Raw genomic sequence first — 56,569 nt, forward strand, 5'->3', positions numbered from 1 at the left:
GATGGTGCCGCCGCGGGCGAGGATGCCGCTGACGGCGTCCAGGTCGAGACTGCGGTAGTGGCCTTCGAGCAGTCCCGCGTAGCCGTCCTCGAAGCCGATGACCTCGTCTCCGTAGTTCGTGACGGCTCGGTGCACGACCGACCGGATCACTGCGTTCAGCCCCGGGCAGTCGCCGCCTGCGGTGAGAACTCCGATGCGCATCGTGCTGTGTCTCCTGCTCGCTGTTGGGCTGTTTCTCCTGTGGTACCTGAGAGCCAGTCCGATTGTTTCATGGGCGACAGGGGGGCGCTGTCCGCGCCCGTCGCGCCTGCGCACGCCCTCGGCGCGCCCCTCACGCCCCCGCTCCCCCTTGGCGGAGCCGCCGTCCGCCCCCGCCGCGACGGGCGTCCTAACCATGCCCGGAGGTATTGTCAAGAGGGCACAGCCGATGATAACGGCTGTCTTTTTACCGCTATCGGAGGAAACGGAGAGCACGCGTGACGCGCAGCGTGTACGTGACCGGGATCGACCGAGGAGACGGCCGCCAGGTCATCGAGCTGGGAGTCATGGAGCTCCTGACCCGCCAGGTGGACCGGGTGGGGGTCTTCCGCCCCCTCGTCCACGACGGGCCCGACCGTCTCTTCGAGCTGCTGCGGGCCCGCTACCGGCTGTCCCAGGACCCGGCGACGGTCTACGGCATGGACTACCACGAGGCGTCCGCGCTCCAGGCCGAGCAGGGTTCCGACGAGCTGGTCTCGCAGCTCGTCGACCGCTTCCACCGGGTGGCCCGCGAGTACGACGTCGTCCTCGTGCTCGGTACGGACTACGCGGACACGCAGTTCCCCGACGAACTCGCGCTCAACGCCCGGCTGGCGAACGAGTTCGGCGCCGCCGTGATCCCGGTCGTGGGCGGCCGCAACCAGACCGCGGAGTCGGTGCTCGCGGAGACCCGCAACGCGTTCCGCGCCTACGACGGCCTCGGCTGCGACGTGCTCGCGATGGTGGTGAACCGGGTCGCCCCGGCCGACCGCGCCGAGATACACGAGCGGCTCGACAACCGCCTCCCCGTGCCGTGTTACGTGCTGCCGGACGAGCCCGCGCTCTCCGCCCCGACGGTCGCCCAGATCACCCACGCCCTCGGCGGCAAGGTGCTCCTCGGCGACGACTCGGGGCTCGCACGCGACGCGCTGAACTTCGTCTTCGGCGGCGCCATGCTGCCGAACTTCCTGGGCGCGCTGACCCCGGGCTGCATGGTCGTCACCCCCGGCGACCGCGCCGACCTGGTGGTGGGCGCCCTCGCCGCGCACAGCGCCGGCACCCCGCCCATCGCGGGCGTCCTGCTCACCCTGAACGAGCGTCCCAGCGACCTCGTCCTCACCCTCGCGGCCCGTCTCGCCCCCGGCACGCCGGTGGTCGCGGTCGAGACCGGCTCCTTCCTCACCGCGTCCGAACTCTTCGGCATGGAGGGGAAGTTGAACGCGGCGACCCCCCGCAAGGCGGAGCGGGCCCTCGGCCTCTTCGAGCGGTACGTCGACACCGGCGGCCTGCTCAAGCGGGTCTCGGCACCCAGCAGCGGCCGGGTCACACCGATGATGTTCGAGCACAAGCTGCTGGAGCAGGCCCGATCCGACAAGCGGCGGGTCGTGCTGCCCGAGGGCACCGAGGCCCGCGTCCTGCACGCCGCCGAGGTGCTGCTGCGCCGAGGCGTCTGCGACCTCACACTGCTGGGCCCGGTCGACCAGATCCGCAAGAAGGCGGCCGACCTCGGCGTCGACCTCGGGGGCGCCCAGCTGATCGACCCGCAGACCTCCGAGCTGCGCGACCGGTTCGCCGAGAAGTACGCGCAGCTCCGGGCGCACAAGGGTGTGTCCGTCGAGCTGGCGTACGACGTCGTCTCGGACGTGAACTACTTCGGCACGCTGATGGTCCAGGAGGGCCTGGCCGACGGCATGGTGTCCGGGTCCGTGCACTCCACGGCGGCCACCATCCGCCCGGCGTTCGAGATCATCAAGACCAAGCCGGACGCCTCCATCGTCTCCTCGGTCTTCTTCATGTGCCTCGCCGACAAGGTCCTCGTCTACGGCGACTGCGCGGTCAACCCCGACCCGAACGCCGAGCAGTTGGCCGACATCGCCATCCAGTCCGCCGCCACCGCCGAGCAGTTCGGTGTCGAGCCGCGGATCGCGATGCTCTCGTACTCGACCGGCACCTCCGGCTCGGGCGCGGACGTCGACAAGGTGCGCACGGCCACCGAGCTGGTCCGCTCGCGCCGCGACGACCTGAAGATCGAGGGGCCGATCCAGTACGACGCCGCCGTCGAACCGACCGTCGCGGCCACCAAGCTGCCGGGGTCGGAGGTCGCGGGACAGGCGTCCGTGCTGATCTTCCCCGACCTCAACACCGGCAACAACACGTACAAGGCCGTGCAGCGTTCGGCCGGCGCGATCGCCGTCGGGCCGGTCCTGCAGGGCCTGCGCAAGCCGGTCAACGACCTGTCCCGCGGCGCCCTGGTCGGGGACATCGTGAACACCGTCGCCATCACGGCGATCCAGGCCCAGGCCGCCCAGCAGGGCTCCGCGGCCGCCTCCCCCTCCGCGTCCTCGTCCCCGACCTCGAAGGCTCCCGCCCAGTGACCGCCACCCGTGTCCTCGTCCTCAACTCCGGCTCCTCGTCGGTGAAGTACCAGCTGCTCGACATGAGCGACGGCAGCAGGCTGGCCGTGGGCCTCGTCGAGCGGATCGGCGAGGAGACCTCCCGGTTGAAGCACACGCCGCTCGCCACCGGCGAGTCCCGCGAGACGACCGGGCCGATCGCCGACCACGAGGCCGCTCTGAAGGCCGTCGCCGAGGAGCTGGCCAGGGACGGGCTCGGCCTCGACTCCCCCGAGCTGGCCGCGATCGGTCACCGGGTCGTGCACGGCGGCCAGACCTTCACCGAGCCGACCGTCATCGACGACGCCGTCCTCGCCGAGATCGAGCGCCTCATCCCGGTGGCGCCCCTGCACAACCCGGCCAACCTCACCGGAATCCGTACCGCGCAGGCACTGCGCCCGGACCTTCCGCAGGTCGCCGTCTTCGACACGGCCTTCCACACGACGATGCCCGAGGCCGCGGCCCGCTACGCGATCGACGTGAAGACCGCCGACGAGCACCGCATCCGCCGGTACGGCTTCCACGGCACCTCGCACGCGTACGTGTCCCGCGCGACTGCGGCGCTGCTCGGCAAGTCGCCGGAGGAGGTGAACGTCATCGTGCTGCACCTCGGCAACGGCGCCTCGGCGTCGGCGGTCGAGAAGGGCCGGTGCATGGACACCTCCATGGGACTGACGCCCTTGGAGGGGCTCGTGATGGGTACGCGCTCCGGTGACATGGATCCCGCGGTCATCTTCCATTTGATGCGTGTTGGCGGGATGTCCACGGACGAGATCGACACTCTTCTCAACAAGAGGAGCGGTCTGATCGGCCTGTGCGGCGACAACGACATGCGGGAGATCCGCCGCCGCATCGACGAGGGTGCCGAGGACGCCGCACAGGCCCAGCTCGCCTTCGACATCTACATACACAGACTGAGGAAGTACATCGGCGCGTACTACGCGGTGCTCGGCCGGGTCGACGCGGTCGCCTTCACGGCGGGCGTCGGCGAGAACGCCGCCCCCGTGCGAGAGGCCGCGATCGCGGGCCTGGAGGCGCTGGGCCTGGCGGTCGACGACGAGCTGAACGCCGTACGGTCCGGCGAGCCGCGGCTGATCTCGCCCGAGGGCGCCCGGGTCGCGGTGGCCGTCGTACCGACCGATGAGGAACTGGAGATCGCCGACCAGACCTACGCACTCGTGGGGAACGGGAACGCCTGAGGAGCCGCAGGGGAGCAGCCGACGAGCCGCTCGAAGAGAGCACCGAGGAAGCCGGCCAGGCCCACGCCTGAGCGCGTACCCGCCCATTTGTATCTTCCACCAGACGGAATATTCCGTAGCGAAACAAACCGATAGGATCGCCCCCATGCGCCGTTCCAAAATCGTCTGCACACTGGGCCCCGCCGTCGACTCCCACGAGCAGCTCGTCTCGCTGATCGAGGCCGGCATGAACGTGGCCCGTTTCAACTTCAGCCACGGCTCCCACGCCGAGCACCAGGGCCGTTACGAGCGGGTCCGGGCCGCCGCCCAGGAGACGGGCCGCGCCATCGGCGTGCTCGCCGACCTGCAGGGCCCCAAGATCCGGCTGGAGACCTTCGCCGAGGGCCCCGTGGAGCTGGAGCGGGGTGACGAGTTCACCATCACGACCGAGGACGTGCCGGGCGACAAGTCGATCTGCGGCACCACGTACAAGGGTCTGCCGGGCGATGTCTCCAAGGGCGACCAGGTCCTGATCAACGACGGCAACGTCGAGCTGCGGGTCGTCGCGGTCGAGGGCCCCCAGGTCAGGACGATCGTCATCGAGGGCGGTGTCATCTCGGACCACAAGGGCATCAACCTGCCCGGCACCGCCGTGAACGTGCCGGCGCTGTCCGAGAAGGACGTCGACGACCTGCGCTTCGCCCTGCGGATGGGCTGCGACCTGGTGGCGCTTTCCTTCGTGCGCGACGCCCACGACGTGAACGACGTGCACAAGATCATGGACGAGGAGGGCCGCCGGGTCCCCGTCATCGCCAAGGTGGAGAAGCCGCAGGCGGTGGAGAACATGGACGCCGTCGTCGCGGCGTTCGACGGTGTGATGGTGGCCCGTGGCGACCTCGCCGTCGAGTACCCCCTGGAAAAGGTCCCGATGGTGCAGAAGCGCCTCGTGGAGCTGTGCCGTCGCAACGCCAAGCCGGTGATCGTGGCGACCCAGATGATGGAGTCGATGATCACCAACTCCCGCCCCACGCGCGCCGAGGCGTCCGACGTCGCCAACGCGATCCTGGACGGCGCGGACGCGGTCATGCTGTCGGCCGAGTCCAGCGTGGGCGCGTATCCGATCGAGACCGTGAAGACGATGTCGAAGATCGTCGTCGCGGCCGAGCAGGAGCTGCTCTCCAAGGGTCTGCAGCCGCTCGTGCCCGGCAAGAAGCCGCGTACGCAGGGTGGTTCGGTGGCCCGTGCCGCGTGCGAGATCGCGGACTTCCTGGGCGGCAAGGGCCTGGTGGCCTTCACCAAGTCCGGTGACACCGCCCGCCGTCTGTCGCGCTACCGCGCCGAGCAGCCGATCGTGGCCTTCACCACCGACGAGGGCACCCGCAACCAGCTCGCGCTGAGCTGGGGCGTCGAGTCCTACGTCGTGCCGTTCGTGCACAGCACCGACGAGATGGTCGACCTGGTCGACAACGAGCTGCGCAAGCTCAACCGCTTCAGCGAGGGCGACATCGTCGTGATGACCGCCGGCTCGCCCCCCGGTGTCCCCGGCACCACCAACATGGTCCGCGTGCACCACCTGGGCGGCTGATCCCGCCCCGTACGGCCGCTTGTCGGCCCGTACGGCCCTGTACACGCCGCTGAGGGCGTCCCCTGCCGCGCAGGGGGCGCCCTCAGCGTGTTTTGCGGCTCCCGGAGGTCGTTGTACTCCGGTGGACGTCCGGACGGCCGCGTACGGCCCGTCCGTCGCGTCCGGGTCAGTCGGTCGTGAACTGGTGCATCCCGGGAACGGTCAGCGTTCCGCCGAACTGGGCGGCCTGAATGACCTTCACCTTCGTGAAGTAGATCAGCGGGATGTTCAGCGGCGGCGGGTGCTCCGGGTCGAACGTGATCGGGATCAGACCGAGCAGGTTGCCGGAGATGCTCTCCGTGTACATGACCGTCTTGCCGTCGCGGATGGTGGACGTGGTGCCCTTGCCCGCCTGCACGTGGTACGTCTTGCCGGCCTGCTTGTCGGTGACGGTCTGGTGCAGATCACCGATGTCGGTGCCGTCGGAGATCACGTACTTGAGGACCTTCTTGACCTTGCCGCTGGCGGTCTTCACCTTGACGATGCCCTGGTAGTCGGCGCCCTTGAGGAGCAGCGAACTGGCCTCCAGCTGCCAGGGGTCGTCGGCCAGGGCGGGAATGCCCTGCTCGACACCGCCCTCGTCGTCCGTGGCGGTCGGGCAGTCGTCCGGGTCCGTGGTGGAGCTCGCGGACGGGCTGGGGGTCGGTGACGCGGTGGCGTCGTCGGCCGCCTCCTCCGCCTTCTCCGCGGTGTCCTCGGCGGCCTCGGTCGCCGCGTCGGTGACGTCCTTGGCCGTGTCCTCGGCCTTCTCCACCGTGTCCTTGACCGGGTCCTCGGCCGTGTCCGCCGGCTTCTCGGCGGGCTTCTCGGCCGCGGGGGTCGACGCGGAGGGAGTCGGCGTCGGGGTGGCCGTCTCCTCCTCGTCGGGGGTGAAGATGTCCTTGATGGCCTCGCCGAGACCCAGGGGGTCGAGCGGGTTCTTCGACTCGGACGCCGAGGGGGTCGGCGCAGGCGTCGGCTCGGCGTTCTCGGCGGGCGCCTTGGACTCCGAGGCGGACGGCGTCGGTTCGGGCTTGTCGTCGGAACCTGAATCCGACGAAGAGCCCGAGCCCGGCGTGTCCGAACCCGACGGGTCCGAGGAACTCGGCTCGTCCTTGCCGTCGTCCGCGGGAGCGCTCGTCGAGGCGGAGGGCGACGGCGTGGGGGACGCGTCGTCCTTGGCCTCCTCGGTCTCCTCCTCCAGCGCGTCGACGCAGTCCTTGTACTCGTCGATCGTCAGGTTCTTCGCCGACGGCTTGTCCTCGGCACGGGCGAGCGTCGGCGTGAAGCCCATCCCCATGAGGATCGCCGTCGGCATCGACGCGATGGCTATCGCCTTGCCCGCGGGCACGTGCAACCTGGTGAACAACGGCTTCTTGGGGGCTGCGTGCCGCGGCCCGGTTCTCTCACGGGACTCCCCCGCGGGGCCCGCGTATTGGACCTCGTCAGCCGGCACTGTGCCTCCCGTTCGCCCCGTTGGTCGGGCTCGTTCCTGACAGATCGTTCGGCTCGCTCGCACCGTTGGCCAGTGCGGCCTCCGGGGCGTCTTCCTTGTCCGTACGGTCCGTCTCGGCCGGGCGCGCGGCGGGCTCCTCGCCCGGGGCCCAGGCCACGGCCATTCCGCCGCCCACCAGGGACAGCAGGAAGCCGACGAAGAAGCCTCCGAAGTTGGACACCGGCAGCGAGACCAGGCCCAGCAGGATCGCCGCGACACCGGCGAAGGTCCGGATGTGCTTCTGGTACCAGAGGCTGATTCCGAGAACACCCAGAAGTACGCCGATGATGAGAGACCCCGCACCCGCGGTCGTCGCCATGGCCAGCGTGAGATGCCCGATCTGCAGGTTCGCGTACGGAAGGTATGCGATCGGGAATCCGGCGATCAGGATGAACAGGCCCGCCCAGAACGGCCGGCCGCCCCGCCAGGCACGGAACCGCAGCCGCCAGATGTGGAATTGACCGCGCGCGGCAGGAGTCTCGGCGCTCATGGAAAACAGCTCCCTGGAACGGCGTTGCTGAGGGTTTCACGTACTACGAAAAGGGACGGGCGGGTGAGGCAGCGCAGGCTCCCTCACCCGCCCACGGAGTGCCTAGTAGCACTCCTTGACACCCCTGGACAGCGACATCTTCAGGCCGCTGAGCTTGAAGGTGCCGGCGGTGGTCGCCCACGCCGTCTGCTTCACGTCGGTCAGCGTGGCCGAGTCGGCCTGCTGGGCGAAACCGTAGGGGTTCGCCTGCTCCTTGCCGCCCTTCATACCGGGACCCTTGGTGGCGTCTCCGGCGGCAACACCGATGTCGATGTTGCGGAAGGTCGCGTTGGCCTGGAGGTCCTCGACATCGATGTAGAGGTTCTCGGCCTCGACCGGCGTGCTGCCGCCGCCCGCCTTCAGGTTCAGGCTGACCGAACCGATCAACGGGATGTCCGGGGTGACCACGGACTGGCACATGTTGGTGATCTTGGCGCTCTTGAACGCCGACACCGCGACCGGGTGCGCCGTCTTCTCACCCTTGAGCGTGTAGCCCTGGTCGATGGCTCCGTACTGCGAGAAGCCAACACCATCGAGCCGGTCCGCCGTCACCTTGAACGACTGACCCGACACGCTGAACGACGCGGCGAGAGCACCCTGAGCCAGGGCGACACCTATCGCGGCGGTCGCGGCCACGCTGGGCACCATGACTACCGCGAACCGCTTCCATCTGGTCCCGCCACGCACCTGGGACTCCATATTTCCTCCTTCTCGGACGTACATCTCCGGCCCTGGCTGCCCCCAGACGGCGGCTCAGCCGGGCAGGGATGGGAGAAGTGCTACGTCCTCGGGAAGGAGAGCGCCCCAACCCGGAGGCGCGGAACGCACCCGAATCACCGGCGATCACCCCCGAGCGACAACCACTGGTCGCGCCTGAACACTTCACGCACAACCTGCCGGACAGGCTCCACCGAACGGCGAAGACCCCCCTGCCCAAGGGCCGGCGCCACTGCCGCCGTCCCTGCTCGGTGGGGACCCAAGGAAACCCGCTGTCCCGATTGGCTGTCGGGGAAGGGGAATGGACCGAGCGTCGCCGATCGTGGTGCATTCTCGCCGCCCGCACAAGGGGGTTCGTTACTGGCTAGTAACGGCCGGATAACCGAACAACGACCCGTCGGTATCGGCCGACAACTCTGGGTGGCACCAAGGGCGGTGACAAAGTGATCGAACCTTGGACGGAATCCGACAGATCACCGCCTCTGACTTACTCGCAGTAACAGCGGCCGCGTTTACCAAGTTTTGGTAAAACGCGGCCGCAGTATCGCTCTGTCGCCAAATCCTTCACTCGGGCACCACGGGTCCCGACGTTTAGCGACTGGTCAGAACAGGGCCCGGGCCAGCGCCCGGCGCGCCGCGGCGACACGCGGGTCGTCGGCGCCCACCACCTCGAAAAGCTCGAGAAGCCGTACGCGCGCCGCGTCCCGGTCGTCACCCGCTGTACGCGCCACCGCGTCGACGAGCCGCCCGAAGGCGTCCTCGACATGGCCGCCCACCAGGTCCAGGTCGGCGGCGGCGATCTGCGCCCGCACGTCACCGGGGTTGTCGGCGGCCTCCTTGCGCACCTGCTGCGGATCGGCGCCCTGCACCCGCTGGAGCAACTCGGCCTGGGCCAGGCCGAGCTTGGCCTCCGTGTTGCCCGGGTCGTCACTCAGTACGTTCTTGTACGCCTGCACCGCGCCACCGAAGTCGCCCGCGTCCAGGGCCTGTACGGCGGCTTCGAGCAGCGCGTCGTACGGACCGGCCGGGACCTGGGGCTCCGCGGACTGCTCGCCCTGGCCGGCCTGCTCGCCGTCCGGGTCGACGGTCAGGCCCGTCAGACCGAAGCGCTCCTCGGCGACCTGTACGAGCTGGTCGAGGGTGCCCCGGATCTGGGCCTCGGGTGCGGCGCCCTGGAAGAGCGGCAGGGCCTGACCGGCCACCACCGCGAACACCGCCGGGATCCCCTGGATCCCGAACTGCTGCATCAGCATCTGATTCGCGTCTACGTCGATCTTGGCGAGGACGAACCGGCCGTTGTACTCGGCGGTGAGCCGCTCCAGGAGCGGGCTGAGCTGCTTGCACGGCTCGCACCACTCGGCCCAGAAGTCGATGACGACCGGCACCTCGGTGGAGCGCTGCAGGACGTCCCGCTCAAAACCCGCTTCGTCGACGTCGATGACGAGACTCGAGGGCGACACCGCGGAGACGGCTCCGCCGCCCTGCCGCGCCGCTTCCGCACGCGCCTGCTCCGCCTTCGCCTTGGCCTCTTGGGCCGCCTTCACCGCGGCGAGGTCGACGACTCCGCTCATGGACATGTTCCGTGGCTGCATGCGTCTATCCTCCCCCCTCCGCGCGCCTCTGTGAAAAGCGTTGTGAAAGCTGGTCGATTACGTGGTCCAGTACTGGTCAACGTCGGTCCTGGCGCCGGGTCCCCACCTGGCGCCGCGCGGTTGTCGCTCACGCACGATCTTTCGCTACGGGTCGTAGCGTAACTGGCCCCCGGGGATCGCGGGAAGCCCACTTCGGTGATCTCCCTCACGGCTCCACGGAATCCCCTTACTCAGCAGTCCCCGGATATGGTCACCGGCATGCAGAGCCGCACCTCCACCCCCCGCACAGGGCGCCCCCGCAGCGCCACCGCGGACGCCGCGATCCTGGCGGCGACACGAGCGGCTCTCGTCGAACTGGGCTGGTCAAAGCTGACGCTGGGGGACGTGGCGACGCGCGCCGGGGTCGCGAAGACCACCCTCTACCGGCGGTGGGCGGGCAAGAACGAGCTCGTGGTCGACGCGGTGGCGGCGCTCTTCGACGAGTTGGAGCTGCCCGACCGGGGGAGCCTCGCGGCGGACATCGAGGGTGTGGTGCTCCAGTTCGCGGCGATCCTCGCGCGGCCCGAGGCCAAGAGCGGGCTCATGGCGGTGCTTGCCGAGTCGACGCGGGACGACGCGTTGCGGGAGCGGATCCGGGCGTCGGTCGTCGACCGTCAGAAGCGGCTCGTTCTGGAAGGGCGTCGGCGGGCCCAGGTCCGTGGGGAGCTCCCTCCGGAGTCCGATCCCTCGGCTGCCGCCCGTACGGTCGATCTCATCTTCGACATGGTCGCCGGTGCGGTGGTCCATCGCACCCTCGTCAGCGCCGAACCCGTCGACCCGACCTGGGTCCACGACTTCACCCAGGTCCTACTCCTGGGCCTCTCCGGCGCCGCCACGTCCAAGAGTTGACCCTTTTTCGCCCCCGCCGCCCCTACCCATTCCCGTCACTACTCGGGGGCCAGCCCCCGAACCCCCGCTCCTCAAACGCCGGAGAGGCTGAAGATTTCGCGGCCCGGGCCGACACTTTCAGCCCGTCCGGCGTTTGAGGACGAGCGCGGCAGCGCGATACGGGGGTCTGGGGGCGGAGCCCCCAGGGACGGGACGGGTAGGGGCGGCGGGGGCGAGGAAAACGGCTAGAACCCCGCCGGTTCCGTGTACTCGCCCCACTCGGCCCGGAGGGCGTCGCAGATCTCGCCGAGGCTCGCCTCGACCCGCACCGCGTCAAGCATCGGCCCGATCATGTTCACCCCACCCCGCGCGGCAGCGACCATCGCGGCCAACGCGCCCCGCACGGCCACATCGTCACGGTCGGACCTACGGTCGGCCAGCACCCGCACCTGCTCCCGCTCCACCTCGTGCCCGACCCGCAGAATCTCCAAGTCACCCGTGACAGAGCCGCGGTGGACGTTCACCCCCACAACCCGCTTCTCCCCCTTCTCCACCCCCCGCTGGTACCGGAACGCCGACTCGGCGATCTCCCCGGTGAACCACCCGTCCTCGATCCCCCGCAGAATCCCGGACGTGACGGGCCCGATCGGATGCACCCCGTCGGGACGCGCCCGCACCCCCCGCTCCTTGATCTGCTCGAAGATCCGCTCGGCGTCCGCCTCGATCCGGTCCGTCAGCTGCTCGACGTACCAGGAACCGCCCAGCGGATCAGCGACGCCCGAGACACCGGTCTCCTCCATCAGCACCTGCTGCGTACGCAGCGCGATCTCCGCGGCCTGCTCGGACGGCAGGGCGAGCGTCTCGTCGAGCGCGTTCGTGTGCAGCGAGTTGGTGCCGCCCAGCACCGCCGCGAGCGCCTCGACCGCCGTACGGACGACGTTGTTGTACGGCTGCTGGGCGGTGAGCGAGACACCCGCCGTCTGCGTGTGGAAGCGCAGCCACTGCGCCTTCTCGGACCGCGCCCCGTACACGTCCCGCATCCACCGCGCCCAGATCCGCCGCGCGGCCCGGAACTTGGCGATCTCCTCGAAGAAGTCGACGTGCGCGTCGAAGAAGAAGGAAAGCCCCGGCGCGAAGACATCGACGTCGAGCCCGCGCGACAGTCCCAGCTCCACGTACCCGAACCCGTCCGCCAGCGTGTACGCCAGCTCCTGCGCGGCCGTGGAGCCGGCCTCGCGGATGTGGTAGCCGGAGACGGACAGCGGCTTGTACGCGGGGATCGACGAGGCGCAGTACTCCATCAGGTCGCCGATGAGGCGCAGATGGGGCTCGGGCGGGAAGAGCCACTCCTTCTGCGCGATGTACTCCTTGAAGATGTCGGTCTGGAGCGTGCCGTTGAGCACCCCCGGGTCCACGCCCTGCCGCTCGGCGGCCACCAGGTACATGCAGAAGACCGGGATTGCGGGTCCGCTGATCGTCATCGACGTCGTCACGTCGCCCAGCGGGATGTCCCTGAACAGGACCTCCATGTCGGCCGCGGAGTCGATCGCGACCCCGCAGTGGCCGACCTCGCCGAGCGAGCGCGGATCGTCGGAGTCGCGCCCCATGAGCGTGGGCATGTCGAAGGCCACGGAGAGCCCGCCCCCGCCGTCGGCGAGGATCTTCTTGTACCGCTCGTTGGTCTGCCCGGCGTTCCCGAACCCGGCGAACTGCCGGATGGTCCACGTCCGCCCCCGGTAGCCGGTCGAGTGGAGCCCTCGGGTGAAGGGGTACTCCCCGGGCCAGCCGATCCGCTCGAACCCGTCGTACGCGTCCCCGGGCCGAGGTCCGTACACGGGCTCCACCGTGTCGCCGGAGAGCGTGGTGAAGTCGGCTTTCCGCTTGTGCGAGGCGTCGTACCGGGCCTGCCAGCGACGGCGGCCCTCCTCGATGGCGTCGGCGTCCATACCGTCAAAATTACTGGGACGTCCTGGTGGACGTCGACGGCAAACCGCCACAGATCACACCTGTGGCGGTGGGGCAAGGCGGGTGGGCGGCTGTGCCCAGGACGCCGTCACGCCTTGGCGACCGCGCCCGCGTCCTCCGTGACCTTGGACTCCAGCTCGCGGCTGACCTTGCGCTCCACGAAGAAGGCGGCGGTGGGAACGGTGCCCGCGAGCAGCACCCACAGCAGCTTCGGTACCGGCCACTTGGCCTTGGAGCCCAGGTCGAAGGCGAAGACCAGGTAGACGACGTACAGCCAGCCGTGCGCGACGCTGACGACACGCGTGAAGTCCGCGGCGCCGTCCAGGTCGAGCACGTACTTGCCGATCATCCCGAGGACCAACAGGACCAGCAGGACACCGGTGACGTAGGCCATGACGCGGTAGCGGGTCAGCACGCTCTTTTTCATGGCTACGAGCGTAACGACCGGTTCCGCACGATCTTCGGCCACCCCCGCCCGTCGTCGGGGCCCGGCAGAGGGCCCGCCGCATCCGGCGGAGCTACTCGTCGAAGTCGTGCGCCGCCACTCTCAGCGGGCGCAGCATCGCGAAGATCTCCCGGCACTCCTCGGCGTCGTACACGCCGAGGCCGAACTCCATCGCCATCAGGTCGCGGGTGGCGGCGTCGCAGACCTCGCGGCCCTTGTCGGTGATGGAGGCGAGGGTGCCGCGGCCGTCGTTGGGGTTGGGGCGTTTGTCGACGAGACCGGACCGGGCGAGCCGGTCCACGGTGTTGGTCACCGACGTCGGGTGCACCATCAGCCGTTCGCCGATCTTGGACATCGGCAGCTCGCCGGCCTTGGAGAAGGTGAGCAGCACCAGGGCCTCGTAGCGCGCGAACGTCAGCTCGTACGGCTTGACGACCGCGTCGACCTCGGCGAGGAGGATCTGGTGCGCGCGCATGATGGAGGTGATCGCGCCCATGGACGGCACGGATCCCCAGCGTTGCTTCCAGTGCTCGTCGGCACGGGCGATGGGATCGAAGGCAAGACTGAGCGGCTTCGGCACGGCAAAGACCCTACCGGCCGGTCATATCGTGGTCAGCCCCGTCTCGCGTATCGATATTCGCCCCCTTTTCCACCCTCTCTCCCCTCCCCTTCACCAGTGCCGTTCCCTCGTCCTCCCGGGACCTTCCGGTACGCCGTACCTCCACCGCCAGGAGCACACAGCACACGGTCCCCAGCACGCCGACGCCGCCCACGACCGTGCTGACCGCCCAGAACTCGGCGGCCGCACCGGCGAGCGCCATGCCCACGCCCTGGATCGTCATCAGCCCGGCGGTGTGCACGGTCATGGCCCGTCCGCGCAGTTCCTCAGGCACGGCGTCCACGAACCAGCGGTCGAGTCCGAGGGTGTACGCGCCCGCCGACCCGGCGAGCACCAGCACGAGGAGGATCCAGCCGAGGCCCGGGTGGAAGGGGTAGAGGAGGAGCGGCAGCAGTCCGCCGCCCGCCAGGGGCAGCACGATCCGGGAGCGGGTCGCGGGAGACAGTGCGGCACCGGCGTACAGCTCCCCCGCGATCGTCCCGACCGGCATCGCGCACATCAGCAGCCCGATCCAGGCCGTGCCGACCCCGATCTCGTCCGCGTACGCGGCGGCCAGTGCCTCCGGCGCCACGACGAACATCGGCGGGACCCACAGGAGCAGCAGCAGCGCCCGGATCCGGCGGTCTGCGAGGACCTGCCGGGCGCCGGAGAGCGAGTACCGCACCAGCGCCCCGCCCCCGGCCCGGGCCGGCCGGCGCCGCGTCCCCAGCCGCAGGAGCAGCGCCGAGGCGAGGAAGGTGCCCAGCGTGACGGCCAGTGCCCCGCGCGGGGAGACCACGGTGAGAAGGACACCGCCGAGCCCGAAGCCCACGAGTACGGCGCTCTGCGACACGATCCGCAACAGGGAGCGGCCGAGCACGAACAGGTCGCCGTCCCCGAGGATGTCGGTCAGCGTGGCCATCCGTGTCCCGCTGAACACCGGTGACACGGCGGCGATGACGCACCGCAGCACGAGCAGCGCGGCGACGGGTGTGGCCGGCAGGGCCATCAGCGCCGCGCACCCGGCGCAGACCAGGTCGCAGACGACGAGCACGCGCCGCGGCGGGAACCGGTCGGCGACCCCGGACAGCAGCGTGCCGCCCACGAGGTAGGGGAGGAAGCCCAGCGCGAACACCAGCGCGCTGAGCAGCGGCGACCCCGTCATCTCGTACACGAGCACGGTCAGCGCGATCTCGCTGACGACGACGCCCAGCAGCGAGAGGGCGTGTGCGAGGAACACGGCACGGAACTCGCGTACGGCGAAGACGGGACCGTACCCGGTCTTCTCGGGGGTGGGCAGCGTCGACGTGCCCCTGTTCTCTTCCGGCATGTCCCGCAGCGTGCCCGCGCAGGGGTCGCCCGCCGTAGAGTTTCGGTGTCAGCCGAATCTTCGCTACCGACCGCGGCGGGAGGGCCCGTGCCGTTCCATCTGCACTTCGGCGAGGACGACCTCCTCAGGTGCCGTTTCGCGGTGTCCCCGCTGTGGGAGACCCAGGAGGCGGTCCGCACCCTCAACCGCCCCGAGCGGCACGGGTATCACGCGCACTGGCTCCGTCGTACGCGTTCGGCGGCCGCGCAGCTCGACCTGACGCTCCTGTGGCTGCTGATGCCCCGGCGCGGGCACACCCCGGACTGGCTGGGCCCTCCCCCGCTCGGCCCCTCGGCCACGTTCGACGAGGAGATCGCGGCGGTGCGCGGTGCCGACCCCGAGGCGGCCCGCGAGGACACCGCTCTGGCGCTCGCGGACACCCCGGGCGCCCTCGAATCCCCGCGCGGGCGCGCCCTGCTGGCCGATCCGGTCCGCATGATCGAGGAGCTGACCGACCTGCTGGCGGCGGCCTGGCGCGCCCTGGTCGAGCCCGACTGGCCGAGGCTGCGCGCCCTTCTGGAGGCCGACGTGGTCTTCCACTCGCGGCGCCTGGCCGAGGTGGGCCTGGGCGGGCTGCTGCCCGAGCTGGACCGGCGCTTCGCCTGGGACGCGGGCCGGCTCACGATCGACGTGAGGGGCGAGCACGTCCGCGAACTGGGCGGCCAGGGCCTGGTGTTGATGCCCAGCGTCTTCTCCTGGCCGAATGTGGTGAGCGGTTTCGAACCGCCCTGGCAGCCGACACTGGTCTACCCGGCGCGCGGCATCGGGGGCCTGTGGGCGGAGCCGTCCGACCGCACGCCCGAGGCGCTCGCGCGAATCCTCGGGCGCGGCCGGGCCGCCGTCCTGACCGCGCTCGACGACCCCGCCACCACGACGGGCCTCGCCCACCGCCTAGGCCTCGCGCCCTCGTCGGTGTCGGCGCATCTGTCGGCGCTGCGCGACGCGGGCCTGCTCGTCTCGCGCCGGTACGGACACCAGGTGCTGTACGAGAGGACGCCGCTGGGCATCGCGCTGACGTCGGGCGGCGCCTGACGCCCCGACAGGAGCCCGCGGGAGCACGACAGCAGGCGGCGGCCCACGGTGTCGCACCCCTGCCGGTCAAGTCCGTTATGTCACGATAGTCGGACATCGTCGCTGACCGTCACCTTCGCCCAAGGGGGCAGGATGTTCCGGCAGACCCGTACCCGTACCCTCGCGGCGCTCGCCGTGCTCGGACTCGCGGCGGGCTGCTCGTCCGCACCCGAGGCCGATCCGACCACCTCCGCCCGTGAGACGTCCCCACCGGCGAGCCCCGCCGCCGGTTCCCCGTTCTGGGTCGACCCGGCGAGCCCCGCGGCCCAGCAGGTACAGCGGTGGGAGCAGCAGGGGCGCGAGCGCGACGCCCGGCTCCTGAAGCTCATCGCGGACCGGCCCGCCGCCATCTGGCCCTCCGCCGAGCGCCCCGAGCCGAAGATCAGGGAGGCGACCGCGGCGGCGGCCCGGGAGGGGCGTACCGCGGTCTTCGTCGCGTACGACATCCCGCACCGCGACTGCGGGCAGCACTCGGCGGGCGGGGCGTACGGCGCGGACGCCTACCGGGACTGGATCGACCGGTTCGCGCGGGCCATCGGCGACAGCGACGCCCTGGTCGTGCTGGAGCCGGACGCGGTCGCGCACATCGTGGACGGCTGCACCCCGGGCGAGTACCACGCCGAGCGCGAGCAGATGCTCACCGAGGCGATCGTGCGGCTGAAGCGGCAGCCGCGGACGAAGGTGTACCTCGACGCGGGCAATCCGGCCTGGATCCGGGAGTCGTGGAAGCTGGTCGAGCCTCTCAAGCGCGCGGGCGTCGCGAACGCCGACGGCTTCGCCCTGAACGTCTCCAACTTCCAGACGGACGAGACGACGAAGGAGTACGGCCGCCGGCTCTCGGAGGACCTCGGCGGCAAGCACTTCGTCGTGGACACCAGCCGCAACGGCAACGGCCCGCTGGACGGCGACCCGTCCCAGGCCTGGTGCAACCCGCCGGGCCGGGCGCTGGGCACCCCGCCCACCAAGGACACCGGCGACCCCCTCGTGGACGCCTACCTGTGGATCAAGCGCCCCGGCGAGTCCGACGGCCAGTGCCGCGGAGGCCCGTCGGCGGGCCAGTGGTGGGCGGACTACGCCCTGGGCCTGGCCCGCAACTCCAGCGCCCCATAAGGGGCGCGGGGAACTGCGCCCCGTGAGGGGCGCGGGGAACTGCGCGACAAGCCCCCACCCACCCGCAGACAAGGAACCGTCAACCGAGCGGAGCGCTACCGCACCTGGACCCACTTCGCCTCCGACGGCGTCCCGTCCGTGTCCGTCACGAACAGCATGTACCAGCCGGGCGGCACCAGCGTCCGGTCCTTCGGCACGTCCACGGTGACCGAGTCCTTCGTCTTCGTGACCCCGAGCGCGATGGACCGCTGCTCGACGTCCGTCGTGTGCGTGACCGCGCTGGGCCGCATCAGACGGGCGTTCACGATCCGGTCCGGATGCCGGGTGGCGAAGGTCGCGCGGCCCTCGCCGTCGACCTCCTGGGGACCGTCGCCCAGCACGGGACGGCTCTTGGCGTTCTTGTGCAGGGTGGGCGGGGTGTAGATCTCCATGCGCTGCTCGAAGTGGCCGAGCTTGGTGTTCTGCTGGTCGTCGAAGAGCGGGTCGGAGCCGAACGTGGCGACCCGGCCGTCGGGCAGCAGCAGCGCCTCCGAGTGGTAGTTGCGGCCGACCCTGGGCGAGGCGGCCGAACGGAAGGAGTTGGACCTGGGGTCGTAGAACTGCGCCTTGAGGATGTTGCTGGCGCTGCGCCCGCGGTAGTCCGAGGAGCCGTTCGAGGTGAACACCGAGTCGTCCGGCATGATCACGCTGTTCAGATAGCGGGTGCCCTGCGGGAGGTCGGGGCCGTCCTCGAAGACGGGGTTGTCCTTCTTGAGGTCGATGACGGCCGTGCGCGAGGTCGCCTTCTTGGACTCGCCGACGCCTCCGCCGCCGAGGATCATCACCTTCTGGTCCTGGGCCGGGGGCAGCAGCAGGGACGCCGACGTCTCCGTCTGGTCGAGGTCGCTCAGCCCCGGCACCTTCTCGAACTTGTTGGTCTTGAGGTCCCACAGGCCGGGTTCGCGCCCCATGGTGGCGGGCCCGTAACCGGCGTTCGAGGCCGGGTAGAAGAGCTTGCCGCCCTTGGTGAGGAAGAGGGCGGGATAGGTCGGGAAGTAGTGCTTGGGTCCCGGGGTCCACTTCCTGGTCTTCGGGTCGTAGATCTCGTTGTCGCCCGGGTCGATCACCCCGACGTCGTCGAGCCCGGAGACCGCGAGCACCCGCCCGTCCTCCAGACCGACCAGCGTCGGATACCAGCGGGCCTTCTCCATCGGCGCGACGGGCACGTACTTCTCCGCCGTCGGATCGAACTCGTAGGCCGCCTTGATCCCCTGGAAGTCCTGCTTGTCCATGGTGATCTTCTCGGAGAGGCCGTACGTGTTGGCCGCCTCCTTGCCCTTCAGGCCGACGATCTCGTACTGGGCCTGCTTGCCCGTGACCGACCGCGGTCCCAGCTCGGTGGCCTCGACGAAGACACGGGCCTCGCTCGCGGTGACCTTCGTCTTCCAGGGCTGCATGACACCGGCCCGGTTGTACGTGATCTCCTGCGTGCGCTTGGCCTTGGGGACGGTGACGTCGAACCTGCTGACGTACTCCACCCCGGTCGGCGAGCGGAACCGGGTGCCCTTCTTGAGGACGACCGGCCTGTCCGGGTTCTCGTTCTTCACGCGCATGCCGCCGCCGGCCCGGTCGACCTCGCCGTCGAGCAGCTCGTAGCGGGCCGTGCCGCCGGCCACCAGCATTCTGCCGCTGGGGAGTTGGGCGTGCCCGGCGCAGAAGAAGTCGTCCGGGGTGGGGATCTTCTTGAAGGTGTCGGTCCTCGGGTCCCACAGGACGGTGTCGAAGGAGCCCTTGTCGAACTTCTTCTGCTCGTTGCCGGAGCCCGCGACGATCAGCACCTTTCCGGTGTGCAGGAGCGCCGCGTGGATGGCGTTGGTGCGGAACTCCCTGGGAATGTCCAGGTGCTTCCAGGAGCCGTACTTCGCCTTGTAGCCGGGCTGGGCGATCTTGTACTCGTAGTACTGCTCCGAGGCGAAGCCGATCGCGGCCGGGGCGTTGAGTCCGGCGAGCAGGGCGACGCCGCCAATGCCGAGCAGCCTCTTCTGGGCCTTCTTCGAAGGGCGGTAGACCATGGCCTAGTTACCTCCTGTCGTACCGCTGGTGACCGTCCCGCTGGGGAGCGAGCCACTGGGAAGCGTGCCGCCGGCGCTGAAGGCCGGCGCGGGTGCCGCGGGTGCCGGCTCGCCGTCCGTGACCCGGGCGACGGCGGGGGCGACGCGCTGCCGGGCCCGGCGTTCCTGGAACAGGGTGCCGAGCCACACGCTTACCGGGGCGAGGGAGATGGCCAGGGCCAGGACGGCCCAGGTGCGCATGGCCGCGTGCGTGTGCCCGAGGACGAACGACGCCACCAGCGAGGCCGCCAGGACGGCCGACCAGAACAGGTGGATCCGGAAGGTCATCACCCGGTCCGGGCTGGCGCCACCACCCTTCGGGGTGACCACGAAACGGCTGGGGCGGCGGACCACGGCCGCGCCGAGCGACTTGAGGTAGATCGGCGCGGAGAGCGCCGACATCGCCATGCCCGCGAGGCCTCCCGAACCCTCCGGTTCGTGCGGGGAGACGTTGTGCCGCCGGTTCCAGAGATAGAGGCCGACCTGGAGGGCGGCCGCGTCGCTGTAGAGCATCAGCCACATGGACGCGGCGACCTGGGTGCCGGACGCGCCGAACCACAGGAACAGGACGCAACTGAGGATGCCCAGCAGCCAGTTGACGGCCGTCATCGGGTAGTAGACGAGCATCATCGTGTACGAGAACAGCCGGCCGGGCGGCATCGTGAAGGGTGCCTTCCAGTACTGCTTGAACAGCGTCTCGTACGTACCGCGCGACCAGCGCATCTGCTGGGTGAAGAAGTCCGTCCAGGACTCGGGGCCCTCACCCACGGCCAGCACGTCGGGGGTGTAGACCGACTGCCAGTGGTGACCGGTCCTCGGGTTCTTGTGCCGGTGCAGTTCGAACCCGGTGGCCATGTCCTCGGTGATGGAGTCGTACAGGCCGCCGACCTGCCGGACGGCCGCTATCCGTACGACGTTGTTGGTGCCGACGAACATGGGGGCGCGGTAGCGGTTGCCGGCGCGCTGGATCAGGGCGTGGAACAGGAACTGCTGGGACTCGGCCGCCTTGGTGACCGGAGTGGTGTAGTTGCCGTACACCTGCGGGCCCACGACGAACGCGACGTCCGGGTCGCGAAAGTAGCCCATCATCCGCTCCAGGAACTCGGGGAGCGGGACGTGGTCGGTGTCGACGGAGGCGAAGTAGTCGTACTCGCCGCCGTGCATCGCGATCCACGCGTTGTAATTGCCGTGCTTCGTACGGGCCTTGTGGACGCCCTTGGCCCTGTTCCACTCGGGGACACCGTGGCGGGTGAAGTGGCGTACGCCCAGTTCGACGCAGAGGGCCTTGGCCTGGTCGTCGTCGCCCTCGTCGAGGAGCCAGACGTCCAGGGGGCCGGGGTGGATGACGCGGACGGCGCCTTCGAGGGTGGCGCGGACCATGGAGAGGGGTTCTTTGCCCGGGACGTACGTGGTGAGGAAGGCGACCCGGGTGCCGTCCTCGGGGGTCACGGGGACCGGGTCCCTGGCGACCATGGTGGCGTGGGCGATGGACACCACGTTGACGACCATGAACAGCTCGATCAGGCCGATGGATATGAGCATCGCGACGTCGAGGCCGACCAGCCAGCGGGTGCCGCCCTCTCTGGCGACCCAGTGGGTCGGCCAGACCAGGTAGACGAGGAGCAGCCCCGTGAGAAGCGGGGCGAACGTCATGAGCAGGACGGCTCGTATTCGGTGTGGCTCGCGCGACAGGAGCTTTGTGTACTGCACCCGGTACGCGGTGCCGGACGGCTCCGTGAGCGGTCCGGCCAGTTGGCTGTGGGTTTCGTAGTCGTAGCCCTCCGGCCGCACAGCGCCCTCCAGTGATCGAACGAGCCGATACCCACACAAAAGTGGCTTTTGGTCGGCGTGTCGAACGGAGGGGGTCCAGTTGGGGGGTAGGGGGGCGAGGCTCCTGTGGTTCGTCTGCGGGTGGGTGGGGTGGGTTGCCCGCGCAGTTCCCCGCGCCCCCAACCCACCCAGGGGCGCGGGGAACTGCGCGACAAGCCCTCACCGGCCCGCAGCCGCACACAACCCCGCGGCAGCGACAGGGCAAGGCAGGGCGGCTACGCCGACAGGTGTCGCTCCACCGTGTCGACCTTGGACGTCAGTCCGTCCGTGACCCCGGGCCGAATGTCCGCCTTGAGGACCAGGGACACCCGAGGAGCCCGCTCCTCCACCACAGCGACGGCCCGCTTCACAACGGCCATCACCTCGTCCCACTCACCCTCGATCGAGGTGAACATCGCGTCGGTGCGGTTCGGCAACCCCGACTCCCGCACCACCCGCACGGCGTCGGCGACGTACTCGCCCACGTCCTCGCCGACACCCAGCGGCGTCACGGAGAAGGCGACGATCATGCGTTGACGATCCCCTCGTTGCGGGCGCGGGACGCGATGAGCGCGCTCTCCGCCTCCCGCTTGAGCTTGCGCTCGGCGAAGAAGCCGCCGGCCGGCAGCACGGAGAGCACGAAGTAGAGGGCCGCGGTCTTCAGGTCCCACTTGGCACGGTTCCAGGCGTCGGCCCAGAAGATCAGGTACAGGATGAAGAGGACGCCGTGGACCATGCCCATCACGGGCACCGCGTTGAAGTCCGTCGTCCGCTTCAGCACCGAGCAGACCAGCAGCAGGAGGAAGGAAACGGCCTCCGGGGCCGAGACCAGACGGAGACGACGGAGGGCGGAGGCGGTCTTGATGTCCACGAGTCACCTTCGGTGGGAGGAGTCTGGGGTGGATTCGGAAGGGGTGCAGGTACCGTGCCGATGCTTTGTGAACGCACGCACAAGCTTTCCCATTGAAGCATCCTGGCCCCTGTCGTCCGGCCCCGGGGTCCGGACCGATGGAACCCGGCCGACCGGACCCCGGGGTGTTTTCAGGGACGGATCATCCCGAAGGATCTGTTCGGCGACCAGGCCCGACGGCTACCGTCGTCGTCGTGGCGATGTTCCGACTCCAAGGCAGCAAGGTGCTGGCCGTCGACATGACCGGCGACGCCGTGAAGGCGAAGAACGGGTCGATGGTGGCGTACGACGGTCAGATGGCCTTCAAGAAGCTCAGCGGCGGTGGCGAGGGGATCCGCGGCATGGTGACGCGCCGGATAACCGGTGAGCAGATGACCCTCATGGAGGTGAAGGGGCAGGGAACCTGCTGGTTCGCCGACCGGGCGAGCGAGATCAACCTCGTGAACCTCCAGGGCGACAAACTCTTCGTCGAGTCGAGCAATCTGCTCGCGACCGACTCCGGTCTGCGTACGGGCACGTCCTTCACCGGGCTCAGGGGCGCCTCGCAGGGCAACGGGCTGTTCACGACGACCGTCGAGGGGCACGGCCAGGCGGCGATCATGTCGGACGGGCCGGCCGTGGTGCTGCGGGTGAGCTCGCAGTATCCGCTGACCGTCGACCCGGGGGCGTACATCGCCCATCAGGGCAATCTGCGGCAGTCCTTCCAGTCCGGTGTGACGTTCCGCACGTTCATGGGCGAGGGCGGCGGCGAGGCCTTCCAGATCCGCTTCGAGGGCGACGGCGTCGTGTACGTACAGCCCAGTGAGCGCAACTCGATCGCGGGAGATGTGTGACATGCCCTTCCGTGAGATCAACTCGAAGATGATCGAGGCCACGGTCATGCCGGGGCAGCGGCTGTTCAGCCAGCGCGGCGCGATGCTCGCCTACAAGGGCGACGTGTCCTTCACTCCCAACATGCAGGGCGGCCAGGGCGGCCTCATGTCGATGATCGGGCGGCGGGTGGCCGACGAGGCGACTCCGCTGATGACCGTCGAGGGCTCCGGCACCGTCCTGTTCGGGCACGGCGGCCACCACATCCAGGTGATCGGCCTCACCGGCGAGACCCTGTACGTGGAGGCGGACCGGCTGCTCGCCTTCGACGGCACCCTGGAGCAGGGCACGATGTTCATGGGCTCGCAGGGCGGGGTCATGGGCATGGTGCGGGGCCAGGTGACGGGCCAGGGGCTGTTCACCACGACCCTCAAGGGACACGGCAGCGTCGCCGTCATGGCGCACGGCGGGGTCATCGAGGTGCCGATCAGCCCACAGCGCCCGGTGCATGTCGACCCGCAGGCGTACGTCGCCCACCACGGGGACGTACGCAACAAGCTGTCCAGCGCGCTCGGTCTGCGCGATCTGGTGGGCCGCGGCTCGGGCGAGGCGTTCCAGCTGGAGCTGACCGGGAGCGGTGCGGTGTTCGTGCAGGCGTCGGAGGAGAAGCTGTGACCACCTACCCGGGCACGGGCCCCGTGATCCACGACCCGTCGACCCTGCCGGTCGACGACAACGTGAACGCGTACACCTTCTGCGTGGAGCTCAAGGGGAGCGAGTGGTTCCTGCAGAAGGGCAAGATGATCGCGTACTACGGCTCGATGGAGTTCAACGGCATCGGGCACGGTCGTCTCGACCGTCTGGTGCGGACGAGTTTTCATTCGCCGTTGCACGCGAGCGACTGGGTCGTGGCCTCCGGCTCGGGCAAGATGCTCCTCGCCGACCGGGCCTTCGACGTGAACTCCTTCGACCTGGAGGAGGGCAATCTGACCATTCGCTCGGGCAACCTCCTCGCTTTTCAGCCAAGTCTCGCGCTCAAGCAGTCGATCGTGCCGGGCTTCCTCACGCTGATCGGGACGGGCAAGTTCGTGGCCGCGTCGAACGGTCCCGTGGTGTTCATGGAACCCCCGATCCGGGTCGACCCGCAGGCCCTGGTCGGCTGGGCCGACTGCCCCTCGCCGTGCCACCACTACGACCACGGGTACATGACGGGCTTGATGGGCGGTCTACGTGCACTGACGGGCCTGGGAGGGGCCTCCGGGGAGGAGCACCAGTTCGAGTTCGTGGGCGCCGGCACGGTGCTGCTCCAGTCCAGCGAGGCCCTGATGGCGGAGCAGGCCGCGGGCGCGGTCCCGCACGAGCCCGGAGTGCCGGGTGGTGGCGGGGTACCCGGCCACCAGGGACAGCAAGCCGGCGCACCGCGCCTTCCCGGACAGCTGGGAGACCTCCAGCGTCGCTTCGGGCTGTGAGCGGTAGTCTGCGGAGTGTGACGTCGAACGTGTGCGCGCCGTCACGCAACCCTCACTAGTTCGCCTTTCAACATCTTAGGTAGAATTCATTCATGGAGACCGAGACGGCCACCCGCTGGCTGACCGAAGCGGAGCAGTGCGCATGGCGCACCCACTTGGAGGTCAACAGGCTGTTGACGTATCAGCTCGAAAGGGACCTCCAACCGTTCGGCCTGACGATGAACGACTACGAGATCCTGGTGAACCTCTCCGAGTCGGAGGGCGTGCGGATGCGGATGAGCGACCTCGCGTCCGCCACCCTCCAGTCCAAGAGCCGCCTCTCCCACCAGATCACCCGCATGGAGAACGCGGACCTGGTCAGGCGCGAGAACTGCGAGTCCGACCGCCGTGGGCTGTACGCCGTGCTCACGGACCACGGCATGGAGACGATGAAGAAGGTCGCGCCTCATCATGTGGCGTCCGTGCGGCGGCACTTCATCGACCTCCTCTCGCCGGAGGCCCTGGAAGAACTCCACAAGTCCCTGACCCCGATCGCGGAACACCTGCGGGGGCAACGGGGACGTTCGTGACACAAGGCGGCGCCCCACAGGGGCGCGCGGAACGGCGCAGCCTCCTAGGGGCGCGGGGAACTGCGCAATCTTTTAGGGGCGCGGGGAACTGCGCGACCAGCCCCCACCGGCCCGCGCTTTCATCACTGCCCTCCTAGCGGAGCGCTACCGCGGGCAGGCGGAGTTCGAACAGGGCTCCGCCTGTCGGCGCGTCCCGCACGGTGAGTGACCCACCGTGCCGGACGGCGACATCGCGGGCGATGGCGAGGCCGAGACCGGCTCCGCCGTCGTCACGCGCACGTGCCTCGTCGAGCCGTACGAACCGCTCGAAGACCCGCTCCCGCTCGGCGGCGGGCACGCCCGCACCGTCGTCGGCGACCGCGACGACCGCCCACTCCCCCGAGCGCCGCACGGTCACGGCGACCGAGGTCCGCGTGTGCCGCTGGGCGTTGTCCAGCAGATTGCCGAGCACCCGCGTCAGCTGACCGCGGGATCCGCTCACTTCCACGACGCCGGCATCCGCATCCGCGTCCACGGACACCTCGACCCGGTCCCCGACCCGCTGCCCCGCCTCCTCGCGGACGACCGCCGCCAGGTCCAGACGCGCGTCCGGCGACCGCTCCCCCGCGTCCAGCCGGGCGAGCAGCAACAGGTCGGCGGCCAGCCGCTGCAGCCGTACGGTGTCCTCGACGGCCCCGTCCACGTCCAGCAACTCCGGGTGCGCGGCGCCCACTTCGAGCTGGGTGCGCAGTGAGGCGATGGGGCTGCGCAGCTCGTGCGAGGCGTCGGCGACGAACGCGCGCTGCCGCTCCACCGAGGCCTCCAGAGCGGCGAGCGTCTCGTTCGTCGTACGGGCGAGGCGTGCGACCTCGTCGTGGGTGGCGGGCTCGGGGACGCGCCGCGAGAGGTCCTCGGAAGCCGTGATGGCGGCCATCTCGGCCCGGATCCCCTCCACCGGGCGCAGGGCCCGCTTCGTCACGACGTACGTGACTCCGCTGACCGTGACCAGCAGCAGGGGCAGGCCGATCAGCATGGCGGTCAACGCCGTGCCGACGGCGCCCTGTTCGGCGGAGAGCGGGGCACCCGCGTAGACGGTGAGCGGGACACCTCCCTTCGTGACCACGTCGACCCCGGCGAACCGGTAGTCGTCCGTCTCCCCCTCGACGGTCGCGGTGCCCTCGCCGTACCAGGTCTCGTCGGCGATGTCGCCGGGGCCGAGATCGTCCTCCTCGTCGGCGACTCCCTCGTCCGTGTCGCCGGCGTCGTCATTGGCGACGGAGTTCAGCCGGTCCGAGGCCCTGGCGGTCACGCTCATGCCCTCGACGTCCTCGCCGGAGGCGACGGCCCTCCCCTTCCGGTCCAGGACCTCGACGGGGTTCTCGTCGCCGTCCGGCAGATCGAGATCGTTGTACGCGAGTCCGTTCGACAGTGCCGAGGCGGCGTTGCGGGCCACCGAGTCGGCCTCGGCGTCCGCCCGGTCGATGAGGCTGGCCCGCAGCGCGAGCAGCACGGCGGCGCCCGCGGCGACCAGGGCCACGGCGACGACGAGGGTCGCGGCGAGCGTGGCACGGGCCCGTACCGATCTCATGCGCCGCCTCATGCCCGCGCCTCCAGTCTGTATCCGGCCCCGCGTACGGTCTTGATGAGCTCAGGGCCGAGCTTGCGGCGCAGGGTGCTGATGTAGACCTCGACGATGTTCGGGTCGCCCTCGTAGGCGAAGTCCCAGACGTGCTCCAGGATGTCGGCCTTCGACACGACCTCCCCGGCCCGCACGACGAGCTGTTCGAGGACGGAGAACTCCTTGGTGGTCAGGGTGATCTCGTCCTCCGCGAGGAACACCCGCCGGGCGGCGGTGTCGACCTTCAGCCTCCCGGCCTCGTGCACGGGCGAGGCCCCGCCCGCCGGGCCGCGCCGCCGCAGCAGCGCCTTCACCCGGGCGACGAGGACCACGTACGAGAAGGGCTTGGTCAGATAGTCGTCGGCGCCCGTGTCCAGGCCCTCGGCCTCGTCGTACTCGCCGTCCTTGGCGGTGAGCATCAGGATCGGCACGTCATGTCCCGCGGCACGCAGGGCGCCGCACACGCGGTAGCCGTTCATGCCGGGCAGCATGATGTCGAGGATGACGAGGTCGTACGAGCCCTCGCCGGCCATGTGCAGCCCCTCCAGGCCGTCGTGGACCACGTCCACGGCGTATCCCTCGGCCGTCAGGCCCTTGGCGAGCGACAGGGCGAGCCGCTTTTCGTCCTCCACGATCAACAGGCGCATGTGTCTCAGCTTCGCAAATCGAACCTGAAGAGGACTTCAGGAGGCTTCAGGTCGGCTTCAGCGTCGGTCGCCCACATTGGTTCCTGTCGAACAGCAGACGAGGCGGACAAGCCAGCTGCAACCGGCGACACCATCCGTTACTGGTTGCAACCAGTCGCATTCTGGAGGAACACCATGAAGCGCAACATCGTCATCGCCACCATCGCGGCCGCAGCCCTGATCGGCGGCGGCACCGCGACCGCCCTCGCGGTCTCGGGTGACGAAGAGGCGCCGGCGAAGAAGTCCGACGTGCGGGTGTCGAACGACGACACCGGCCGCGACGACGACGCCCATGTGAACGACACGGACGACAACGACGCGGACGACAGGGCGGACGACAAGGCCGACGCGGCCGAGGACAGGGCCGCGAAGGACTCCGGCGAGGACGCAGAGGACAAGGCCGAGAACGCCGCCGACGCCAAGCTCGCGCAGGTCGACGCCGCCGACGCGATCAAGGCGGCGCTGAAGAACACGGCCGGCACGGCGGTCTCGGCCGACCTGGACGACGAGGGCACCAAGCACGTGTGGGCCGTGGACATCCTCACCAACGGCGGCGCCTGGCACAGCGTCCAGGTCGACCCCGCCACCGGCAAGGTCGTCGGCTCCCACGTCGACCGGGACGACGACGGTGACGACGCCGCCGAGACCGCGCAGATCCGTGCCGCCCTGAAGGGCAGCTCCGTCACCGCCGCCGAGGCCGCGGAGGCCGGCGCCGCCAAGGGCACGGTGACCTCCGTCGACCTCGACGAGGAGAGCACGGACAAGGCCTGGGGGGTCGACACCACCGCCCCGAACGGCACCGGCAGCGACTGGAGGGTCGACTCCGGCTCCGGCAAGATCACGGCGGACCGCTCGAACGACTGACGTTTCCTCCTCCCTCCCCAGGGACCACAGGCAAGGGCACCCGGCACCGGGTGCCCTTGCCGGCGTCAGCGGGCTTGTTCCGCAGCGCCGGCCTCCTGCTCGCGCTCCCGCTCCTGCTCGTGCTCCTGCTCCTGCTCCCGCTTCCGTGGGAGTGCGCGGGAGTGGCGGGTCCCCACTCCGACGGCCGCGGCCGCGAGCAGTGCCGCCCCGCCGGCCATGGCGAACCCCGCCCCCAAGGGCAGGCGGCCCACCAGCAGTCCCGCGGCCGCCGCACCCGCCGAGATACCCGCGTTCACGGCGGTGTTGACCCAGGCACCGGCCTGGACCCGGGCGCCCGGCGCGGCGGACTCGTCGGCCACCAGATACGCGGTGGTCAGCGCCGGGGCGACGAAGAATCCGGCGCACACGGCGGCGCCGGCGAGCGTGCCGAGGCCCGGGGCGAGCCCGGCGACGGCCAGGGCCAGGCCGAGGCCCGCCGTCAGCACGGGCAGCCGCACCCGGGCTCCGGTGCGCCAGTCGACCGCGCCGTACAGCAGCCCACCCACGGCGCTCCCGGCCGACAGCGCTGCGAAGATCCACGCCACGGCGTCGTCCCCGTGGCCCCGCTGCTCGGCGAAGGCCAGCACCAGCAGGTCGACGGCGCCGAGCGAGAGCCCGACGCCCGCGGCCACGACGACGGGCTGGACGAGCCCGCGCTCGATCCGCAGACGCATCCGCAGACGAGCCCGCGCCTGTACGCGTGAGGCTTGTACTTGTACTCGTACGGCGACGCTCTTCACCGCGGGTGAGGTGACGAACGCCAAGGTGCCGAGGCCCACCAGCAGGCCGCTGACGGCGACTCCGGCGGCCGGGGGCGCGAACTGTACGACCACTCCCACCAGCAGTGGCCCCGAGACGAACAGCAGTTCCTCGGCGACCCCGTCCAGGCTGTACGCGCGCTGCAACAGCCGTCGGTCGGTGACGAGTTCGCCCCAGACGGCCCGCATGGTGGGGCCGAGGGGCGGGGTGCAGGCGCCCGCCGCGACGGCGACCGCTCCTATGGCGGCCGCGGGTGCCCCGGGGCGCCAGGTGGCCGCGGCGAGTGTGCCGAGCAGGCCCGCGTACAGCGCGGCCATCGGCAGCAGGGCGCGACGCGGGCCGTGGCGGTCGACGAGGGCCGCCCTCAGGGGTGACAGGAACACGCTCGCGGCGCCGAAGAGCGCCATGACGGCTCCTGCGGCGGCGTACGAGCCGGTGGCGCGGGTCACCGCGAGCAGTACGGCCAGCGAGACCATGCCGTACGACAGCCTGCCCAGCAGGGCGGCTGTGAAGGTTCGGGTGGCGTGGGGCATGCGCAGTACCGCGGCATACGAAGGCCGCGTTGAAGACGCAGACATGCGAAGGGTTCCTCAGAAAGGGGGCGCCGCCGAGGTGGGCGTGCGCCCGGGCAACGGGGACGCCTGTGCTCCGCGACGACAACGCCTACCGCGCTGCCGATCGCGGGCCGGAACGGGCCCTATGCCAAGAGGAGGAACACGCGCCCGAAGTTACCAGCGCTCCTGGCCTGCCGACAGGCCTTTTTCTCGCCCCCGCCGCCCCTACCCATTCCCGTCCCTACTCGGGGGCCGGCCCTCGAACCCCCGCTCCTCAAACGCCGGAGAGGCTGATTTTCAGCCCGTCCGGCGTTTGAGGACGAGCGCGTCAGCGCGATACGGGGGTCTGGGGGCGGAGCCCCCAGGGACGGGACGGGTAGGGGCGGCGGGGGCGAGGAAAAGCCCGGGGTCAGGTCTCTGTCAGGCCCTCGACCAAGGAGTCCGCCGCCCGGTAGGGGTCAAGGTCGCCCGCGACGATGCGTTCGGCGAGGGCGCTGAGGCGCCGGTCTCCGTGGAGGTCGGCGATCCGCGCCCGAAGGGCCGTGACGGCGATCGTCTCGACCTCACGAGAGGCCCGGGCAAGCCGCCGCTCCACAAGCACCCCCCGCTCCTCCATCCACGCCCGATGCTTCTCCAGCGCCTCGACGACCTCGTCGATCCCTTCCTCCCGCGCCGCGACCGTCTTCACGATCGGCGGCCGCCAGTCCCCGGGCCCCCGGGACTCACCGAGCCCCAGCATGTGGTTCAGCTCACGGGCGGTGGCGTCCGCCCCGTCCCGGTCGGCCTTGTTGACGACGTACACGTCACCGATCTCCAGGATCCCCGCCTTGGCGGCCTGGATGCCGTCACCCATGCCGGGAGCCAGCAGCACCACACTCGTGTCGGCCTGCGAGGCGATCTCGACCTCGGACTGCCCGACCCCGACGGTCTCCACGAGGACCACGTCGCACCCCGCCGCGTCCAGCACCCGGATCGCCTGCGGGGCGGCCCAGGCGAGCCCGCCGAGGTGCCCCCGCGTCGCCATGGAGCGGATGTAGACACCGGGATCGGACGCGTGGTCCGACATCCGCACCCGGTCCCCCAGGAGCGCACCGCCCGAGAAGGGCGACGACGGGTCGACGGCCAGCACCCCGACCCGCTTGCCCTGTCGCCGGTAAGCCGTCACGAGCGCCGACGTGGATGTCGACTTGCCGACACCGGGCGAGCCCGTGAGCCCCACGACGTACGCGTTGCCCGCGAGCGGCGCCAGTGCGGCCATGACCTCACGGAGCTGCGGGGACGCCCCCTCCACCAGGGAGATCAGCCGGGCCACGGCCCGCGGCCGGCCTTCCCTGGCCTGGGTCACCAACGAGGCGACGTCCTGCATCACAGCTCCGTTCACGAGACGAGAAAACGCGTCAGGCCTTGGGTACCCGCACGATCAGTGCGTCACCCTGCCCGCCGCCACCGCACAGCGCCGCCGCGCCCACTCCGCCGCCCCGCCGCTTCAGTTCGAGGGCGAGGTGCAGTACGAGCCGGGCGCCGGACATGCCGATCGGGTGGCCGAGGGCGATGGCGCCGCCGTTGACGTTCACCTTTTCCGTGGACACCCCGAGGTCCTTCATTGACTGGACCGCGACGGCGGCGAAGGCTTCGTTGATCTCGATCAGGTCAAGATCCTCGACGCCGATGCCCTCCTTCTTGAGCGCGTGCTGGATCGCGTTCGACGGCTGCGACTGCAAAGAGTTGTCGGGTCCGGCGACGTTTCCGTGGGCGCCGATCTCCGCGATCCACTCCAGTCCGAGCTCCAGCGCCTTGGCCTTGCTCATGACGACGACGGCGGCCGCCCCGTCGGAGATCTGCGAGGCCGAGCCGGCGGTGATCGTCCCGTCCTTCGCGAACGCGGGCCGCAGCCTGCCGAGCGACTCGGTGGTCGTCTCGCCGCGGATGCCCTCGTCCTTGCTGAAGACGACGGGCTCGCCCTTGCGCTGCGGAATCTCCACCGGAGTGATCTCGGCCTCGAAGAGGCCGTTCTTCTGCGCGGCGGCGGCCCGCTGGTGCGAGAGGGCCGAGAAGTCGTCCTGCTCGGGCCGCAGGATGCCCAGGCGTGTGTTGTGCTTCTCGGTCGACTCGCCCATGGCGATGTTCTCGAAGGCGTCGGTCAGCCCGTCGTACGCCATGGCGTCGAGCATCTCGATCGCGCCGTACTTGTAGCCCGCCCGGGACTTCGGCAGCAGGTGGGGAGCGTTGGTCATCGACTCCTGACCGCCCGCCACGATCACGTCGAACTCGCCGGCGCGGATCAGCTGGTCGGCGAGCGCGACGGCGTCGAGGCCCGAGAGACAGACCTTGTTGATCGTGAGCGCCGGGACGCTCATCGGGATGCCCGCCTTGACCGCGGCCTGGCGTGCCGGGATCTGCCCCGCCCCGGCCTGGAGCACCTGGCCCATGATCACGTACTGCACCTGATCACCGCCGATGCCCGCACGGTCGAGGGCGGCCTTGATCGCGAAACCACCGAGGTCGGCTCCGGAGAAGGACTTCAGTGAGCCCAGCAGCCGTCCCATCGGGGTGCGGGCACCCGCGACGATGACGGAGGTGGTGCTGTTCGTTCCAGACATGAGGAGCGATCCCCTTCCAGCTTGCACAGCTGAGGAGTGAACGAGGGTTTACTGAAAATGTACTGAGCGGTACGTCCCCCGTCATCCGGCGCGGTGTGTGATCGCGCGCACGTTGCGTAACCGCCGCCGGAGCGCTGCACTGGCACCATGCTGACGCGAATCGACCACATCGGGATCGCCTGTTTCGACCTCGACAGGACTGTCGAGTTCTATCGGGCCACATACGGCTTCGAGGTCTTCCACTCCGAGGTCAACGAGGAGCAGGGCGTGCGCGAGGCCATGCTCAAGATCAACGAGACGTCCGACGGGGGCGCCTCCTACCTCCAGCTCCTGGAACCCACCCGCGAGGACTCCGCCGTCGGAAAGTGGCTGGCCAAGAACGGTGAGGGCGTGCACCACATCGCCTTCGGTACGGCGGATGTGGACGCGGACGCGGCCGCCATCGGCGACAAGGGCGTACGCGTGCTGTACGACGAGCCGCGCAGGGGTTCGATGGGGTCTCGCATCACCTTTCTGCATCCAAAGGATTGCCATGGCGTCCTGACAGAACTGGTCACATCGGCGCCTGTTGAGTCACCTGAGCACTGACCCGCGTACATAAGGGCCGGTAGGGTTGGGGACGGCCGCCGCTCTTACGGGGCGGTCCGGGTCCTCATCGTCAGGATCCGAGGGCCGGGGTCCAGGTTTCGGGGGCGAGTGGCGGGGCAGCAGCGTGTGCTCCGCCGTTGATCTGACACCATTCCCCGGGGGCCCCGTTCGGCGGATGGACGGTGCTCGTTTGGAGAGACTTGCGACCAGGGGACGGATGGGACCGCGCAGTGCGGGGCTACGAACGCCAGGAGCGAGAGCCGGCGGCTGACGTCGACCACCTCTCTCGGTTCGAGGCCGAGATGGAGCGGCTGAAGACCGAGCGGGAGAAGGCCGTCCAGCACGCCGAGGACCTCGGCTATCAGGTCGAGGTGCTGCGCGCCAAGCTGCACGAGGCGCGCCGCAGTCTGGCGACCCGGCCTGCCTACGACAGCGCCGACATCGGCTATCAGGCCGAGCAGATGCTCCGTAATGCGCAGATCCAGGCCGACCAGCTGCGCCAGGACGCCGAGCGGGAGCTGAGCCAGGCCCGCGCGCAGACGCAGCGGATCCTCCAGGAGCACGCCGAGCAGGCCGCCCGCCTCCAGGCGGAGCTGCACCAGGAGGCGGTCACCCGTCGCCAGCAGCTCGACCAGGAGCTCTCCGAGCGCCGGCAGAGCGTCGAGTCGCACGTCAACGAGAACGTGGCGTGGGCCGAGCAGCTGCGGGCCCGCAGCGAGCAGCAGGCCCGCCGGCTGGTCGACGAGTCCCGTGGCGAGGCCGAGCAGGCCCTGGCCGCCGCTCGCGCGGAGGCCGAGCGGGTCGCCGCGGAGGCCCGTCAGCGGCTGCAGAGCGACGCGGAGCAGGCGCGCGCGGAGGCCGAGGCGCTGCTGCGCCGGGCCCGCACCGACGCCGAGCGGCTGCTGAACGCGGCGTCGACGCAGGCCCAGGAGGCCACCGACCACGCCGAGCAGCTGCGCAGTTCGACGGCGACCGAGTCGGACAGCGCGCGCCGTCAGGCCGGCGAGCTGAGCCGGGCCGCCGAGCAGCGCATCAGCGAGGCCGAGACGGCGCTGCGCGAGGCGCGGGCCGAGGCGGAGAAGGTCCTCGCCGAGGCGAAGGAGGCCGCGTCCAAGGCGCTCTCCAGCGCGGAGTCGGCGAACGAACAGCGCACGCGTACGGCGAAGGAGCAGGTCGCCCGGCTGGTCAGCGAGGCCACCAAGGAGGCCGAGACCACCAAGGCCGAGGCCGAGCAGGTCGTCGCGGACGCCAAGACCGCCGCCGAGAAGATCGTCGCGGAGGCCGAGGAGAACGCGCGCAGCCTCACCGCCGAGGAGACCGCGTCCCAGCTCGCCAAGGCGGCCCGTACCGCCGAGGACGTCCTGAACAAGGCGTCCGAGGAAGCCAAGTCGACCACCAAGGCCGCCTCCGAGGAGGCCGAGCGGATCCGCGCCGGGGCCGAGGCCGAGGCGGACCGGCTGCGTGCCGAGGCGCACGACATCGCCGAGCAGCTCAAGGGCACGGCGAAGGACGACACCAAGGAGTACCGCGCCAAGACCGTCGAGCTGCAGGAGGAGGCGCGCCGGCTGCGCGGCGACGCCGAGCAGCTGCGCGCGGACGCCAACGCCGAGGGCGAGCGGATCCGTTCCGAGGCCCGGCGTGAGGCCGTCCAGCAGATCGAGGAGGCGGCCAAGACCGCCGAGGAACTGCTCGCCAAGGCGAAGGCCGACGCGGACGACCAGCGGTCGAACGCGACGACGGAGAGCCAGCGGGTCCGCACCGAGGCCATCGAGCGCGCCACGACGCTGCGCCGGCAGGCCGAGGAGACCCTGGAGCGCACCCGCGCGGAGGCCGAGCGGCACCGGGCGGAGGCCGTCGAGCAGTCCGAGGCCATCACCGCGGAGGCCGAGCGCGCCGCCCGCGAACTGCACGAGGACACCGAGCGGGCCATAGCGGCCCGCCAGGCCGAGGCGGCCGAGGGGCTGACCCGGCTGCACACGGAGGCCGAGGAGCGCCTCGCCTCCGCCGAGCAGGCGCTGACCGACGCGCGCGCCGAGGGCGAGCGCATCCGCCGCGAGGCCGCCGAGGAGATCGACCGGCTGCGCGGCGAGGCCGCCGAGCGGATCCGCACGCTCCAGGCGCAGGCCGAGGCAGAGGCCGAGCGGCTGCGCGACGAGGCCGCTTCCGACGCGTCCGCGTCGCGTGCCGAGGGCGAGTCCATCGCCGTACGGCTGCGCTCGGAGGCCGCGGCGGAGGCCGAGCGGCTCAAGTCGGAGGCACAGGACACCGCGGACCGCGTACGGACGGAGGCGCAGGCCGCCGCCGAGCGGCTCGCCACGGAGGCCGCCGAGGCGCTGTCCGCCGCCCAGGAGGAGGCCGCCAGGCGCCGCCGCGAGGCCGAGGAGCTCCTCGGCGCCGCTCGCCAGGAGGCCGACCAGGAGCGGGAGCGGGCTCGCGAGCAGAGCGAGGAGCTGCTCGCCTCGGCGCGCAACCGCGTGGAGGAGGCCCAGACCGAGGCCGTACGGCTGGTCGAGGAGGCGGACCGCCGGGCGACCGAGATGGTGTCGGCCGCCGAACAGACCGCACAGCAGGTACGGGACTCCGTCGCCGGGCTGCACGAGCAGGCCCAGGAGGAGATCACGGGCCTGCGCAGCGCCGCCGAGCACGCGGCGGAGCGCACGCGCACCGAAGCACAGCAGGAGGCCGACCGGGTCCGCGCCGACGCGTACGCGGAGCGGGAGCGGGCCGCCGAGGACGGCAACCGTGTCCGGCGCGAGGCCCACGAGGAGGCGGAGGCCGCCAAGTCCCTTGCGGAGCGCACGGTTTCGGAGGCGATCACCGAATCCGACCGGCTGCGCTCGGACGCCTCGGAGTTCGTCCAGCGGGCCCGTACGGAGGCGTCGGACACCGTCGCGTCGGCGGAGCAGGACGCCTCACGGGCGCGGGCCGAGGCCCGCGAGGACGCCAACCGCATCCGGTCGGACGCGGCGACGCAGGCCGACACCCTCATCACCGAGGTGACGTCGGAGGCGGAGCGGCTCACGGCGGAGACCAACGCGGAGGCGGAGCGGGTCCGTTCCGAGTCCGTGGCGAAGGCCGAGAAGCTGATCTCGGACGCGACGGGCGACGCGGAGCGGCTGCGCGCCGAGGCGGCCGAGACGGTCGGTTCCGCGCAGCAGCACGCCGAGCGGGTCAGGTCGGAGGCGGAGCGCGTCAAGAACGAGGCGGCCGCCGAGGCCGACCGGCTCATGTCGAACGCACGCGACGAGGCCGACGACACCCTGGACAAGGCGCGCAAGGAGGCCAACAAGCGGCGCTCCGAGGCGGCCGAGCAGGTCGACACGCTGATCACGGAGACGGCCGCCGAGGCCGACAAGCTGATCACGGAGGCCCAGCAGACGGCCCACAAGACCACCGCGGACGCCGAGAGCCATGCCGACACGATGGTCGGCGCCGCCCGCAACGAGGCGGAGCGGCTGGTCTCCGAGGCGACCGTCGAGGGCAACTCGCTGGTGGAGCGGGCCCGGACGGACGCGGACGAGTTGCTGGTCGGTGCGCGCCGGGACGCCACGGCCATAAGAGAGCGCGCGGAGGAGCTTCGTGACCGGATCACCGGCGAGATCGAGGATCTGCACGACCGGGCGCGCCGGGAGTCCGCGGAGACGATGAAGGCGGCGGGCGACCGCTGCGACGCCCTCATCAAGGCTGCCGAGGACCAGCTGAGGGAAGCCGAGGCGAAGGCCAAGGACCTGGTGTCGGAGGCCAACTCCGAGGCGGGCAAGGTCCGGATCGCCGCCGTGAAGAAGGCGGAGGGGCTTCTCAAGGAGGCCGAGCAGAAGAAGGCCGCGCTCATCTCCGAGGCCGAGGCCATCAGATCCGAGGCGGTGCGCGAGGCGCGGGCCGCGGTCGAGGAGGGCAAGCGCGAGCTGGAGGTGCTGGTCCGGCGCCGCGAGGACATCAATGCCGAGATCTCCCGTGTCCAGGACGTCCTTGAGGCGTTGGAGTCGTTTGAGGCCCCGTCGAGTGGCAAGGACGGTGGCGTCAAGGCTGCCGCTGCGGCCGGTGCGACTCGTTCGGGTGGCAAGCCGTCGGAGGGCTAGCCAAATGGCCAACTTCCGTGCTTGCCAGGGGCCTTCGGCAGCGTCTCTGGCAAGCGGTCCGGCAGTTAGCCACCAAAAAGGGTGTCATTCTCCATATCAATCGGGCTACTGCTCGATGACACACCGTCTTGACCCCTAGGATTCCACCTATCACCTCACCGGTCTCATTCGACAGGAACCCCATGAGCGACACTTCCCCCTACGGCTTCGAGCTTGTGCGGCGTGGGTACGACCGCGCTCAGGTGGACGAACGCATTTCGAAGCTCGTCTCCGACCGTGACAGCGCTCTGGCCCGTATCACTGCTCTGGAAAAGCGCATCGAGGAGCTCCATCTCGAAACGCAGAACGCCCAGGCCCAGGTCAGCGACGCAGAGCCGTCGTACGCGGGTCTCGGCGCGCGCGTCGAGAAGATCCTCCGCCTCGCCGAGGAGGAGGCGAAGGACCTGCGCGAAGAGGCCCGTCGCGCGGCGGAACAGCACCGTGAGCTCGCCGAGTCGGCGGCTCAGCAGGTGCGTAACGACGCAGAATCGTTCGCTGCGGACCGCAAGGCCAAGGCGGAGGACGAGGGCGTCCGGATCGTCGAGAAGGCCAAGTCCGACGCTTCTCAGCTGCGTACCGAGGCTCAGAAGGACGCGCAGTCCAAGCGTGAGGAGGCGGACGCCCTCTTCGAGGAGACCCGTGCGAAGGCCGCTCAGGCCGCCGCCGACTTCGAGACGAACCTCGCCAAGCGCCGCGAACAGTCCGAGCGTGACCTGGCCTCGCGTCAGGCCAAGGCGGAGAAGCGTCTCGCGGAGATCGAGCACCGCGCGGAGCAGCTCCGTCTGGAGGCCGAGAAGCTGCGTACGGACGCGGAGCGTCGCGCCCGTCAGACGGTGGAGACGGCTCAGCGCCAGGCCGAGGACATCGTGGCCGACGCGAACGCCAAGGCGGACCGGATCCGTTCGGAATCCGAGCGGGAGCTGGCGGCTCTTACGAACCGTCGCGACTCGATCAACGCTCAGCTGACGAACGTCCGCGAGATGCTCGCGACGCTGACCGGTGCGGCTGTGGCTGCCGCCGGGTCGCCGGCCGAGGACGAGCCGATCTCTCGTGGGGTGCCGGCGCAGCAGTCCCGGTAAGTACGAGTCGTCCACGTACGGGTCGTCGGGATCTGCGGGTCCGTCTGGGCTGGTCGCGCAGTTCCCCGCGCCCCTTCGGGGCACACCTTCGAAGCCCCCTGCCTTTAAGTGGCAGGGGGCTTTGTCGCGTTTTAGCGTGGGGCCCATGATCGAGCTTGAGGGGCTTACCAAGCGGTACGGCGAGAAAATGGCGGTGAACCATCTGACGTTCACCGTGCGGCCGGGAATCGTGACCGGGTTTCTGGGGCCGAACGGGGCCGGGAAGTCCACGACGATGCGGATGCTGCTCGGGCTCGACCGGCCGACCGCGGGTGACGTGCGGATCGACGGGCAGCACTACGACCGTCTCAAGGATCCGCTGAAGTACATCGGGGCCCTGCTCGACGCCAAGGCCATGCACGGCGGCCGCAGCGCCTTCAACCACCTTCTGTGCCTCGCGCAGAGCAATGGGATTCCTCGGGCGCGGGTGCACGAGGTCCTCGACACCGTCGGCCTCACCGCGGTGGCGAGGAAGAAGGCCAAGGGCTTCTCGCTCGGTATGGGGCAGCGGCTCGGCATCGCGGGCGCGCTGCTCGGCGACCCGCGGATCCTGATGTTCGACGAGCCGGTCAACGGGCTCGACCCCGAGGGCATCCACTGGATCCGCAACCTGATGAAGTCCCTGGCCGCCCAGGGCCGTACGGTCTTCGTCTCCTCGCATCTGATGAGCGAGATGGCGCTGACCGCCGACCACCTCGTCGTGATCGGCCAGGGCCGGCTGCTCGCCGACACCTCCATGGCCGACTTCATCCGGCAGAACTCACGGTCGTACGTACGGATCCGGTCGCCCCAGCGGGAGCGGCTGCTCGATGTGCTGCACGGGGCCGGGATCACCGTCGTCGAGTCCGGCGGCGAGGCGCTCGAGGTGGACGGCTCGAAGTCGGAGCACATCGGGGAGCTCGCGGCTCAGCACCAGCTCGTGCTGCATGAGCTGAGCCCTCAACAGGCCTCGCTGGAAGAGGCGTTCATGCAGCTGACGGCGGAGTCGGTGGAGTACCACGCGCACTCCGATCCGTCGCTCGGCGCCACCGCGCCGACCGCCGCTCCGCCTGGCGCGCCGCCCGCCGGGCAGCAGCAGGCGCCCCAGTGGGGCAACGACTGGAAGAAGGGCTGAACACATGGCCGCGACCCAGGTCGTCCGGTCCGAGTGGACCAAGATCCGGTCGGTGGCGTCCACGGTGTGGACGCTCAGTCTCGCCGCGGTGGTCACCGTCGCGCTCGGCGTGCTCATCTCGCTGCTGTCGAAGAACGAGTTCGACGACATGAGCACGAAGGACCAGCTCTCCTTCGACCCGACGTTCATCAGCTTCGCCGGGATGAGCCTGGGTCAGCTGGCGATGATCGTGTTCGGCGTGCTGGTGGTCTCCAACGAGTACAGCACCGGCATGATCCGCACCTCGCTCGCCGCGGTGCCGCAGCGCGGCACGTTCCTCTTCAGCAAGATCGCGGTGGCGACCGGACTCGCCTTCCTCGTCGCCCTCGCCACCAGTTTCGTCGCCTTCTTCCTCGGCCAGGCGATGCTGGGCTCGCACCGGGCGTCGATCGGCGACCCGGGTGTGCTGCGCGCGGTCATCGGCGGCGGCCTCTACATGACCCTCATCGCCCTCTTCTCGATGGGCGTCGCCACGATGCTGCGCAGCCCGATGCTCTCCCTCGGCATCCTGATGCCCTTCTTCTTCCTGATCTCCGCCATCCTCGGAAACGTCGACGCCACCAAGAAGGTCGGCCAGTACCTCCCGGACCAGGCGGGCAGCAAAATCATGCAGGTAGTCACCCCGATCGACGACGACGTGCCGTACGGCCCCTGGGGCGGCCTGGGAATCATGGTCCTGTGGGTCGCGGTGGCGCTGGCGGGCGGATACGTGCTGCTGAAGAAGAGGGATGCCTAGGGCCTGTCTGGCAATTCCCGTCGTCGCCCGGAGGGCGGCCTGGCGGCGTCAGGTGCGTGCTCTCGCCGCGCCGGGTGTAGATCCTCGTACTGGACGTACCTGGGTCTGCGCCCGGTGCGGCGAGAGTGCGTGCATGGCGTCGCCAGGCAGGCGGGCATTGCCAGACAGGCCCTAGGGCTCACGATTTTGCTCAGCTTTGGGGGGAACCGTCAGCGCCCGGCTATCCTCCTAAGCCTTACGGGGGCGTGCGCCCCGACGTCCTGAACCTTTCGATGGGTGCGGAGAATGATCGAGGCAGTCGGCCTGACGAAGCGCTACGGCGACAAGACAGCCGTGTACAACCTTTCCTTCCAGGTAAGGCCGGGTTCCGTCACCGGCTTCCTCGGGCCCAACGGGTCGGGCAAGTCGACGACCATGCGCATGATCCTCGGGCTCGACAACCCCAGCTCCGGTCAGGTCACGATCGGCGGCTACCCCTACCGCAAGCTGCCCAACGCCCCCCGCCAGGTCGGCGCGCTCCTCGACGCCAAGGCCGTGCACGGTGGCCGGCACGCCCGCAACCACCTCCTGTGCCTCGCCCAGCTGTCCGGCATCCCGGCCCGCCGCGTGGACGAGGTGCTGGGCGTCGTCGGCCTCCAGGACGTGGCGAAAAAGCGCTCCAAGGGGTTCTCGCTCGGCATGGGCCAGCGGCTCGGCATCGCCGCCGCGCTCCTCGGCGACCCCCAGGTGCTGCTCTTCGACGAGCCGGTCAACGGCCTCGACCCCGAGGGCATCCTCTGGGTGCGGAACCTGATGAAGTCGCTGGCCGCGGAGGGCCGGACCGTCTTCGTCTCCTCCCACCTCATGAGCGAGATGGCTCTCACCGCCGACCACCTCATCGTGATCGGCCGCGGTCAGATGCTCGCCGACATGAGCGTCCGCGACTTCATCTCGCACAACTCCGCCGACTTCGCGCGCGTACGCACGCCCGACACCGAGCCCCAGCAGCGCGAGAAGCTGACGGCCGCGCTGACCGAGGCGGGCGGCCAGGTGCTGCCCGAGCAGGACGGCGCTCTGCGTGTCATGGGCCTGCCGCTCCCCCGCATCAGCGAACTCGCGCACAGCTCCGACGTACGCCTGTGGGAGCTCTCCCCGCACCAGGCCTCGCTGGAGGAGGCGTACATGCGGATGACGCAGGGTTCCGTCGACTACCGCTCCACCGTCGACCAGCGCGCGGGCCTGCAGCAGGAGCTCCCGCCGGGCGCGATGCCGCCCCCGCAGATGCCGGTGCCGGGTCAGGGCCAGCCGGGCTGGTACGCCCCGCCGCCGCCCCAGCAGGGCGGCCAGCCGTTCGCGATGCCGCAGGCGCAGCCGCCCGCCGGGGTGCCCGCGGGCCCGTACGGCGCCCCGGCCGCGTCCGGAGCCGGAGAGCCCAACCCGTACGCCCAGCCGGCCGGCACCGCGCCCGCGGCCGCCGCTCCCCCACAGCCCGCCCCCGCGCAGCCCTCCTCCGCCGCGCCCGACCTGACCAAGCCCGAGGACGCCCGATGAGCACGCCCCAGCACCAGATGCAGCAGCAGGCCGCCCCTGCCCCGAACTGGCAGGGCGCGCCCGGGACTTCGTACACCTCGCCGATTCCGATCACGCGCACGCACCTCGGTCACGCGCTCGCCTCCGAGTGGACGAAGATCAAGTCGGTGCGCTCCACGATGTGGACGCTCGGTGTCTTCGTGCTGCTGGTCGTCGGCATCGGCTTCCTGGTCGCCGCGCAGACCACCAACGAGGACTTCACGGACGTCCCGTACACGATCCCCGCTTTCTTCGGCCTGATCCTCGGCCAGATCTGCCTGATCACGCTGGGCGTGCTGGTGGTCTCGTCGGAGTACGGCACGGGCATGATCCGTACGACGTTCACGGCGTCGCCCCAGCGCTACCGGGTGCTCACCGCCAAGCTGATGATCTTCTTCGTCGTCGCGTTCGTCGTGTCGGCCCTCTCCATCGGCGTGGTCGGCCTGATCACGTCGGGCATGCACGGCGGGGCGTCGGACAACGATTGGGGCGGGACCGTCCTGATGGGCGCGCTGTACGTGTCGCTGCTCGGCGTCCTCGCGCTCGCGGTGGGATCGATGCTGCGGCACTCCGCCGGCGCGATCACCACGATGCTCGGTGTGGTGCTGGTGCCCGCGATCCTGCCCGCGTTCCTGCTGATGTCCGAGAGCATGCGGACGATCGGCGAGAAGATGATGGAATATAACGCTCCGAACGCGCTCGCCCGGATCTTCCAGCTCGACTCCGACAACGGGAACGGCAGTTCCCAGCTCGTCCTCCTCGCTGGGGTGACTGCGGCGGCGATCGCCGGGGCCTACGCGCTGCTGGAGAAGCGGGACGTCTAGGACATAGACGACCTACGCAAAATCGTTCGAAGGTCTAGAACCTCGGAGCGTTCCGGGACCGCTGCACCCGTGTGGTGCGGCGGTCCTTCGCGTTCCAGCACGCCTTGTGCCAGTGCCGCCGCTCGTCCACTCCGGAGTGCTCGGGCCAGGCCACCACATGCGGGACGCCGGAGGGAATCTGCTGGTCGCAGCCGGGACAGCGATACGTCTTGCCCTGGGCACTCGCGCCCGCCACGTGCCGCACGCTCCACGCCTCGCCCTGCCAGCTCTCCGTCGACTGCCAGCCGCCGTAGCGGTCGGACGGGTCCGATCCGTCCGGGGACTGGCTCCGGCCGGAGTCACCGGCACCCTTGGGACGGTTGCGACGCGGGGACACAGGACACCTCACGGAGCTATACAGGGAGCACGGGCTGTGTCCAGCCTACGCGGAGCACCCAGGGGTACGCGTACGTCACCAACCCCCACAGATCCCCCGCACGGCCGGCTCATTCTGCAGACAATCCGCCAATCTCCTCACCAAGCCGTGTCCTTGGCACGTGTCAGACGGTTATGCGAGGTGGGGGAGCCGCGTCGGCACAAGGAGGCAGGAGTGCGATGCGCGTAGGAAGTTTTGTACTGGCGGCCCAGTTCCCGGGCCAGGGCCAGGGGGAGGCACTGCACCGCGCGGTGCGGTCCGCCGAGGTCGCCGAGGAGGCGGGGCTCGACGCCGTATGGCTGGCCGAGCACCACTTCGTGCCGTACGGGACGTGCCCGTCGGCCATCACGCTCGCCGCGTTACTGCTCGGGCGCACCCGGCGGATCCGGGTCGGCACGGCGGTCAGCGTGCTGCCCACCGTGCACCCCGTGGCGCTCGGCGAGCAGGCCGCGCTGCTGCATGTGACGTCCGGCGGGCGCTTCTCGCTCGGGCTGGGGCGCGGCGGACCGTGGGTGGACCTGGAGGTCTTCGGGACGGGCCTCGAAGCGTACGAGAAGGGGTTCCCGGAATCACTCGATCTGCTGGTGCGGTGGCTGCGTGAGCCGTCCGTCGCGGGCGGTTCGGAGCGCTTCGATTTCCGTGAAGTCCCTGTCGTGCCAAGGCCGTCGGAGGCCCTGACGGGCGGCGAGAGCCCCGAGGTCGTCGTCGCCTGCACCTCACCGGCGAGCGTGAAGCTGGCCGCCGGGCGCGGGCTGCCGATGCTCCTCGGGATGCATGTCGGGGACGAGGAGAAGGCGGAGATGGTCGCGCTGTGGCGCACGCACGCGCGCGACGCGGGGTACTCGCCGGACGAGATCGCGGACGCGGCCCATGTCTCGGCCGGCATCGCCCAGGTCGCGGACCGGCGCACGGACGCGGTCGAGATGCTCCTGAAGGCCATGCCGGGCTGGCTGAAGCAGGGTCTCGACGCCCATGTGACCGTGGACGGCCGGGCCCGCTCGATGCGGGACCCGGTGGCCTACACCGAACTGCTCTGCGGGCTGCACCCGGTGGGTACGCCCCGCCTGTGCGCCGACCGCCTCGCGGCGACGTCCGAGCGCACGGGGATCACGCGCTTCGCGCTGCTCACGGAGGGCTCGGGCGACCTGGCGGCGACCGAGGAGAACGTACGGCGGCTGGGGGACGAGGTGCTGCCGCGGCTGCGGTGAGCGGGGCCCCGCCCGGGCCGAGCCGAAGGAAACCGCGTCCCGGCCGAGCCGGGATGCGACCGGGCCGAACCGATGTTGGTCCGGGCCGAACCGACGTGCGCCCGGGCAGAACCGGGGTGTTGCCGGGCCGAGTCGGGATGCGACCGGGCCGAACTTGGCTGCAACCGGGCCGAACCTGGGTGCGTCCGGGCCGAGTCGGGATGCGACCAGGCCGAATCGGCGTGTGTCCGGGCCGAACCCGGGTGCGGTCTGGCCGAGTCGGGTCGCGGCCGGACGGAACCGGGGGCGGTTGCGGGCCGAACCGATGTGGGTCCGGGCCGAATCGGCGTGCGTCCGGGCCGAACTGGCGGATTCCTGACGGGGGTTGGGCCGCGTTTGGTCGCAACCGGTCCGTATCCGACCGGAACAGACCCCTGTCCGGGCGGAGCCGACCCATGTCCGGGCCGAACAGATTCCTGTCCGGGCCGAACCGACCCATGTCCGGGCCCAACCGGTGTGCGCCGCGGGGAGCTTGCCGCCCCAGTACAAAAGCACCTCCCGCGTACGGAGCGGCAAGCCGTGCGGCATCACCGCCTCAGCAGTCCCGGAACTCCGGCGACTGGTTCAGCAGCTGACTGCGCACCGAGGTGAAGCGGTTCAAGGTGTCGTCCACCGAGCCGTCCAGCGGGAACACCGCCACGCGGTGGCAGTTCTGGAAGGCCAGGCGCACTCCGAAGTGCCGCTGCAGCGCACCGCGTATCGCATCACTCGCGAGCGCACGCAGCAGCTGGCCGCGCGCCTGCTCGTCCGGCGGCGGCGTCTGGTTGTCGGCGAAGTTGCCGCCGTCCACCTTCAGCTGAGCCACCAGGGAGCTGATCATCTCCCATGCGTAGGGCAGGGAAATCCGGACGCAGTCGACGAATTCCGCTTCGTCGACCTCGCCTCGCTCGGCCTTTTCGAGTAGGGCCGGTGAGACGTCCAGCGACATGGGTTCTCCTCTCGCACCCCCTCGGCAGAGGGGGTTGACGGACAGGGAAGGAGACCGCGACGCCGAACACGCTGAGTACACGCGTCGCGACCTCCCGTTTATACGGTAGGCAACTGTTCGTGGCCGCACCAGGACATTGAGAAACCGGGGGAGACTCAACCTGCTCACAACCAGCCACTTTCGAACAGGGCTTATCCGGGGAAACAGGGGCGACAGGAAAGGCTCCGGTCAAGACGGCCCATGGGCGGATCGCGCCGACCCTCGCCGGTCGAGTAGCGTTGCGGACCATGCGTCTCGTCATTGCCCGCTGCTCCGTTGACTACGCGGGCCGGCTCACCGCCCATCTCCCGTCGGCCCCCCGCCTGATCCTTGTGAAGGCCGACGGCAGTGTCTCGATCCATGCGGACGACAGGGCCTACAAGCCCCTCAACTGGATGTCGCCGCCCTGCACGCTGAAGGAGGGTTCGGGGGACGACGAGGGTGTCTGGACCGTCATCAACAAGGCGGGCGAGAAGCTCATCATCACGATGGAGGAGGTCCTCCACGACTCCTCGCACGAACTCGGCGTGGACCCCGGCCTGATCAAGGACGGCGTGGAGGCACACCTCCAGGAGCTCCTCGCCGACCGCATCGACACCCTCGGCGAGGGCTACTCGCTGATCCGCCGCGAGTACATGACGGCCATCGGCCCGGTCGACATCCTGTGCCGTGACGGCGAGGGCCGAACCGTCGCCGTGGAGATCAAGCGGCGCGGCGAGATCGACGGCGTGGAGCAACTCACGCGCTATCTGGAGCTGTTGAACCGCGACCCGCACCTCGCACCGGTCCGCGGCATCTTCGCGGCCCAGGAGATCAAGCCCCAGGCCCGCGTCCTCGCCACCGACCGCGGCATCGGCTGCGCGGTCCTCGACTACAACGCGCTGCGCGGCATCGAGGACGACAAGCTGCGGCTGTTCTGACGGCCACGAGGTTCTTTCGTACGGCATGACAGTGGGCCGGGTCCGGTGTGGAGGACCCGGCCCACTGTCGTGCGGAGCCGTACGCGGGTGTCGTACCCCGGGTGTCAGATCGTCGGCGAGTCGCTGTCCGCGGGGCTGCTCGCGGCGCTGCTGCTCTCGGCCGGGCTGGAGGCCGGGCCGCTGGCCGAGTCGGAGGTCTCCGGTGTGGTCGGCGGAGTCTCGCTCGGCTCACCGGTCGGATCGGTCGGCGTCGGTGTGGGAGTCGGCGTGGGTGTCGGCGTCGGACTGGTCGGCGGCTTCGGCGAAGTCGGCGGCTTGGAAGAGGACGGCGGCTTCGTCGAGGGCTTGTTCGTGCTCGGGTCCTTCGTCCCGGTCGGATCGTCCGAGGGCTCCGTGCTCGAAGAGGGCGCCGGATCGTCCGAGGTCCCGATGATCCCGTCGTCACCCGGGTCGGTGGGACGGCTCGTCGAGTCCGCGTCGCCGCTGCCCTTCGCCGGCCGGTCCGCGCCGAGTCCGTCGCCCTCGTCGCCGGCGCTGGCCGACGGGTTGGGGCCGACCCGCTCCGAGGGGATGTTGTCGTCGGGGTTGGAGGTCGCGCCGAGCGTCACCACCGTGCCGAGCACGGCGGCCAGGAGCGCGCCCGCGCCCGCCGCGGCGAGGTTGCGCCGGGTGCCGTTGACCAGGCCCTTGACGCGGCCCGGCTTCGCGGCGGAGGCGGCACCGCCGCGGGTGATCACCGTCGCGGGTTCGCCAGGCTGCTGGAGCGAGGGGACCGGAGTGAATCCGGACGGTACGCCACCGGGCGGCGACGCCGACTCCTCGTACCGCGCGTCGGGCACCTCCTCGCCCGCCGTCGCACCGATCCCGGCCGGCGGTGTGGTGCCGGTGCGGTCCGCGACCAGCGCCAACGCGCGGCGGCCGGCGACGGTGCCGCGCTTCTCGGCGAGGGCGCCGCGCAGCCCGATGGACGCCTCCAGTTCGGCGCGGGCCCGGTCGAACTGCCCGGCGCAGAGCGCGAGGATGCCCAGCTCGTGGTGGAAATAGGCTTGATCCGAGACCTCGCCGGACAGCCGGGCCGCCTCGGCGCCCGAGCGCAGCGCACGCTCCCAGGCACTCCAGTGCAGCCCCGCGGCGAACGCGGGCGCGGCCGTGCGCGCCAGCCGTACGGCGGTGGCGCTCTCCTCCTCCTCGGTCGGCGGTTCCGTGACGGGCGCCAGGGCGGTCAGCGCGGCGAGCACGGCGTCCGCCTCGGCGGCGACCCGCTCCGGGGTGACCGACGGATGCCCCGCCCACCAGGCGTAGTGCTCGGCGGCGGCGCGCGCCTTCTCCTCGGCGTCGGACGCGTACCCGACGGCCTCCAGCTGGGTCTGTACGCCGGCCGCGAGGCGGTAGTGCGAACCGACCGGTGTGACGAGCGCGCAGCCCACGACCTCGGCGAGCGCGGCGTCCGCGTGCGTGTCCCCCACCAGGGCGGGCAGATGCGCCTGGTGCGGCACCTCGCCGCCCAGCGCGACGGCGAAGCGCAGCGTCGAGCGCGCCGACTCGCTGAGCCGGGTGGCGAGCAGCGCGGCCGGGGCGGCGCCCTCGGCGAGCGACGGCAGCGGTACGTCGTGGCCGTCCTCGGCGTCGAAGGGCGCGTCCACGGGCGCGTCCTCGTAGTAGCCGAACTCGTCGAAGGCGTTCGGGTCGGCGCGCAGCTGGTCGCGCTGCCGCAGCAGCGCACCGGCCTGCACGAAGCGCAGCGGCAGCCCCTCGGACTCGAACCAGAGGTCGCCCGCCCAGTTCGCCTCGTCCTCGGTCAGGACGCGGCCGACGGCCCGCTCCAGCAGTTCGAGACCGCCGCCGCGGCCGAGGCCGCCGAGGAAGACCTCTTCGAGGAGCGAGTCGGTCGACGGCGCGGGAACATCGGGCGTCGCGGAGATCAGGAAGGCGCACTCGGGGGTCGCGTCGAGCAGTTCGTCGAGCGCGGCACCGCCGAACTCCACGTCGTCCAGGACGACGACCGCGCCGATCTCGTGGACGAGTGCGAGCAGTTCCTCCCGCTCCGGCCGGTGCAGCGGAGCGTTGAAGACGGCGGCGAAGAGGTCGTGCAGGAGATCGTCCGGCGTACGGCGGTGGCCGCTGAGGCGCACCACACCGTCCGGAGCGAGGTCCGCGCAGTCGTCGGCGACGGCGTCCAGAAGCACGGTGCGGCCCGAACCCGAGGGTCCGGTGAGCCGCACGGAGCGCCCGCGCGCGAGCAGGCGCACAAGCCGCTCACGCTCCTCCTGCCGCTCCAGGAGCGGCAGTCTGGGCAGCGAGGCCCCCGGTGGTACGGGAGGTCGTGTCGAGCGGGCCAGCTCGGCCCGGTCGGCTGCGCTGAACTTCGTGGGCCGCGGCGGTCGCTCGCCCGGTGGGCAGAGCTCGATCTCGCTGCCGTCGACGGGATTGACGGTGAGCAGATGGTCGCCCGACACGAGTTGGACGGTGCGGGCCAGTGCTGGCGTGTGCTGACCGAAGTCGGACGTCAGAGGATCGCGCGGCGGCCGCTGTCGCGGAGCCGAGCCGTCCTCGTGGCCGTACTCTTCGGGTCCCCGGTTCATCGGGTCCATAGGTCCAAGCCCCCCAAAAGCGTGGTGTGCCGAGCCCCTCCCGGCCTTGCTGCACACTGCGCTGTCGCTTCTGGTCCGGTGCCCGCTCACGGGTTCGTCAAGACGCGGGCAGCCGAACCCTAAACCTTCGCACAGTATCTACGAACACACGGGGTACCGCGCCGTCCGAGACGTCACAGCTTCGTGAGGATTGTTCGCGACATACGTTTCGTACGATCGCTTCCTACCCGATCTTCGCCGTTTGCGACAGTGACGCCGGGTCAGGTCCAGGGGCGACGGAGGGTCACGCCCGGGAGTGGCGCGGAGTCACACCCGGGGCAGCGACTCGACGCCGATGCCGCCCTCGATCGCCAGGATCCGGTGGAGCCTGGTGGCCACCAGCAGGCGCTGCATCTGCGGCGGGACGCCGCGCAGCACAAGCCTCCGGCCGCACCGCCCCGCCCGCCGGTGGGCCCCCATGATGACACCGAGCCCGGTGGCGTCCCAGGAGTCCAGCTCTGACAGGTCGAGCACCAGGTCGCCGACGCCGTCGTCGACTGCCGAGTGCAGGACCGTACGGGCGTCCGCCGCGCTGCGGACGTCGAGGCGGCCCCCGACGACCAGCTCGGCGTGGTCGCCCCTGATGTACATATGCGCTCCCCGAGAGTGCGTTTCGTACGCTGCGTCTTCGTCGTGTCCTGTGTTGCCAGGACTGACTGCCGTACCGGGGCAGAAGTTGCCCTCTGTAAGCGAACCGATACCGAATTCACTCCGAGGAGTGACCGGTCGAAGATCGCCGCAGAGTCAGTACGTGTATCAGTACGTGTAGAAGCCTTGCCCGCTCTTACGGCCGATGTCACCGGCGTCAACCATCCGGCGCATCAGCTCCGGCGGGGCGAACTTCTCGTCCTGGGACTCGGTGTAGATGTTGCCGGTCGCGTGCAGAAGGATGTCGACGCCCGTGAGGTCGGCGGTGGCGAGAGGACCCATCGCGTGACCGAAGCCCAGCTTGCAGGCGAGGTCGATGTCCTCGGCGGTCGCCACACCCGACTCGTACAGCTTGGCCGCCTCGACGACGAGCGCCGAGATGAGCCGGGTGGTCACGAAGCCGGCCACGTCACGGTTGACGACGATGCAGGTCTTGCCGACCGACTCGGCGAACTCCCGCGCGGTGGCGAGTGTTTCGTCGCTCGTCTTGTAGCCGCGGACGAGCTCGCAGAGCTGCATCATCGGGACCGGCGAGAAGAAGTGGACGCCGACGACCCGCTCCGGGCGCTCGGTTGCCGCCGCGATCTTGGTGATCGGGATGGCGGAGGTGTTGGAGGCGAGTACGGTCTCGTCCTTCACCAGCTTGTCGAGCGTACGGAAGATCTCGTGCTTGACTTCCAGCTTCTCGAACACGGCCTCGACGACGATATCGGCGTCGGCGACCGCGTCCAGATCGGTCGTCGTGGTGATGCGGCCCAGCGCCTGTTCGGCCGCGCCGGCGTCCAGCTTCCCCTTGCTCACGAATTTGTCGTACGAGATCTTGATGCCGTCGGTACCACGGGTCAACGCCTCGTCGGTGACATCGCGCAGGACGACGTCCCAGCCGGCCTGTGCGGAGACCTGGGCGATACCTGAACCCATGAGTCCGGCCCCGATGACGGCGAGCTTGCGTGCCACTGTCCGACTCCCCTGCTGCGTTTTCCCGGCGGCGTTGACCATCGCGAGACAACCCGGGGTAACACGCTGTCGGGTTGCCTCTTCGGCGGACCCTAGCGGTCGTGAGGCGCTGTGTGACCGGTAAGTAACGCGCGTCACGTCTCATAGGACGGACATCACACCGAGCGGCTCATTCCGCCGCCCGTACGGCGTAGTTGAGGACCTTCTCGCTCAAAAGGTCCTCCATGCCGTCGAGCAGTGCCAGCACCTCGCGGGACACTTGGGCCGGATCGCGGCACGCCATCATCTCGCGGCCGACCGTGCTCATCACCGTCTGGTGGAGCCAGCCGATCTGCCCGGCCATCAGACCCGGCGTCGGATCGTCGGGGTCCGCGCCCGTCTCCTCGCGCAGGGTCGCCTCCAGGTCGTCGTGGACCTCCTGCTGAAGGCTCCACAGCCGGGACCGGAGGGCGGGCGCGTCATGGATGACGCGCATGAAGCGGTCGTACCCGGCCATCAGTCCGACCCGGGGCGAGACCGCCTCGACCTCCTCGCGCAGCTCGCGCAGGACGGCGCCGGCGGCCGACTCGCCGACGCGGCGGGCGCGCACCCAGCGCGAGAGCCGGTCGACAACGCCCTTGCTGCGGTCGAAGAAGAGGTCTTCCTTGGCCGGGAAGTAGTTGTAGACGGTGTTCACGGAGACATCGGCCGCGTCCGCGACCTCGGCCATGGTCACCGTCACGAAGCCGTGCTCCAGGAACAGTCCCGTGGCGATGTCCGAGATGCGCTGCCTGGTCTCGCGCTTCTTCCGCTCCCTGAGCCCCTCTGCCATGGCTTCATCGTAGGCCGGACCGATGATTTCTGGTCTCTCTGAAATTTTGGTGGCGTTGCAAAATTTAAGTCACTCTGTTTTTCTTGGCGCATGCCCATCATCAGCACGGCCGGCCTCGCCCGGACGTTCCAGACCAAGCGCGGCCCCGTCGAGGCGGTCCGCGGCATCGACCTCACCGTCGGGGAGGGCGAGATCCTCGGCTTCCTCGGCCCGAACGGAGCGGGCAAGACGACCACGCTCCGGATGCTCACGACCCTGCTGGCCCCGACCGGTGGCGCCGCCACCGTCGCGGGCCACGACCTGGCCACCGACCCGGAGGGCGTCCGCCGCGCGTGCGGATACGTGGCTCAGTCGGGCGGCGTCGACCCCCAGATCTCCGTACGCGAGGAACTGGTCACGCAGGGACGGCTCTACCGCCTGACCAAGGATCAGGCGGCTGAGCGAGCCGAGGAGTTGGCCCGCGACCTGGACCTGACCGAGCTCCTCGACCGGAAGACGTCGGCGCTCTCCGGCGGCCAGCGCCGACGTCTCGACATCGCGCTCGGCCTCACCCACCGCCCGAAGGTGCTGTTCCTCGACGAGCCGACCACCGGCCTCGACCCGGCGAGCCGCGCGGACCTCTGGGACCTGGTCCGACGCCTGCGCGACGACTACGGCACGACCGTCTTCCTCACCACTCACTACCTCGACGAGGCGGACGCGCTCGCCGACCGGCTCGTGATCGTCGACCACGGCGTCGTGGTGGCGGAGGGCACGCCCAGCGCGCTCAAGCTCCAGTACGGCGGGTCGATCGACGCGACGCTCCAGGACACGTTCCTCGCCATCACCGGCCGCGGCCCCGCGCCGGCGGACGCCACCCCCGTAGCCGTCTAGTCATCAACAGTCGAGGAAGTGACCGACATGCTCGTCCAGGACACCGCGCTGATCTTCGGGCGCTATCTCCGCCAGACCCTGCGCTCCAAGTTCGCGATGCTCTTCGGCGTACTGATGCCGCTGCTGTACCTGCTCTTCTTCGGCCCGCTGCTCACGGATCTGCCGCTGGGCGGCGGCGGGAGCTCCTGGCAGGTCCTGGTCCCCGGACTGCTGCTCCAACTCGGCCTGTTCGGGGCCGCGTTCGCCGGCTTCATGATCATCGTCGAGAAGAACCTGGGCGTGGTGGAGCGGATGCGGGTCACCCCGGTCAGCCGCCTGGCACTCCTGCTCGGCCGGGTACTGCGCGACACGGCGGTCTTCGTCTTCCAGGCGGTCCTGCTGGTCCTGGCCGCCGTGGTGATGGGGCTGCGCGCACCGGTCGCGGGCATCCTGATCGGCTTCGCGTTCGTCGCGCTGCTGACCGTCTCGCTGGCCTCGCTGTCGTACGCGCTGGCCATGAGGAGCACGTCACCCCAGGCGTTCGGCCCGACGGTCAACGCCCTGACCATGCCGTCCATGCTCCTGTCCGGCCTGATGCTCCCCATGTCACTGGCGCCCGGCTGGCTGGACGCCCTCTCGCACGTCATGCCGTTCCGCTATCTGGTGGACGCGATGCGGGACGCGTACGTCGGCTCGTACGCGACCGCCTCCATGGCGTACGGCGTCCTGGTGGCCGTCGGCCTCACAGGAATCGCCGTGACGGTGGGCACACGAGTGTTCCGGGAGGCCGGAGCGTAACTACGCTGGCCGCATGGTCAATCTGACGCGCATCTACACCAGGACCGGCGACCGGGGCACGACGAACCTGGGCGACATGAGCCGGGTCGCCAAGACCGACCCGCGGATCTCGGCGTACGCCGACGCCAACGAGGCGAACGCGGCCATCGGCACGGCGATCGCCCTCGGCGGCCTCGACGAGGAGATCGTCAAGGTCCTCACCCGCGTCCAGAACGACCTCTTCGACGTGGGCGCGGACCTCTCCACGCCGGTCGCCGAGAACCCCGAGTTCCCTCCCCTGCGGGTCGAGCAGTTCTACATCGACAAGCTGGAGGCGGACTGCGACCACTTCAACGAACAGCTGGAGAAGCTCCGCTCCTTCATCCTCCCCGGCGGCACCCCCGGCGCGGCCCTCCTCCACCAGGCATGCACGGTGGTCCGCCGCGCCGAACGCTCGACCTGGGCCGCCCTGGAGGCACACGAGGAGGTAATGAACCCCCTGACGGCGACCTACCTCAACCGCCTGTCGGACTTGCTCTTCATCCTGGCAAGGACGGCGAACAAGGAGACGGGCGACATTCTCTGGGTCCCGGGCGGCGACCGCTGAGGACGCGCCAGGGGGCAGTTTCAGGGGCGCGGGGAACGGCGCAATCTTTTGGCATTTGGCTTTGGGGGCGCGGGGAACGGCCCAATCTTTTGGCATTTGGGGGCGCGGGGAACGGCGCAATCTTTTAGGGGCGCGGGGAACTGCGCGACCAGCCACGACGCACCCGCAGCGACGAATCACCCCCTCCCCCACCCCGGCGGAGCCACGCCGCGGAGCCTCACCTCTTGGTGAGGCTCCGCGACTCCGCCCCCTCCCCCACCCCGGCAGGCGCCTTCTTGGGCCAGATCAAGTACGTCAACGCGATCACCCCGTGAATCCCGACCGCCCTCCAAGCCACATACCGCCAGCTCTCCAACGACCCCGTACGCCCCGAATCCCCCACGTACCAGATGGCGACCTGCAACAACACGGTCGCGACCCCCGCCGCCACCACGGACCCGAGCCACACCTTCCCCTCGTGCCGCGCACGAGCCATCCCGTACCGCGGCGGCCCCACGGGCCGGTCCGCCCCCGCGAGCCGATGGGCCGCATGCCCGTCGAGCCACTTCACCGTCCGGTGGCCATGCCCCACGGTGTACCCGATGTACAGCGCGGCCAGCCCGTGCTTCCAGCTCGGCTCCGCCCCGTCCTTGAGGTCCAGCGCGGTGACGACCAGCAGCAACACCTCCAGCAGCGGCTCGCACAACAGCAGGGCCAGCCCCGTACGCGGCATCTTGAACAGATAGCGGAAGGCCAGGCCCGCGGCCAGCAGCACCCAGAAGCCGATTTCACAGACGATGATCAGCGTGACGATCACGACTCGCTCCTCTCGGTCACCCTTCCAGGCTCCCGGCGCCCCGCGCCCCGATCGTCGTCACCAGTGACGAAACGGCACTGCATCCTTCGATGTAGCCGAGGACCGTCCCCCGGGATCAGGCGTCGGCGGCGCACTGCGTGTTGGATGGAGTCATGGCCGTACGACTCCCCCGCCCCCACCGAGACGACGTGCGGATCGCGGCCGCGGGACTGTTCGGCGGGCTCTTCCTGTACGCGGTGGGGCTGGGCACCCGGCCGGCCGGTGAGCCGATCGTCCTGTGGTCCGACAGCCGGGCGCTGCTGATCCCGCTCGTCGTGATGACGGGCTGCGAGCTGCTGCGCAGGACCATGCCGCGCACGGCCCTGCTCGTCGGCACGGTCGCGGTGGTCGCGGACCTGTTCACACGAGGCAGCCTGGCCACCCTCGTGATGTTCACCGACCTCGTGTACGCGGCGGTGCTGTACGGGCCGCCCGCCTCCGCCCGGCGCATCCCGTGGATCACCGGGCTGCTCACCGTGGCCGGGACGATCGCGCCCGTGGCGATCTGGCGTCAGCCGGAGGCCCTGCTCATCGGCGTGGGCGTCGGCGTCGTGTCGCTGGCACCCGCCGCGACCGGCTGGATCGTCCGCAACCACCGCGACGCCGCCGAGGCGGCCCGCCTCCGCGCCGAACAGACCGCCCTGCTCGCCGAGATGGACCGCAGCCAGGCCGTCACCGCCGAACGGGCGCGCATGGCACGCGAGTTGCACGACATGGTCGCCAACCACCTCTCCGCGATCGCCATCCACTCCACGGCCGCGCTCTCGCTCGACGACCCCGACACCTCGAAGCAGGCCCTCGGCGTGATCCGCGAGAACAGCGTCGAGGGCCTCGCCGAGATGCGCCGTCTCATCGGCATCCTGCGCGACAGCAGCGGCGACACGGAGGCGGTCGCGGCGCCCACCCTCGACGGACTCGGCGCGCTGGTGGACCAGGCCCGCGCCAACGGCCTCGAAGTGGACCTGGACTGCACACACACGACGCTCCCGGCCCCGGTCGAGCTGGCCGCGTACCGCATCGTGCAGGAGTGCCTGACCAACGCCCTCAAGCACGCCTCCCCCGGCCGGGTCACCGTCGTCCTCGCCCAGCGCGACCACTCCCTCGACGTACGGGTGACCAGCCCGTACGGCGGCGCCCGGGACGACGGCCCGCGCGCTCCCGGCTCGGGCGCCGGCCTGATAGGGATGCGCGAGCGGGTCGCCCTGCTGCACGGCACGTTCGAGGCGGGACCCGTCGGGGACCCGGCCTCCGCCGACGGCAAGACCTGGGCCGTACGTGCCACCCTCCCGATCACCGAAGGAGAATCCGAATGATCCGTGTGCTCGTCGCCGAGGACCAGTCCGCCGTACGCGCCGGTCTCGTCCTCATCCTGCGCAGCGCCCCCGACATCGAGGTGGTCGGCGAGGCGGCGGACGGCGAGCAGGCGGTGGCCCTGGCCCGGGAACTGAGGCCAGACCTCGTTCTGATGGACATTCAGATGCCCCGTCTCGACGGTGTTTCCGCCACCCGTCAGGTCGTCGCCGAGCGCCTCGCCGACGTGCTCGTACTGACCACGTTCGATCTGGACGAGTACGTCTTCGGCGCGCTGCGCGCGGGCGCCGCCGGCTTCCTGCTGAAGAACACCGAGGCACGTCAACTCCTCGACGCGGTACGGACGGTGGCGCGCGGCGAGGGCCTGATCGCGCCCGCGGTGACCCGCCGGCTGATCTCCGAGTTCGCGGCGAGGCCCGTGCGCGAACCGTCGGCCGACCCGGCCGTCCTCGACTCGCTGACGCGACGGGAGCGGGAGGTGCTGTCCTGCCTCGGGGAGGGCCTGTCCAACGCGGAGATCGGCGTACGTCTCGACATGGCGGAGGCGACCGTGAAGACGCACGTCAGCCGCCTGCTGGGCAAGCTAGAACTGCGCAGCCGGGTTCAAGCGGCGGTCCTGGCACAGGAGTTGGGCGTGTAGGCGGGGCGGTCGTTGCGAACGGCGGCATACGCCGGGCGGCGCGTGTAACAAGTAGCCGCCCGGCACCCTCGCACTGGTCTGGACCTATTGACCTATGGTCCAGACCTTTCTATTGTCCTGCGCACCTCATCAAACTCCCCATAGGAGACGCGGATGCGCCTCAGACACAGACTCGGACAGAGAGCCGTGGCAGGGCTCACCACGCTGTTGTTGCCGTTCGCCGCCCTGGTCGGGCTCGCGAGCCCCGCCTCCGCCGCCACGTCGGCGACCGCCACCTACGCCAAGACCCAGGACTGGGGATCCGGCTTCGAAGGCAAGTGGACCGTCAAGAACACCGGCACCACGACCATCGGTTCCTGGAACGTCGAGTGGGACTTCCCCTCGGGCACCTCGGTCACCTCCGCCTGGGACGCCGACGTCACCAACTCCGGCACCCACTGGACCGCCAAGAACAAGTCCTGGAACGGCAGCCTCGCCCCCGGCGCCTCCGTCTCCTTCGGCTTCAACGGCACCGGCACCGGCTCCCCCGCCAACTGCAAGCTGAACGGCGGCAGTTGTGACGGCGGCAGTGTCCCCGGCGACTCCGCCCCCTCGGCGCCCGGCACCCCCACCGCCTCCGACATCACCAACACCTCGGTGAAGCTGTCCTGGAGCGCGGCCACGGACGACAAGGGCATCAAGAACTACGACGTCCTGCGCGACGGCGCGAAGGTCGCCACCGTCACGACCACCTCGTACACGAACACCGGTCTGACCGCCGGCACCGACTACTCCTACACCGTCCAGGCCCGTGACACCGCCGACCAGACCGGTCCGGCCAGCGGAGCGGTCGCCGTGCGCACCACCGGCGGCACCACCGAGCCGCCCACCGGCGACAAGGTCAAGCTCGGCTACTTCACCGAGTGGGGCGTCTACGGCCGCAACTACCACGTCAAGAACCTG

At 70.2% G+C, this 56,569-nt stretch carries 51 protein-coding genes (2 of these 51 cut by a window edge); 26 read left to right on the top strand and 25 right to left on the bottom strand.

Annotated elements, in window-relative coordinates:
• Window positions 1-201, bottom strand: the 5' portion of a protein-coding gene (locus tag JEQ17_RS15420) for an ATP-dependent 6-phosphofructokinase (RefSeq protein ID WP_143636125.1). 825 nt of this gene lie to the left of the window's left edge; 201 of the gene's 1,026 nt are visible here — the first part of the coding sequence; the start codon lies at window positions 199-201; the stop codon falls past the left edge of the window.
• Between the two features lie 275 nt (window positions 202-476).
• Here JEQ17_RS15420 and pta point away from each other — a divergent pair, with 275 nt between their 5' ends.
• From pta to pyk, 3 genes are all read left to right on the top strand, one after another.
• Entirely contained in the window at window positions 477-2,612 is a 2,136-nt protein-coding gene (gene pta / locus JEQ17_RS15425) for a phosphate acetyltransferase (RefSeq protein ID WP_200395794.1), read from the top strand.
• The gene (locus JEQ17_RS15430; protein ID WP_200395795.1) at window positions 2,609-3,829 is read left to right on the top strand and encodes an acetate kinase; all 1,221 of its coding nucleotides are present in this window, start codon (window positions 2,609-2,611) and stop codon (window positions 3,827-3,829) included. The genes pta and JEQ17_RS15430 overlap by 4 nt, the downstream gene beginning before the upstream one ends.
• Before the next feature lie 145 nt (window positions 3,830-3,974).
• Window positions 3,975-5,393 carry a pyruvate kinase gene (gene pyk / locus JEQ17_RS15435; protein WP_200395796.1) on the top strand — a complete coding sequence of 473 codons (1,419 nt, stop codon included), beginning with the start codon at window positions 3,975-3,977 and terminating at the stop codon, window positions 5,391-5,393.
• 166 nt (window positions 5,394-5,559) lie between these two features.
• Here pyk and JEQ17_RS15440 read toward each other — a convergent pair whose 3' ends face one another.
• The 4 genes from JEQ17_RS15440 to JEQ17_RS15455 form a co-directional block, all read right to left on the bottom strand.
• Window positions 5,560-6,867, bottom strand: a complete 1,308-nt coding sequence (locus JEQ17_RS15440) for a hypothetical protein (protein WP_200395797.1) — start codon at window positions 6,865-6,867, stop codon at window positions 5,560-5,562.
• On the bottom strand, window positions 6,857-7,396 hold the full coding sequence (locus JEQ17_RS15445; protein WP_200395798.1) for a DUF6114 domain-containing protein: 540 nt from the start codon (window positions 7,394-7,396) through the stop codon (window positions 6,857-6,859). Before JEQ17_RS15445 ends, JEQ17_RS15440 begins: the two co-directional genes overlap by 11 nt.
• A gap of 102 nt (window positions 7,397-7,498) precedes the next feature.
• Window positions 7,499-8,134: a DUF6230 family protein gene (locus JEQ17_RS15450; protein WP_200395799.1), complete on the bottom strand. Its 636-nt coding sequence runs from the start codon at window positions 8,132-8,134 to the stop codon at window positions 7,499-7,501.
• Between the two features lie 620 nt (window positions 8,135-8,754).
• A complete protein-coding gene (locus JEQ17_RS15455) occupies window positions 8,755-9,744 on the bottom strand; it encodes a tetratricopeptide repeat protein (protein ID WP_200395800.1) in 990 nt (329 codons plus the stop codon).
• A 258-nt stretch (window positions 9,745-10,002) separates the two neighbouring features.
• Between JEQ17_RS15455 and JEQ17_RS15460 the strand changes: the two genes are divergently transcribed.
• Window positions 10,003-10,632, top strand: a complete 630-nt coding sequence (locus tag JEQ17_RS15460; RefSeq protein ID WP_200395801.1) for a TetR/AcrR family transcriptional regulator — start codon at window positions 10,003-10,005, stop codon at window positions 10,630-10,632.
• 224 nt (window positions 10,633-10,856) lie between these two features.
• Here JEQ17_RS15460 and JEQ17_RS15465 read toward each other — a convergent pair whose 3' ends face one another.
• The 4 genes from JEQ17_RS15465 to JEQ17_RS15480 form a co-directional block, all read right to left on the bottom strand.
• Window positions 10,857-12,557 (bottom strand): acyl-CoA mutase large subunit family protein, encoded by a 1,701-nt coding sequence (locus tag JEQ17_RS15465; RefSeq protein WP_200395802.1) that lies wholly within the window; start codon window positions 12,555-12,557, stop codon window positions 10,857-10,859.
• A 107-nt stretch (window positions 12,558-12,664) separates the two neighbouring features.
• Window positions 12,665-13,003, bottom strand: coding sequence for a DUF3817 domain-containing protein (locus tag JEQ17_RS15470; RefSeq protein WP_189845567.1), 339 nt, complete (start codon window positions 13,001-13,003; stop codon window positions 12,665-12,667).
• A gap of 91 nt (window positions 13,004-13,094) precedes the next feature.
• Complete coding sequence (locus JEQ17_RS15475) at window positions 13,095-13,601, bottom strand: MarR family winged helix-turn-helix transcriptional regulator (RefSeq protein ID WP_200395803.1); 507 nt, start codon at window positions 13,599-13,601, stop codon at window positions 13,095-13,097.
• 10 nt (window positions 13,602-13,611) lie between these two features.
• Window positions 13,612-14,949, bottom strand: a complete 1,338-nt coding sequence (locus JEQ17_RS15480; RefSeq protein ID WP_200395804.1) for an MFS transporter — start codon at window positions 14,947-14,949, stop codon at window positions 13,612-13,614.
• An 87-nt stretch (window positions 14,950-15,036) separates the two neighbouring features.
• Between JEQ17_RS15480 and JEQ17_RS15485 the strand changes: the two genes are divergently transcribed.
• Both JEQ17_RS15485 and JEQ17_RS15490 read left to right on the top strand, forming a co-directional pair.
• A complete protein-coding gene (locus tag JEQ17_RS15485) occupies window positions 15,037-16,020 on the top strand; it encodes an ArsR/SmtB family transcription factor (protein WP_200395805.1) in 984 nt (327 codons plus the stop codon).
• Window positions 16,021-16,152: 132 nt separating this feature from the next.
• Complete coding sequence (locus JEQ17_RS15490) at window positions 16,153-17,169, top strand: glycoside hydrolase family 6 protein (protein WP_200395806.1); 1,017 nt, start codon at window positions 16,153-16,155, stop codon at window positions 17,167-17,169.
• Between the two features lie 95 nt (window positions 17,170-17,264).
• Here the strand turns inward: JEQ17_RS15490 and glxA are convergent, their stop codons facing one another.
• The 4 genes from glxA to JEQ17_RS15510 all read right to left on the bottom strand — a co-directional run bounded on the left by glxA (window position 17,265) and on the right by JEQ17_RS15510 (window position 21,939).
• On the bottom strand, window positions 17,265-19,220 hold the full coding sequence (glxA, locus tag JEQ17_RS15495) for a radical copper oxidase GlxA (protein ID WP_200395807.1): 1,956 nt from the start codon (window positions 19,218-19,220) through the stop codon (window positions 17,265-17,267).
• Between the two features lie 3 nt (window positions 19,221-19,223).
• On the bottom strand, window positions 19,224-21,050 hold the full coding sequence (locus tag JEQ17_RS15500; protein ID WP_200395808.1) for a glycosyltransferase family 2 protein: 1,827 nt from the start codon (window positions 21,048-21,050) through the stop codon (window positions 19,224-19,226).
• Window positions 21,051-21,304: 254 nt separating this feature from the next.
• On the bottom strand, window positions 21,305-21,598 hold the full coding sequence (locus JEQ17_RS15505; RefSeq protein WP_200395809.1) for an MTH1187 family thiamine-binding protein: 294 nt from the start codon (window positions 21,596-21,598) through the stop codon (window positions 21,305-21,307).
• Window positions 21,595-21,939, bottom strand: a complete 345-nt coding sequence (locus JEQ17_RS15510) for a DUF3817 domain-containing protein (RefSeq protein ID WP_200395810.1) — start codon at window positions 21,937-21,939, stop codon at window positions 21,595-21,597. The genes JEQ17_RS15505 and JEQ17_RS15510 overlap by 4 nt, the downstream gene beginning before the upstream one ends.
• A 239-nt stretch (window positions 21,940-22,178) precedes the next feature.
• On the opposite strand from JEQ17_RS15510, the gene JEQ17_RS15515 reads away from it, so the two are divergent.
• From JEQ17_RS15515 to JEQ17_RS15530, 4 genes are all read left to right on the top strand, one after another.
• On the top strand, window positions 22,179-22,811 hold the full coding sequence (locus tag JEQ17_RS15515) for an AIM24 family protein (RefSeq protein ID WP_200401503.1): 633 nt from the start codon (window positions 22,179-22,181) through the stop codon (window positions 22,809-22,811).
• A gap of 1 nt (window position 22,812) precedes the next feature.
• Window positions 22,813-23,463: an AIM24 family protein gene (locus JEQ17_RS15520; protein WP_200395811.1), complete on the top strand. Its 651-nt coding sequence runs from the start codon at window positions 22,813-22,815 to the stop codon at window positions 23,461-23,463.
• Window positions 23,460-24,257, top strand: a complete 798-nt coding sequence (locus JEQ17_RS15525; protein ID WP_200395812.1) for an AIM24 family protein — start codon at window positions 23,460-23,462, stop codon at window positions 24,255-24,257. Before JEQ17_RS15520 ends, JEQ17_RS15525 begins: the two co-directional genes overlap by 4 nt.
• Before the next feature lie 92 nt (window positions 24,258-24,349).
• A complete protein-coding gene (locus JEQ17_RS15530; RefSeq protein ID WP_200395813.1) occupies window positions 24,350-24,826 on the top strand; it encodes a MarR family winged helix-turn-helix transcriptional regulator in 477 nt (158 codons plus the stop codon).
• 133 nt (window positions 24,827-24,959) lie between these two features.
• Here the strand turns inward: JEQ17_RS15530 and JEQ17_RS15535 are convergent, their stop codons facing one another.
• Both JEQ17_RS15535 and JEQ17_RS15540 read right to left on the bottom strand, forming a co-directional pair.
• Entirely contained in the window at window positions 24,960-26,405 is a 1,446-nt protein-coding gene (locus JEQ17_RS15535; RefSeq protein ID WP_200395814.1) for a HAMP domain-containing sensor histidine kinase, read from the bottom strand.
• Window positions 26,402-27,070 carry a response regulator transcription factor gene (locus tag JEQ17_RS15540; protein ID WP_200395815.1) on the bottom strand — a complete coding sequence of 223 codons (669 nt, stop codon included), beginning with the start codon at window positions 27,068-27,070 and terminating at the stop codon, window positions 26,402-26,404. Before JEQ17_RS15540 ends, JEQ17_RS15535 begins: the two co-directional genes overlap by 4 nt.
• A gap of 174 nt (window positions 27,071-27,244) precedes the next feature.
• Here JEQ17_RS15540 and JEQ17_RS15545 point away from each other — a divergent pair, with 174 nt between their 5' ends.
• Window positions 27,245-27,973, top strand: a complete 729-nt coding sequence (locus JEQ17_RS15545) for a PepSY domain-containing protein (protein ID WP_200395816.1) — start codon at window positions 27,245-27,247, stop codon at window positions 27,971-27,973.
• A gap of 65 nt (window positions 27,974-28,038) precedes the next feature.
• Here JEQ17_RS15545 and JEQ17_RS15550 read toward each other — a convergent pair whose 3' ends face one another.
• The 3 genes from JEQ17_RS15550 to JEQ17_RS15560 all read right to left on the bottom strand — a co-directional run bounded on the left by JEQ17_RS15550 (window position 28,039) and on the right by JEQ17_RS15560 (window position 31,925).
• Window positions 28,039-29,349: an MFS transporter gene (locus JEQ17_RS15550; RefSeq protein WP_200395817.1), complete on the bottom strand. Its 1,311-nt coding sequence runs from the start codon at window positions 29,347-29,349 to the stop codon at window positions 28,039-28,041.
• Between the two features lie 385 nt (window positions 29,350-29,734).
• Window positions 29,735-30,691 (bottom strand): methylmalonyl Co-A mutase-associated GTPase MeaB, encoded by a 957-nt coding sequence (gene meaB, locus JEQ17_RS15555; protein WP_200395818.1) that lies wholly within the window; start codon window positions 30,689-30,691, stop codon window positions 29,735-29,737.
• A gap of 31 nt (window positions 30,692-30,722) precedes the next feature.
• Window positions 30,723-31,925 (bottom strand): acetyl-CoA C-acetyltransferase, encoded by a 1,203-nt coding sequence (locus tag JEQ17_RS15560; RefSeq protein ID WP_200395819.1) that lies wholly within the window; start codon window positions 31,923-31,925, stop codon window positions 30,723-30,725.
• A 147-nt stretch (window positions 31,926-32,072) separates the two neighbouring features.
• On the opposite strand from JEQ17_RS15560, the gene mce reads away from it, so the two are divergent.
• The 7 genes from mce (at window position 32,073) to JEQ17_RS15595 (ending at window position 42,010) form a co-directional block, all read left to right on the top strand.
• Complete coding sequence (mce, locus tag JEQ17_RS15565) at window positions 32,073-32,513, top strand: methylmalonyl-CoA epimerase (RefSeq protein ID WP_143636169.1); 441 nt, start codon at window positions 32,073-32,075, stop codon at window positions 32,511-32,513.
• Between the two features lie 230 nt (window positions 32,514-32,743).
• A complete protein-coding gene (scy, locus tag JEQ17_RS15570; protein WP_200395820.1) occupies window positions 32,744-36,592 on the top strand; it encodes a polarized growth protein Scy in 3,849 nt (1,282 codons plus the stop codon).
• Window positions 36,593-36,774: 182 nt separating this feature from the next.
• Window positions 36,775-37,710 carry a coiled-coil domain-containing protein gene (locus JEQ17_RS15575; protein WP_055617802.1) on the top strand — a complete coding sequence of 312 codons (936 nt, stop codon included), beginning with the start codon at window positions 36,775-36,777 and terminating at the stop codon, window positions 37,708-37,710.
• A 145-nt stretch (window positions 37,711-37,855) separates the two neighbouring features.
• Window positions 37,856-38,863, top strand: a complete 1,008-nt coding sequence (locus tag JEQ17_RS15580; protein WP_200395821.1) for an ABC transporter ATP-binding protein — start codon at window positions 37,856-37,858, stop codon at window positions 38,861-38,863.
• A 4-nt stretch (window positions 38,864-38,867) separates the two neighbouring features.
• On the top strand, window positions 38,868-39,638 hold the full coding sequence (locus tag JEQ17_RS15585; protein WP_200395822.1) for an ABC transporter permease: 771 nt from the start codon (window positions 38,868-38,870) through the stop codon (window positions 39,636-39,638).
• A 285-nt stretch (window positions 39,639-39,923) separates the two neighbouring features.
• The gene (locus JEQ17_RS15590; protein WP_200395823.1) at window positions 39,924-41,168 is read left to right on the top strand and encodes an ABC transporter ATP-binding protein; all 1,245 of its coding nucleotides are present in this window, start codon (window positions 39,924-39,926) and stop codon (window positions 41,166-41,168) included.
• Window positions 41,165-42,010, top strand: coding sequence for an ABC transporter permease (locus JEQ17_RS15595; RefSeq protein ID WP_407700053.1), 846 nt, complete (start codon window positions 41,165-41,167; stop codon window positions 42,008-42,010). Before JEQ17_RS15590 ends, JEQ17_RS15595 begins: the two co-directional genes overlap by 4 nt.
• Before the next feature lie 34 nt (window positions 42,011-42,044).
• On the opposite strand, the gene JEQ17_RS15600 is transcribed toward JEQ17_RS15595, so the two are convergent.
• The gene (locus tag JEQ17_RS15600) at window positions 42,045-42,386 is read right to left on the bottom strand and encodes an ATP/GTP-binding protein (RefSeq protein WP_200395824.1); all 342 of its coding nucleotides are present in this window, start codon (window positions 42,384-42,386) and stop codon (window positions 42,045-42,047) included.
• Window positions 42,387-42,604: 218 nt separating this feature from the next.
• On the opposite strand from JEQ17_RS15600, the gene JEQ17_RS15605 reads away from it, so the two are divergent.
• Window positions 42,605-43,633: an LLM class flavin-dependent oxidoreductase gene (locus JEQ17_RS15605; RefSeq protein WP_200395825.1), complete on the top strand. Its 1,029-nt coding sequence runs from the start codon at window positions 42,605-42,607 to the stop codon at window positions 43,631-43,633.
• Between the two features lie 574 nt (window positions 43,634-44,207).
• Here JEQ17_RS15605 and JEQ17_RS15610 read toward each other — a convergent pair.
• Window positions 44,208-44,600, bottom strand: coding sequence for an SCO5389 family protein (locus tag JEQ17_RS15610; protein WP_200395826.1), 393 nt, complete (start codon window positions 44,598-44,600; stop codon window positions 44,208-44,210).
• Window positions 44,601-44,887: 287 nt separating this feature from the next.
• Between JEQ17_RS15610 and nucS the strand changes: the two genes are divergently transcribed.
• A complete protein-coding gene (gene nucS, locus JEQ17_RS15615) occupies window positions 44,888-45,559 on the top strand; it encodes an endonuclease NucS (protein ID WP_200395827.1) in 672 nt (223 codons plus the stop codon).
• Between the two features lie 104 nt (window positions 45,560-45,663).
• On the opposite strand, the gene JEQ17_RS15620 is transcribed toward nucS, so the two are convergent.
• From JEQ17_RS15620 to JEQ17_RS15635, 4 genes are all read right to left on the bottom strand, one after another.
• Entirely contained in the window at window positions 45,664-48,150 is a 2,487-nt protein-coding gene (locus JEQ17_RS15620; RefSeq protein ID WP_200395828.1) for an ATP-binding protein, read from the bottom strand.
• Window positions 48,151-48,456: 306 nt separating this feature from the next.
• Window positions 48,457-48,780 (bottom strand): STAS domain-containing protein, encoded by a 324-nt coding sequence (locus JEQ17_RS15625; RefSeq protein WP_030672301.1) that lies wholly within the window; start codon window positions 48,778-48,780, stop codon window positions 48,457-48,459.
• A gap of 165 nt (window positions 48,781-48,945) precedes the next feature.
• Window positions 48,946-49,794: a 3-hydroxyacyl-CoA dehydrogenase family protein gene (locus JEQ17_RS15630; protein WP_200395829.1), complete on the bottom strand. Its 849-nt coding sequence runs from the start codon at window positions 49,792-49,794 to the stop codon at window positions 48,946-48,948.
• A gap of 169 nt (window positions 49,795-49,963) precedes the next feature.
• Complete coding sequence (locus JEQ17_RS15635) at window positions 49,964-50,605, bottom strand: TetR/AcrR family transcriptional regulator (protein WP_200395830.1); 642 nt, start codon at window positions 50,603-50,605, stop codon at window positions 49,964-49,966.
• Window positions 50,606-50,695: 90 nt separating this feature from the next.
• On the opposite strand from JEQ17_RS15635, the gene JEQ17_RS15640 reads away from it, so the two are divergent.
• From JEQ17_RS15640 to JEQ17_RS15650, 3 genes are read left to right on the top strand one after another with little or no spacing between them, the layout of a single operon-like run.
• Window positions 50,696-51,478, top strand: coding sequence for an ABC transporter ATP-binding protein (locus tag JEQ17_RS15640; RefSeq protein WP_200395831.1), 783 nt, complete (start codon window positions 50,696-50,698; stop codon window positions 51,476-51,478).
• Window positions 51,479-51,505: 27 nt separating this feature from the next.
• A complete protein-coding gene (locus JEQ17_RS15645) occupies window positions 51,506-52,255 on the top strand; it encodes an ABC transporter permease (RefSeq protein ID WP_200401505.1) in 750 nt (249 codons plus the stop codon).
• A 13-nt stretch (window positions 52,256-52,268) separates the two neighbouring features.
• Complete coding sequence (locus JEQ17_RS15650; protein WP_200395832.1) at window positions 52,269-52,841, top strand: cob(I)yrinic acid a,c-diamide adenosyltransferase; 573 nt, start codon at window positions 52,269-52,271, stop codon at window positions 52,839-52,841.
• 217 nt (window positions 52,842-53,058) lie between these two features.
• Here the strand turns inward: JEQ17_RS15650 and JEQ17_RS15655 are convergent, their stop codons facing one another.
• Window positions 53,059-53,637 carry a hypothetical protein gene (locus JEQ17_RS15655; RefSeq protein WP_200395833.1) on the bottom strand — a complete coding sequence of 193 codons (579 nt, stop codon included), beginning with the start codon at window positions 53,635-53,637 and terminating at the stop codon, window positions 53,059-53,061.
• Between the two features lie 152 nt (window positions 53,638-53,789).
• On the opposite strand from JEQ17_RS15655, the gene JEQ17_RS15660 reads away from it, so the two are divergent.
• The 3 genes from JEQ17_RS15660 to JEQ17_RS15670 form a co-directional block, all read left to right on the top strand.
• Window positions 53,790-54,989: a sensor histidine kinase gene (locus JEQ17_RS15660; protein ID WP_200395834.1), complete on the top strand. Its 1,200-nt coding sequence runs from the start codon at window positions 53,790-53,792 to the stop codon at window positions 54,987-54,989.
• Window positions 54,986-55,627: a response regulator gene (locus JEQ17_RS15665; RefSeq protein ID WP_200395835.1), complete on the top strand. Its 642-nt coding sequence runs from the start codon at window positions 54,986-54,988 to the stop codon at window positions 55,625-55,627. The genes JEQ17_RS15660 and JEQ17_RS15665 overlap by 4 nt, the downstream gene beginning before the upstream one ends.
• Before the next feature lie 153 nt (window positions 55,628-55,780).
• On the top strand, window positions 55,781-56,569 hold the beginning of the coding sequence (locus JEQ17_RS15670) for a glycoside hydrolase family 18 chitinase (RefSeq protein ID WP_200395836.1). The gene runs 1,044 nt beyond the window's last position; the window shows 789 of its 1,833 coding nt (coding positions 1-789); the start codon lies at window positions 55,781-55,783; its stop codon lies off the right edge, out of view.

Source organism: Streptomyces liliifuscus, assembly GCF_016598615.1.
GTDB lineage: Bacteria > Actinomycetota > Actinomycetes > Streptomycetales > Streptomycetaceae > Streptomyces > Streptomyces liliifuscus.

Excerpts from the sequence above, each read along its gene's own strand:
- JEQ17_RS15660 (WP_200395834.1), top strand. The coding sequence starts at position 53,790 with ATGGCCGTACGACTCCCCCGCCCCCACCGAGACGACGTGCGGATCGCG.
- JEQ17_RS15455 (WP_200395800.1), bottom strand. The coding sequence starts at position 9,744 with ATGCAGCCACGGAACATGTCCATGAGCGGAGTCGTCGACCTCGCCGCG.
- JEQ17_RS15580 (WP_200395821.1), top strand. The coding sequence starts at position 37,856 with ATGATCGAGCTTGAGGGGCTTACCAAGCGGTACGGCGAGAAAATGGCG.
- JEQ17_RS15460 (WP_200395801.1), top strand. The coding sequence starts at position 10,003 with ATGCAGAGCCGCACCTCCACCCCCCGCACAGGGCGCCCCCGCAGCGCC.
- JEQ17_RS15590 (WP_200395823.1), top strand. The coding sequence starts at position 39,924 with ATGATCGAGGCAGTCGGCCTGACGAAGCGCTACGGCGACAAGACAGCC.
- JEQ17_RS15520 (WP_200395811.1), top strand. The coding sequence starts at position 22,813 with ATGCCCTTCCGTGAGATCAACTCGAAGATGATCGAGGCCACGGTCATG.
- JEQ17_RS15645 (WP_200401505.1), top strand. The coding sequence starts at position 51,506 with ATGCTCGTCCAGGACACCGCGCTGATCTTCGGGCGCTATCTCCGCCAG.
- JEQ17_RS15605 (WP_200395825.1), top strand. The coding sequence starts at position 42,605 with ATGCGCGTAGGAAGTTTTGTACTGGCGGCCCAGTTCCCGGGCCAGGGC.
- JEQ17_RS15560 (WP_200395819.1), bottom strand. The coding sequence starts at position 31,925 with ATGTCTGGAACGAACAGCACCACCTCCGTCATCGTCGCGGGTGCCCGC.
- JEQ17_RS15480 (WP_200395804.1), bottom strand. The coding sequence starts at position 14,949 with ATGCCGGAAGAGAACAGGGGCACGTCGACGCTGCCCACCCCCGAGAAG.
- JEQ17_RS15625 (WP_030672301.1), bottom strand. The coding sequence starts at position 48,780 with ATGTACATCAGGGGCGACCACGCCGAGCTGGTCGTCGGGGGCCGCCTC.
- JEQ17_RS15540 (WP_200395815.1), bottom strand. The coding sequence starts at position 27,070 with ATGCGCCTGTTGATCGTGGAGGACGAAAAGCGGCTCGCCCTGTCGCTC.
- JEQ17_RS15530 (WP_200395813.1), top strand. The coding sequence starts at position 24,350 with ATGGAGACCGAGACGGCCACCCGCTGGCTGACCGAAGCGGAGCAGTGC.
- JEQ17_RS15445 (WP_200395798.1), bottom strand. The coding sequence starts at position 7,396 with ATGAGCGCCGAGACTCCTGCCGCGCGCGGTCAATTCCACATCTGGCGG.
- JEQ17_RS15515 (WP_200401503.1), top strand. The coding sequence starts at position 22,179 with ATGTTCCGACTCCAAGGCAGCAAGGTGCTGGCCGTCGACATGACCGGC.
- JEQ17_RS15610 (WP_200395826.1), bottom strand. The coding sequence starts at position 44,600 with ATGTCGCTGGACGTCTCACCGGCCCTACTCGAAAAGGCCGAGCGAGGC.
- JEQ17_RS15650 (WP_200395832.1), top strand. The coding sequence starts at position 52,269 with ATGGTCAATCTGACGCGCATCTACACCAGGACCGGCGACCGGGGCACG.
- JEQ17_RS15505 (WP_200395809.1), bottom strand. The coding sequence starts at position 21,598 with ATGATCGTCGCCTTCTCCGTGACGCCGCTGGGTGTCGGCGAGGACGTG.
- JEQ17_RS15470 (WP_189845567.1), bottom strand. The coding sequence starts at position 13,003 with ATGAAAAAGAGCGTGCTGACCCGCTACCGCGTCATGGCCTACGTCACC.
- JEQ17_RS15535 (WP_200395814.1), bottom strand. The coding sequence starts at position 26,405 with ATGAGGCGGCGCATGAGATCGGTACGGGCCCGTGCCACGCTCGCCGCG.
- JEQ17_RS15465 (WP_200395802.1), bottom strand. The coding sequence starts at position 12,557 with ATGGACGCCGACGCCATCGAGGAGGGCCGCCGTCGCTGGCAGGCCCGG.
- JEQ17_RS15620 (WP_200395828.1), bottom strand. The coding sequence starts at position 48,150 with ATGGACCCGATGAACCGGGGACCCGAAGAGTACGGCCACGAGGACGGC.
- JEQ17_RS15595 (WP_407700053.1), top strand. The coding sequence starts at position 41,165 with ATGAGCACGCCCCAGCACCAGATGCAGCAGCAGGCCGCCCCTGCCCCG.
- meaB (WP_200395818.1), bottom strand. The coding sequence starts at position 30,691 with ATGCAGGACGTCGCCTCGTTGGTGACCCAGGCCAGGGAAGGCCGGCCG.
- nucS (WP_200395827.1), top strand. The coding sequence starts at position 44,888 with ATGCGTCTCGTCATTGCCCGCTGCTCCGTTGACTACGCGGGCCGGCTC.
- pyk (WP_200395796.1), top strand. The coding sequence starts at position 3,975 with ATGCGCCGTTCCAAAATCGTCTGCACACTGGGCCCCGCCGTCGACTCC.
- JEQ17_RS15450 (WP_200395799.1), bottom strand. The coding sequence starts at position 8,134 with ATGGAGTCCCAGGTGCGTGGCGGGACCAGATGGAAGCGGTTCGCGGTA.
- JEQ17_RS15585 (WP_200395822.1), top strand. The coding sequence starts at position 38,868 with ATGGCCGCGACCCAGGTCGTCCGGTCCGAGTGGACCAAGATCCGGTCG.
- JEQ17_RS15640 (WP_200395831.1), top strand. The coding sequence starts at position 50,696 with ATGCCCATCATCAGCACGGCCGGCCTCGCCCGGACGTTCCAGACCAAG.
- JEQ17_RS15665 (WP_200395835.1), top strand. The coding sequence starts at position 54,986 with ATGATCCGTGTGCTCGTCGCCGAGGACCAGTCCGCCGTACGCGCCGGT.
- glxA (WP_200395807.1), bottom strand. The coding sequence starts at position 19,220 with ATGGTCTACCGCCCTTCGAAGAAGGCCCAGAAGAGGCTGCTCGGCATT.
- JEQ17_RS15575 (WP_055617802.1), top strand. The coding sequence starts at position 36,775 with ATGAGCGACACTTCCCCCTACGGCTTCGAGCTTGTGCGGCGTGGGTAC.
- JEQ17_RS15635 (WP_200395830.1), bottom strand. The coding sequence starts at position 50,605 with ATGGCAGAGGGGCTCAGGGAGCGGAAGAAGCGCGAGACCAGGCAGCGC.
- JEQ17_RS15550 (WP_200395817.1), bottom strand. The coding sequence starts at position 29,349 with ATGTCTGCGTCTTCAACGCGGCCTTCGTATGCCGCGGTACTGCGCATG.
- JEQ17_RS15545 (WP_200395816.1), top strand. The coding sequence starts at position 27,245 with ATGAAGCGCAACATCGTCATCGCCACCATCGCGGCCGCAGCCCTGATC.
- JEQ17_RS15490 (WP_200395806.1), top strand. The coding sequence starts at position 16,153 with ATGTTCCGGCAGACCCGTACCCGTACCCTCGCGGCGCTCGCCGTGCTC.
- mce (WP_143636169.1), top strand. The coding sequence starts at position 32,073 with ATGCTGACGCGAATCGACCACATCGGGATCGCCTGTTTCGACCTCGAC.